Raw genomic sequence first — 55,468 nt, 5'->3', positions numbered from 1 at the left:
CTGGAGCGGCATGGCGCCGAGATCGTCACCACCGAGATGGTCGTGTTCGAATGGCTGCGCTCGGCCGAGCACCCGCAATTCCGCGCCGCGCTGAAGCTGGTCAAGTGAGCCCGCCCATGCCTGCGCCTGCCCTCTGGTATTTCGACGTCATCTCGCCTTTCGCGCATCTGGCACTGACGCGGCTCGATGCGATCCGGGCGCAACGGCCGATCGCACTGAAGCCGATCGTCTTCGGAGCGGTATTGAAGCATTGGGGTCAGCTCGGGCCGGCGGAGATCGCGCCCAAGCGCGTCCACACCTACCGGCTCGCGACGCACAAGGCACAGGCGATGGGCGTGCCTTTCCGCTTCCCGCCGACCCACCCCTTCAACCCGCTCGCCATGCTGCGCTTGTTGACCGCGCTTGATGGCGACGAAGCGGCGATCACGGCCGCCTTCCGCCTCGTCTGGGGCGAGGGGCGCGAGGCAAATGATCCGCAAGTCCTGGAAGAGGTCGCCGACGCCGCCGGCCGCCCCGATGCCCTGGCACTGATCGGCGAGCCGGCGGTCAAGGATCGCCTGCGCCAGGCGACGGAGGAGGCGATCGCCGCCGGGGTGTTCGGCGTGCCGAGCCTGGTGATCGACGGCGAGGTGTTCTGGGGTGTCGACGCCATGCCGATGGCGCTGGACTATCTCGCCGATCCCATGGCGTTCCGCAGCGGAGAGATGGCGCGCGTCTCGACCCTGCCTGAAGGCATCCAGCGGCAGCGCTGAGACCCGTTTCGGCCGCCTCAGCCCTCATCCTGAGGAGGCCCATAGGGCCGTCTCGAAGGATGGTCCAGATGACTCCGGAGCCTCTTGGACCATCCTTCGAGACGCCGCTGACGCGGCTCCTCAGGATGAGGGCTCACGGGGAACGAATGGCCTTCCGTCATCAGACGGAGGGAACCGTCTGGCCGCAGCCACAGTTTCACGATGTTGTCGGTTTACGCCTGCGCTGAACAGGCGGATCATTCGCCGGCCGACTACGAAAGGAGACGCCAATGCTGCGCCGTTCGTTCCTGAAATTCGGCCTTGCCGGCCTCGCCGCGCCGAATCTGATCCTGCGCAGCGCCGAAGCCACGGGGCAGTCCCAGCCCGGCAATCCATTCATCGTCACCTATTTCGAGGTGCCGGAGATCAAGGGCTCGCGCGACGTCACCGATGCTGGCGACGGCACGATCTGGGTCTGCGGTCAGCGCAACGGCGTGCTCGGCCGCTTCGATCCGCGCACCGGCCAGACCAAGGTGATCCCGCTCGGCGACGGCGCCGCCCCGCATGGGGTGGTGCGCGGGCCGGACGGTGCCGCCTGGGTCACCGAAGGCGGCCAGAACGCCATCACCCGCGTCGACGACAAGACGCACAAGGTCGAGTTGTTCAAGCTGCCCGAGGGCCGTGAGCGGGCCAATCTCAACACGCCGGTGTTCGACAAGGCCGGCATGCTCTGGTTCACCGGCCAGCACGGCATCGTCGGCCGGCTCGATCCGATCTCGGGCAAGATGGAAATCTTCGACGCGCCGCGCGGTGCCGGCCCCTATGGCATGACGCGCACGCCATCAGGCGAGATCTGGTTCGCCTCGCTCGCCGGCAACTACATCGCCCGGATCAACACCCAGAGCGGCGCCTTCACCGTGGTCGACCCGCCGACGGAAGGCCAAGGCGCGCGCCGGGTCTGGTCGGATTCGAAGAACCGGATCTGGGTCAGCGAGTGGAATTCCGGGCAGGTCTCGTCTTTCGACACCGAGAGCGGTAGCTGGAAGGGCTGGAAGCTGCCCGGCAATAAGCCGCGGACCTATTCGGTCTATGTCGATGACGCCGACAAGGTCTGGCTCACCGATTTCGCGCTCAACAGCATCGTCCGCTTCGATCCGCTCACCGAGGCGTTCGACAGCTTCCCGAGCGACAAGCCCGGCGCCAATGTCCGCCAGATGGACGGACGCAGCGGCGAAGCCTGGGGCGGCGAGAGCGGCACCAACCGGCTGGTGCGCATTCAGACGGTGAAGCCTGCGTGAGGACGGCCTCGGCTGCGCTCATCGCGTCTGGGCTGATCGCTGGCGGTGCAGTGCAGGCGCAAGAGCCGGCTGGGGCCGCCGTCTTCAAGGCCTGCCAGTCCTGCCACAGTCTCGATCCCGCCAAGACCGGCATGGCGGGGCCGCATCTTTACGGGCTGAACGGACGTGTGTTCGGCTCGGCCGAAGGGTTCGACTATTCGCCGGCGTTCAAGGCGGCGAAGGCGCAAGGACTCTCGTGGGACCGCGAGCGGCTGCTCGGTTATCTCGCCGATCCCGATGCGGTCGTGCCCAGTGGCTGGATGAGCCCGCCCGCCGGCCTCGACGCGGCGAACCGGGCCGCCCTGGCGGACTATCTGCTCAAGCAGTAGCCACCGCCGTCACAGCGGCTTCTTGATCCATTTGGCAATGACGCCGACGATGCCCTCGCGGAAGAGCAGCACGCAGATCACGAAGATGATGCCTTGCACCACCGTGACCCAGGCGCCGAGCGTCGCCAGGAAGTTCTGCATGGAGACGATGACGAGCGCGCCGACGATTGGGCCGAAAACGGTGCCGAGCCCGCCGACCAGCGTCATCAGCACGACTTCACCCGACATCGACCAGTGCACGTCGGTGAGCGAGGCCAGCTGGAAGACGATCGCCTTGGTCGCGCCGGCAAGACCGGCGAGGCCGGCCGAGAGCACGAAGACGGCGAGCTTGTACTGGCTGGCGCGGTATCCGAGCGAGATGGCGCGGGGCTCGTTGTCACGGATCGCCTTGCAGACCTGGCCGAAGGGCGAGTGGATGATCCGGTAGATCAGCAGCAACCCGCCGAGGAAGATCGCCGCCACCAGCCAATAGAGGGCGCGGTCGTCGGCGAGGCTGAAGAGGCCGAAGAGCTTGCCGCGCGGCACCGCCTGGATGCCGTCCTCGCCGCCGGTGAAGCGCGGCGTCTGCAGCGAGAAGAAGAACGCCATCTGCGCCAGCGCCAGGGTGATCATGGCGAAGTAGATCCCCTGGCGGCGGATCGCCAGCGAACCGAAGGCGAGGCCGAGCAAAGCGGCGATCAGAGTCCCCGAGAGGATGGCGAGCTCCGGCGTCAGCCCCCAGTGCTTTGCCGTATAGGCACTGACATAGCTCGCCATGCCGAAATAGGCGGCATGGCCGAAGGAGAGCAGGCCGCCATAGCCGAGCAGAAGGTTGAAGGCGAGCGCGAACAACGCAAAGCACAGCACCTTCATCACGAAGACCGGATAGGCGACGAAGGGCGCGATCGCCAACAGCACCGCGATGCCGATGAACAGGTTGCGGTGCAGACGGGCGGTGCCGTCATCGGTCTCGCCGATGGTGAGGCCGGCGGCGGGAGCGTCGGTGGAAGCGATGTCTGCCATCTCAATTCCTTACGCGGCGCGGCCGAACAGGCCGGCCGGCTTCACCAGAAGCACGATCGCCATGATGATGAAGATCACGGTCGCCGAGGCCTCCGGGTAGAACACCTTGGTCAGGCCCTCGACCAGCCCGAGCGAGAAGCCGGTGACGATCGCGCCCATGATCGAGCCCATGCCGCCAATGACGACGACGGCGAAGACGACGATGATCAGGTCGGCGCCCATGTTCGGATTGACCGAATAGATCGGCGCCGCCAGCACGCCGGCGAAGGCGGCGAGCGCGACGCCGAAACCGTAGGTCAGCGTCACCAGCAGCGGCACGTTGATGCCGAAGGCCTGGGTCAGCGTCGGGTTCTCGGTCGCAGCGCGCAGGTAGGAGCCGAGCTTGGTCTTCTCGATCATGAACCAGGTGGCGAGACAGACGATGAGCGAGGCGACCACGACCCAGCCGCGATAGGTCGGCAGGAACATGAAGCCGAGATTGGTTCCGCCGCGCAGCTCAGCCGGAATCTGATAGGGCAGGCCTGAGGAACCATAATTGTTGCGGAAAAGGCCCTGGATGATCAGCGCCAGGCCGAAGGTCAGCAGCAGCCCGTAGAGATGGTCGACATGGGCGATGCGCTTCAACAGGAAGCGCTCGATCACCACGCCGGTCACGCCGACGGCGATCGGCGCCAGCAGCAGTGCCGCCCAATAGTTGATGCCGAGATAATTCAGGCACATCCAGGCGACGAAGGCGCCCATCATGTACTGCGCGCCATGGGTGAAGTTGATGATGTTGAGCAGGCCGAAGATCACCGCCAGGCCAAGACTCAGGATCGCGTAGAACGAGCCGTTGATCAGGCCGAGCAGAAGCTGGCCGAACAGGGCTTGTGGAGGGACACCCAGGAGCTCGAACATGCGATCGACCGTTCTAAGAAAGCTGGTCCGGGGCCGTATGCGGCCCCGGAGCGACGCGTTGGAACAGGCTCAGCCTGTCACTTCTTGACGAGCGGGCACTCGCTCTCGGCGAGCGGCTTGAAGGCCTCGTCGGCCTTCAGCACCGCGACCTGCTTGTAGTAGTCCCAAGGGCCCTTCGATTCGGAGGGCTTCTTGACCTCGAACAGGTACATGTCGTGCATCTTGCGGCCGTCGGCGCGGACCGAGCCCTTGCCGAACAACGGGTCGTCGGTCGGCATCTCCTTCATCTTGGCCATGACGGCGGCCGCGTCCTTGCCCTTGGTCGCCTCGACAGCCTTCAGATAGTGCAGCATGCCGGAATAGACGCCGGCCTGGACCATGGACGGCTTCTTGCCGCCATTGAGCTTGGCGAAGCGCTCCGACCAGGCGCGGGTCCCGTCGTCCTTGTCCCAGTAGAAGGATTCGGTGAGGACGAGGCCTTGCGCCGTCTGCAGGCCGAGCGCGTGCACGTCAGTGGCGAAGACGAGCAGACCGGCGAGCTTCTGGCCGCCGGCGACGATGCCGAACTCACCCGCCTGCTTGATCGAGTTGATGGTGTCGCCGCCGGCATTGGCGAGGCCGATCACCTTGGCCTTCGAGGCCTGCGCCTGCAGCAGGAAGGACGAGAAGTCCGTGCCCGGGAACGGCGTGCGGACCGCGCCCAGCACCTTGCCGCCGGCCTTGGTGACGACGGCCGAGGTGTCGCGCTCGAGCGCATGGCCGAAGGCATAGTCGGCGGTGAGGAAGAACCAGCTGTCGCCGCCGGCCTTGGTCATGGCGCCGCCGGTGCCCTGCGCCAGCGCATAGGTGTCGTAAGTCCAGTGCACCGTGTTCGGCGAGCATGCCTTGCCCGTCAGGTCCGAGGAGGCCGCGCCGGAATTGATGTGGACCTTGTTCTTCTCGCGCGTGATCTGGTTGACCGCCAGCGCGACCGAGGAGGTCGGCACGTCGAGGATCAGGTCGACGCCGTCCTGATCATACCACTGCCGGGCGATGGTCGAGCCGACGTCCGGCTTGTTCTGGTGGTCGGCCGAGACGATCTCGACCTTGATGCCCTTCTCCGCTGCCTTGAAGTCCTCCACCGCCAGGCGCGCGGCGATCACCGAGCCCTCGCCCGAGAGGTCGGCATAGAGGCCGGAGCGATCGTTGAGCACGCCGGCCTTGACCGAGATCTGCTGCGCCAGCGCCGGCGAGGCCATCAGCGCGCCCAGCGCCGTGGCCGCGAGCAATGTCTTGAGCTGCATATTCTTACCTCCCTGAGATGTCTGATGTCGGTATGTTCTTGTTGGACGCCTTGCGTCAGACTCCGAGATAACTGTGGAGCTTGTCGATATTGGCGTCGAGTTCGGCATTTTGGATCATGTCGACGACCTTGCCCTGCTCGACGACATAGTGACGGTCGGCGACGGTCTGGGCGAAGCGGAAGTTCTGCTCGACCAGGACGATGGTGAAGCCCTTCTGCTTGAGCATGCGGATGGTGGCGCCGATCTGGTCGATGATGACGGGCGCGAGGCCTTCGGTCGGCTCGTCGAGCAGGAGCAGATTGGCGCCGGTGCGCAGGATGCGTCCGATCGCCAGCATCTGCTGCTCGCCGCCCGAAAGCTTGGTGCCCTGGCTCTTCAGCCGCTCCTTGAGGTTGGGGAAGAGCGTGAAGATCTGCTCGACCGGCAGGCCGCCCGGCTTCACCTGCGGCGGCAGCATCAGGTTCTCCTCGACCGAGAGGGTCGAGTAGATGCCGCGCTCCTCCGGGACATAGCCGATGCCGAGGCGGGCGATCGCGCGCGAGGGCAGCCCGATCGTCTCCTGCCCGGCGAAGGTGACCGAGCCCTTGCGCTTGCCGATCACGCCCATGATCGATTTCAGCGTCGTTGTCTTGCCGGCGCCGTTGCGGCCGAGCAGCGTCACCACCTCGCCCTCGCCGACATCGAGATCGATGCCATGCAGGACATGGCTCTCGCCATACCAGGCCTCGAGCCCGCGCACGGCGAGCAAGGGCTTGCCGCCGGTCACGGCCGGGCGCTCCCGCACCGCCTCAGTGACCATGGCCGACCCCCGATCCGATATAGGCTTCGACCACGCGCGGGTCCTTCGAGACGGTGGCGTAGTCGCCCTCGGCCAGGACCTGGCCGCGGGCGAGCACGGTGATGCGGTCGCAGAGTGAGGCGACCACCGAAAGGTTGTGCTCGACCATCAGGATGGTGCGGTTGGCCGAGACTTTGCGGATCAGCGCCTCGATCCGCTCGATGTCCTCGCGCCCCATGCCCGCCATCGGCTCGTCGAGCAGCAGCATCTCGGGTTCGAGCGCCAATGTCGTCGCGATCTCCAGCGCGCGCTTGCGGCCATAGGAGAGCTCGCCCGCCGGCAGTTCGGCGAAGGCCGAGAGACCGACCGCCTCCACCAGGCGCAGCGCCTCGGCATCGAGCGAGGACAGCACCTTTTCCGAACGCCAGAAGTCGAAACTGTCGCCGCGCTTGCGCTGCAGCGCGACGCGGACATTGGTCTTGACCGAGAGCTGCGGGAACACAGCCGAGATCTGGAAGGAGCGCACCAGGCCGAGCCTTGCGATCTCGGCCGGCTTCTCGCCGGTGATGTCGCGGCCGTTATAGACGATCTGCCCCCGCGTCGGCGGCAGGAATTTGGTCAACAGGTTGAAGCAGGTCGTCTTGCCCGCCCCGTTCGGCCCGATCAAAGCGTGAATCGAGCCGCGCCGAACCTTCAGATCAACCCCATTCACCGCTGTGAAGCCGGCAAATTCTTTCGTGAGGCCTGAGGTCGAGAGAATAGTATCCTCAGACATCCCTGGATAACCTTACCCATTGCTCGATTGTGCGTTTCCCGGGCGGCATGCTGCACCGCGCATAACGCCTATGTCAACGGCGCGGGCGTGCGCAGAATCCCATACAGAGCCCGCGAAGCAATCGCCGCTAGACGAAAGGCTTAGAGCCAAGGGCCGGCTTGGACCCGGGTCAGCTTGGTGCGGATGCGGCCGGTGCGACCGCGGCCGCAAACACCGCCGCGACCTCGCGCAGCCGGATGAGATAGTGTTCGCAGGAGGGCTGCTCGCCATATTTCGCGCCGGCCGCCGCACGCGTCAGCGTCGCGATCAGGCTGTTGAGCGACAGGCCGCTGCGCGCGATCGCGATCTCGCCACGCGCCGCCGCGTCCTCGAACAACTCGCTGGCGAAGCGGACGAAGAGCGCTTCGAAGGCGGCAAGCTCGTCTCCGGCGATGGCGGTCATCACCGCCTTGAGCTCGCCGAGATGCTCGCCGGCGCTGAAGGCACTGAAGGCGGTACCGTGATGAGCTTCCATCAGTGCAGCCAGTCGATGGGCGAAAGGGCCAGGCGTCGCCAGTGCCTCGCGGCAACGTGTCTCGACTTGGCCGCCGAGGCCCGCGAGCATCGCCCGGAAGACGTCGTCCTTGCCCTTGAAATGGAGGTAGAGCGTGGCGCGGGCGACCCCGGCCTCGCGCGCGATATCGTCCATCGAGGTGCGCTTGTAGCCGTAGCGGGCGAAGAGGCGCAGCGCCGCCGCCGCGATCTGCTCGATGCGGCCGTTGCCGTCCTCGCCGGACGCCACGGAACTTTCGCTGCGGTCGCTCATTTGCAGTCTTGACAGAATCCAAACTGTGCGCGACCATTCTAGTTAGACGCAAAACGTCTAACTCGTCTAGTCGCGCGACCCGAGACGACGGATCACCGCCCGCCCTCTGATATGTCAGAACGGGCCTTCGAGCGAGCCTCGATCCGGCAGCCCTTGTGCCGCGCTGCGTCATGCCCAGCGAGCCAGAGAGGCAGCCATGGCCCATACCATCACAGTCAACGGAACGCGCCACAGCGTCGACGTCGACGACGACACCCCCTTGCTCTGGGTGCTGCGCGACAATCTGCAGCTGACCGGCACCAAGTTCGGCTGCGGCGTCGCGCAATGCGGCGCCTGCACCGTCTACATGGACGGCCAGCCGCTGCGCTCCTGCTCCATGCCCGTCTCCGCGATCGGCGAGGCGAAGATCACCACCATCGAGGCCCTCGCCGGCAAGGAGGCGGAGGCCGTGCAGGCCGCCTGGGTCAAGCACGACGTGCCGCAATGCGGCTATTGCCAGTCCGGCCAGGTGATGAGCGCGATCGCCCTGCTCAAGGAGGTCCGCAAGCCGACCGATCGCGATATCGACCTCGCGATGAACGGCAATCTCTGTCGCTGCGCAACTTACGTCCGCATCCGCGCCGCGATCCACGACGCCGCACGCACGCTGGAGGGTTGATCATGACCGCGCATGACATCTCTCTCTCGCGCCGTAACATCCTGAAGGGCGCCGGCGCGCTCGTCATCGGCATGAGCCTGCCGCAGACCGGCCGGGCGCAATCGGGCGCGGCGCAGGCCTTCCGGCCGGGCGGAAACGCGACCTTTGCGCCGAATGCGTTCATCCGGATCGCGCAGGACGATACCGTCACCGTGCTGGTCAAGCATATCGAGTTCGGCCAGGGGCCCTTCACCGGGCTCGCCACGCTCGCAGCCGAGGAGCTTGACGCCGACTGGAGCCAGATGCGGGCCGAGCATGCGCCGGCCGACGTCAAGCTCTACGCCAACCTGGCTTTCGGCGTGCAGGGGACGGGCGGCTCGACCGCGATCGCCAATTCCTATGAACAGATGCGTAAGGCCGGTGCGACCGCCCGCGCCATGCTGGTGCAGGCGGCGGCCGAGGCCTGGAAGGTGCCGGCGGCCGAGATCAGCGTCGAGAAGGGCGTGCTCAGGCATGCCTCCGGCAAGCAGGGCCGCTTCGGCGAGTTCGCGGAAGCGGCATCGAAGCTGCAGGCCCCGGCCGAGGTCAAGCTCAAGGACCCCGCCCAGTTCAGGCTGATCGGCAAGGAGGGGGCGGTCAAGCGCCTCGACAGCCAGGGCAAATCGACCGGCAAGACACAGTTCACCATCGACATCCGCACGCCGGAGATGCTGACGGTCGTCGTCGCCCGGCCGCCGCGCTTCGGCGGCAAGGTCGCCTCCTTCGATGCGACCGAGGCGAAGAAGATCAAGGGGGTGGTGGACGTCCTGCAGATCGGCTCGGGCGTCGCCGTCTACGGCACCGGCATGTGGCCGGCGCTGAAGGGCCGCGAAGCGCTGAAGGTGACCTGGGACGAGAGCGCAGCCGAAAAGCGCGGCAGCCGCGAGCTGATCGCCGAGTACCGTAAGCTCGCGCGCACCCAGGGGACGGTTGCGGGCAAGCATGGCGACGCCGAGGCGGTGCTCGCCAAGGCCGACAAGGTGATCGAGGCGGAATACGTGTTCCCCTATCTGGCGCATGCGCCGATGGAGCCGCTCGACGGCTATCTCGAATGGAACGCGCAGGGCGCGCTCGCGCGCTTCGGCAGCCAGTTCCAGACCACCGAGCACCAGACCATCGCCACCATCCTCGAACTGCCGCCGGAAAAGGTGCAGCTCGAGACGATGCTGGCCGGTGGTTCCTTCGGCCGGCGTGCGCAGGTGAGCCAGCATCTCGCGGCGGAGCTCGCCATGGTCGCCAAGGCGATCGGCCCTAACCGGCCGGTCAAGCTGGTCTGGACCCGCGAGGACGACCTCGCCGGCGGCTATTACCGGCCGCTCTTCCTGCATCGCATGCGTGGCGCGGTGAAGGATGGCAAGATCACGGCCTGGAGCAACAGCATCGTCGGCCAGTCCTTCTTCTTGGGAACGCCGTTCGAGGCGATGACGGTGAAGGACGGCATCGACGCCACCATGGTCGAGGGTGCGAACGAGCTGCCCTATGAGGTCGCCGATTTCCGCTGCGAGGTCCACACGACCAAGGTCGGCGTGCCGACCCTGTGGTGGCGCTCGGTCGGTCACACCCATACCGGCTACGCGGTCGAGTGCTTCGTCGACCAGTTGCTGCAGGCGGCGGGTCAGGATCCGGTCGCCGGGCGGCTCGCCCTGATGGGCAAGGAGCCGCGTCTGGCAAACGTGCTCAAGGCCGTCGCGGACCTCGCCAAATGGACCGGGCCCGGTCCCGCCAACGGTCGCGCCCGCGGCGTCGGCGTGGTCGAGAGCTTCGGCTCCTATGTGGCGCAGATCGCCGAGGTCTCGCTCGGCGAGGGCGGCGAGCCCAAGGTTCACAAGGTCTGGTGCGCGATCGATTGCGGCGTCGCCGTCAATCCCGACATCATCCGCGCCCAGATCGAGGGCGGCATCGGCTTCGGCCTGGGGCATGCCCTCTACGGCGAATTGACGCTCGACCAAGGCAAGCCGGTCCAGACCAATTTCGACAGCTATCGCTCGCTGCGCATCCACGAGATGCCGGAAGTCGAGGTCCGGATCGTACCCTCGACCGAGAAGCCGACCGGGGTCGGCGAACCGGGCGTGCCGCCGATCGGGCCGGCGGTCGCCAATGCGCTGGCTCGCCTTGGGCGCGAGCGGCCGCTGTCACTGCCGATGGTCGGAGGGACCGTGTGATGCGCCAGGTCGCTCTCGCCACGGCGGCTGCCGCCGTCACCCTGCTGCTCGGCAGCGCGCTCACCCTGGCGCAGACCGCGCCGGCGCCGCAACCGGGCGGCGCAAGCCTGCGCCCGGCGGCGAGCTTTGCCGGCATCGCCAATCAGCGCGACCGCTCGGTCGCGCTGTTCACCGAGATCGGCAAGGTGCTGCAGCATCCGCGCTGCATGAACTGCCACCCGGCGACGGAACGGCCGCGCCAGAGCGATGCCAGGCGACTACACCAGCCGATGGTTGTGCGTGGCAAGGACGGGCATGGTGCGCCCGGCCTCGCCTGCACCACCTGCCACGGCAAGCAGAACTTCGACCCCGCCGGCATCCCCGGCGACGGCCATTGGGCGCTGGCCCCGGCTTCGATGGCGTGGGAAGGCAAGACGCTCGGCCAGATCTGCGAGCAGCTCAAGGACCAGAACCGCAATGGCAGCCGCGATCTTGCGGCGATCGTCAAGCACGTCACCTCGGACACGCTGGTGCTCTGGGGCTGGAACCCCGGCAAGGGCCGCCAGCCGGTCCCGGGGACGAACGCGCAGTTCGGCGAGCTGATGCAGGCCTGGGCCGATAGCGGGGCAGCCTGCCCTGCGGGGTAGGAACCACGACAGAGAACCCCTCTCCTTCCAGGAGAGGGTTCCCCGCGTCCGTTCCGGTAAGCCAGGAGTTTTGCGGCACTACCGGAACGGCGGCTCGTCGAAGCTCCTGAGCTTGCGAGAGTGGATCTGTGAGCCGGCTTCCTTCAGCTTCTCCAGCGCGGCAAGGCCGATCTTGAGATGCTCGCCGACGGCCCGCTCATAGAAGGCGTTGGCGGCGCCGGGCAGCTTGATCTCGCCGTGCAGCGGCTTGTCGGAGACGCAGAGCAGAGTGCCATAGGGCACACGCAGACGATAACCCTGTGCGGCGATGGTACCCGATTCCATGTCGACCGCGATAGCGCGCGACAGGTTGATGCGCTTGCGCTCCTTGCTCCAGCGCAGCTCCCAATTGCGGTCGTCCTGGGTGACGACGGTGCCGGTGCGCAGGCGCTGCTTCAGCCGGTCGCCCTTCTCGCCGGTGACCTCGGCCGCCGCCTCCTGCAAGGCGACCTGGACCTCCGCCAGCGCCGGCACCGGCACGTCGGGCGGCACCAGCTCGTCCAGAATGCCGTCCTGGCGGAGATAGGCATGGGCGAGGACGTAATCGCCGATGATCTGCGTCTGGCGCAGGCCGCCGCAATGGCCGACCATCAGCCAGCAATTGGGCCTGAGCACCGCGAGATGGTCGGTGATGTTCTTGGCGTTGGAGGGGCCGACGCCGATATTGACCAGCGTCACGCCCTCGCCGTTTTCGCGGATCAGGTGATAGGCCGGCATCTGGAAGCGGTGCCAGGGGGCCGACATCACCCGCTCGGCGGCGCTGACGTCGATGCCGTCGCGATCGATGCGGATGCCGCCCGGCGCGACCAGCGCCTGCGCTGTCCCTGCCTCGATCTCGGCCAGAGCGAGCCGGACGAACTGGTCGACATAGCGGTGGTAGTTGGTCAGCAGCACCCAGGGCTGCACGGCGCGCCAGTCAGTGCCCGTATAATGGACCAGCCGGCGCAGCGAATAGTCGACCCGGACCGCGTCGAACAGCGAGAGCGGGCGCGGCTCGCCCTCGACGATCTCGAAGGTGCCGTCGGCGATCTCGTCGCCGACCAGTGCCAAGAGCGGCGTCGGGAAGTATCGGGCGAGCTCGGCCGCCGTGACCGTGCCGCGGCCGAGCTCGTCGCCGCCGTCGAGCGCGTAGGGGTAGGGAATTTCCTGGCTGCTGATCCCGGTCTCGATCGTCGCACCGTATTCCTCGACCAGTGGCTGGAGCTGGTCGAGCAGATAGGCGCGGAACTCGCCCGGCTGCGTCACCGTCGTCGAGTAGATGCCCGGCATGGAGAACTTGGCGTAGCCGCGCCGCGTCGCCGCCGGCAGCTTGGACGGCTCATAGGTGACGCGCAGCGTCGGATAGCGATAGAGCGCCCGCTCCTCCAGCGTCGGCGGCTGCGCCGTCTGGAAGAAGCGCTGCAAATCGTTGCGCAGCGCTGTCCGCGCCTGCTCGTAGAGCAGCTCCAGCCGGTCGACAGCCTCTTGCGGCGTGGCGGCGATCTCGAATGTCATGCGCGAACGATCCTCTCGTTCGGGGAGCTTGTAGCTGGGCCGGCGCGGCCCTGACAACAGCACCGAAACGAGGCCGCTTGCGGCAGAGCAAATTTTGGATACAATTATCCTATGATCATCGCTCCACTTGCCCCTGCCACGACCGCGTCCGTCCTCGCCCAGCGCCTGCGCGAGGCGATCGATGCCGGGCGCTGGTCTCCGGGCGAGCTGTTGCGTCAGGAGCAGATCGCCGCCGAATACGGCGTCAGCCGCATCCCGGTGCGCGAGGCGCTGGCGCAGTTGCAGAGCGAGGGCCTGCTTGAGATCGCGCATTATCGCGGCGCCCGCGTGAGCCGGCCGCAGGCGCAGGAGATCGACGAGCTGTTCGATCTCAGGCTGCTGGTCGAAGGCGATCTGCTGGCGCGGGCGCTCGGCCGGCACGACCAGCGCTCGCTGCGCGAACTGGCGCGGCTGCAGGACAGGCTGGAGGATGCCGACGACCGGCTCGGCTGGATTTCCGGCGACATCGCCTTCCACGAGGCGCTCTACGGTCCGGCGGAACGGCCGCGCAGCCTTGCGCTGTTTCGGCAACTGCGCGCGCCGATCGATCGCTTCGCCGCCCAGGCGCTCGGCCCTGGGGCGCGCAAGCAGGGCTGGGCCAACGAGCACCGCCAATTGATCGCAGCGGTTGCGGCGGGCGATGCGATGGCGGCCCGTTCGATCCTCGAACAGCATCTGCAGGCGACGCGGGCCGTGGTGCTCGCAGCTTGCTCCGGAGAAGGAGAGAACTGATGGCGACGCATGGCGCGACGATCACCTGGCAGCGCGGCGACGAGGAAGCCTTTCTCGACAACCGCTACAGCCGCGCCCATCTCTGGCGCTTCGATGGCGGGCTGGAGGTGCCGGCCTCAAGCTCGCCGCATGTGGTGCGCGTGCCGTTCTCCAACCCGGCCAATGTCGACCCGGAGGAGGCCTATGTCGCGGCCCTGTCGAGCTGCCATATGCTCTGGTTCCTCAACCTTGCGGCGCTGCGCGGCTACCGGGTGGACAGCTATGCCGACGCCGCCGACGGCGCGATGGCGAAGAACGCCGACGGCAAGGAGTGGGTCGCGACGGTGACGCTGAAGCCGCATGTCGTCTTCAGCGGGCCGAAGGCGCCCGATGAGGCCGCAGTCGAGGCTTTGCACCATGAGGCGCACGCGAGCTGCTTCCTGGCCAATTCGGTGCGTTCGGCGCTGGAGACGCAGGGAAGCTGGGATTATCGCCCCGCCTGAAGGCCAGCTCGGCAACTCGCGCCGATGGGCACTCACTGCGCCGCGAGCAGATCGTCCTCGGCGACGAGCCGGCCGATGAAGCCGAGCTGGCGATCGACGCAGGCCTCGCGCTCATAGCGCGCGATGACGGTCTGGCGCGCGGCCGCGCGGAGTGGCGCAACCTCATCCTGCCGGTCGAGCGCGGCAATCACCATCCTCGCCAGCCTCACATCGTCGAAGAAGGGGGCGAGCAGGCCGTTGACGCCGTGACGGATCACCTCCTGTACCGGCGGCGTCGCCGAGCCGACGACCAGCGCACCGCAGGCCATCGCTTCCAGCATCGACCAGGACAGGACGAAGGGGACGCTGAGATAGATGTGGGCGGCCGAGACCTGGAACAGCTTGACCAGATCGGCATGGGCAAGCCAGGGGATATGGATGATGCGGTCGCCGAGGCCTGTCTCCTCCAGCATCACCTCGCGCCAGAGCCGCCCGTCCGGCCGCGGGCGGCCATAGCCCGACCCGTCGCCGCCGACAGCGACGAAGACCACCTCGGGCCGCTCCTGAGCGATCCGCGCCGCGGCGCGCATGAATTGCGGATAGCCGCGATAGGGATCGAGATCGCGGGCGGCGAAGGTGACGACTGGATCGCCGAAGCGAAGCACCCGCCCATTGGGCAGCACGAACGCCGCCTGCGCATCCGGCCGGCAGGCATGGATGTCGATGCCGTCATGGCAGACCGCGATGCGCTGCTGCAGGGCGCGCGGATATTGCCGCTGCTGCCAGCGGGTCGGCGCAAAGGCGAAGTCGAGCGTCTGTAGCGTCACCAATTGGGCGGCGTTGCGCATGCGGATGCGCCGCCGCTCGGCCTCCGGCACGGTGTAGGCCGGATCGAAGTCGAGGTCGGAACCCGTCGCGTTGTAGAAGTACTCGCAATAGCCGATCAGCGGCACGCCCGGCATCGCATCCTTGGCGAAGAGCATGCCGCCCCAGCCGACATGGCCGAGGATGGCGTCCGGCCGGTCGTGCCGATGCAGTCTGCTCAACTCGGCGGCAACCGCCTCGCCGGTGCGCACATGATAGTCGGTGGCGGCCAATGTCGCATGCGCGGTCGCCTGCTCGCCGACGGAATAGGCGATCTGCCTCACTCCCGGGCGATCCGGTTCGGGCTTCTCCGTCACCAGCGTGACCTCGCCGCCTTCGGCGACGAGGCGTTGGATCAGGTGAGCGAATTGACCAGATCCTGAACGATGAACGAATAGGACGTGCATGAGGCCAGCAGGATCCCGCCATAGCGCAGCGCGTCGCCCCACCATTGCTCGAGGCGGCGCAGCGTGTCGTGGGTGGTCTGGAGGTCGGTGTCGAGATCGTCGAGGCCTTGGCCGAACTGGCTGGTCTCGTCGAGCAGCTTCAGCCGCTCGACCAGGAGCTGTCCTTTCGGCGAGAGCGAGATGCGGGCGAGGCGGCGATCGCGCGGCGACGCCCCACGCTCCAGATACCCGCTCTCGACCAGCTGCTTGAGGTTGTAGGAGGCGTTCGAGCCGACATAGTGGCCGCGGTCGAGCAGGTCGCGCACCGCGATCTCGCCCTGGCCGATGGTGAGCAGGACCATCACCTGCGAGGGCGAGATGTCATCGACGCCGAGCTTGGTCAGCTCGAGCCTGAGATAATCGAGGAAGCGCCGGCTGACCCGCTCGATCATGCGGGCGAGGTCGAGTTGCGACACCGGCGCCCGCGTCGGCCCCGATTCGGCTTCGAGTCGGCGAACCCCGTCGGGGGGATCGCCGTTGAAGGCATTGCCTAGGAATCGAGCGCCGTCATGGGGTTTTAGATGCATTCCCTACTCCGCCTGATCTCGAAATGAGCAGTCAGCCCTCCGAGCCCCTTCGGCTGACGAATAGCCTATACGCAAAGCACATGCCACCCCGAACATAATGAGATTAAGATTTTATCGGAATCGACATAGTCATGAACTGTTTCAAATTTTGAAACTTAGCACCTTTCGGCCATGTTTCCGATAAATGCCTCTATTTCATAAGGCTTCATCTGTCATATTATAGACACGACTTGTGTGGCACGCTTTATATAACGCTCAGAACCTGCCGTATCGGCATAGGCGTCGATAGCGCCATCTGATGGCCAGCCCCATTCGGAGACCTGCATGAAGGTTGCGACCCAGCCTGCCGACGTCCTGATTCGAAGTCTGCAGCGCGGTTTTGCCGGCGGCCTGGCCTATGCCGCCTTCCTGAGCTTCTGCATCAACATCCTGCTGCTGACCGTGCCGATGTTCATGCTGCAGGTTCAGGACCGCGTCATCGTCAGCCGCAGCTACGATACGCTGACCATGCTGCTGGTGATCGCGGTCGGGGCGCTGGCGCTCTATGGCACGATCGAGTTCATCCGCTCTCTCACCTTCCAGGCGATGGCGAGCATCCTCGCCCGCCGGCTCAACCTGCCGGCGCTGCAGGCCGCGGTCTCGACCTCGCTGGAGAAGGGCTCCGGCCAGGCGACGCAGGCGATCCGCGACCTCAACGAACTCCGCTACTTCATCGCGAGCTCGGCGATCGCGACGCCGCTGGAAGCAATGTGGTCGCCGATCTTCCTCGCCGTGCTCTTCGCCTTCCACTGGATCTACGGCCTGGTCGGACTGGCCTCGCTGCTGATCCTGCTGCTGCTCGGCGTCGTCTCGGACATGTTGACCCGGCGCGCCCTGAAGGAAGCGAACGAGGAGGGCGTCGCCTCGATCAACGAGATCAGCGCCACCTTACGCCATGCCGAGACGATCGAGGCGATGGGCATGCTGCCGGCCCTGTCGAGCCGTTGGCGCGCCAAGCAGATCGCCATGCTGGAGCATCTCGATCTCGGTACCCGCCGGGGCAAGTTCATCGCCGCGATCACCCGCGCCAGCCGCATGACCATGCAGCTCGCCATCTATGCGACCGGAGCGGTGCTGATCATCCGGCACGAGGTCTCGGCCGGCACGCTGATGGCCGGCAGCATCCTGCTCGGCCGCCTGCTGGCGCCGTTCGATTCGATGATCACCGATTGGCGGCAATGGGTGCTCGCCGCTGCGGCCTGGAAGCGGGTGCGCGACCTCCTTCAGTCGCAGAGCTCGCAGCGCCAGAGCGTCCCGACCCCGGCGACTGAGGGCGACCTCGTCATCGACCGGCTGGTCTACGCCCCCAAGGGCGGCGAGCAGACCGTGATCAAGGGCGTATCCTTCACGCTACAGCCCGGCGAGGTGCTCGGTCTGGTCGGCCCGTCCGGAGCCGGCAAATCGACGCTGGCGCGGCTGATCGTCGGCGTGCTCAGGCCGAATGTCGGCGGCGTCTATCTCGACGGCCACAACACCTATCTCTGGGAGCGCGGCTCCTTCGGCGACATGGTCGGCTATCTCCCGCAATCGGTCTCGCTGCTCGACGGCACAATCGCCGAGAACATCGCCCGCATGCGCAAGCCCGATCCGCACGCCATCCTCGAAGCGGCCCGCATCGCCGGCGTGCACGAACTGATCGGCCGCCTGCCGCTCGGCTACGACACCAATGTCGCCGACAGCGACTTCAAGCTCTCGGGCGGCCAGCGCCAGCGCATCGGCCTGGCGCGGGCGCTCTACGGCATGCCGCGCCTGATCGTGCTCGACGAGCCCAACGCCAATCTCGATGCCGAGGGCGAGCAGAGCCTGATCCGGGCGATCAACGCCGCCCGCGACAGCGGGGCGATCGTGGTGCTGATCGCGCACCGTCCCTCGGTGATGCAGGTCGTCGACAAGATCCTGGTGCTGCGCGAGGGCCGCGTTGCCCAGTTCGGTCCGCGCTCGGCGATCTCCGGGATGATCACGCCCGCCGGCGTCGTCGAGCTCGAGCCGGCGAAACAGCCCTCTGCCCCGCGTGAGGTGAGCGCATGAGCGAGCTTCCGATGTTGCGCCGGCCCGACCGGGCGCTCGTGCCGATGACGATCGAGGCGGAGCCCGAGGAGCGCATGCCCTCGCTGCGCAACCTCGTCCTTGCCGGCGTCGCCGCGGTGGCGATCGGCTTCGGCGGTTTCGGCGCTTGGGCGGTGACGGCGCGGCTCGACAATGCCGCGGTCGCGCAGGGAACCGTCATCGTCGACAGCCGGCGCAAGACGGTGAGCCATCTCGAAGGTGGCATCCTCAAGACCCTGCTCAAGGCCGAGGGCGAACGCGTCGCTCAGGACGAGCCCCTGCTCCGGCTGGAGGACGCCCGCGCTCGCGCCGAACTGCAGCAGCTCGAAGGCAAGCGAGTCGGTCTCGATGCCCGGCTGGCCCGTCTCCGCGCCGAGCAGAGCAATGCGACCGAGATCGATTTTCCCGACGATATCGAGAAGGCCCGCACGCCGATCGCCCGCGAGGTGATCAAGGCGGAGCAAACGCTCTTCCGCGCTCGCGCCCAGGTCTATGATGGCAAGACGCGCATCCAGCAGCGCGTGATCGAGCAGCACCAGGCCGAATCGGAGGCGCTGCAGGCGCAGATCGACGCGGTGCGCAACCAGCGCACGCTGATCGACGAAGAGGTCAAGACGATCGCCGAGCTCTACGAGAAGCGCTACGCCAAGCGCTCCCAGCTCGTCGAATTGCAGACCCGCCAGAGCGAGCTCACCGGCCGCGCCGGCGAGATGGCGGCGCGCAAGGCCAAGGCCGAGCAGGCCGTCGCCGGTGCCGAGCTCGAGATCAAGTCGATCAGCCTGGAGCGCCAGAGCGAGATCGCCAAGGAATTGCAGGACAGCCAGCTCCAACTCTCGGAGGTGGTCGAGCGCATCGTCCAGGCGCAGGACGTGCTGCGCCGGCTCGTGGTGACCTCGCCGCAGGAAGGCATCGTCGCCAATATCCGGATGCGCACCGCCGGCAGCGTCGTCACGGCGGGCGAGGCGATCCTCGACATCGTGCCCGAGCAGGAGCCGCTGATCGTCGAGGCCAAGGTCGATCCGCGCGACATCGATTCGGTCCGCGTCGGCGCCGACACGCAGGTGCGGCTTACCGCCTTCAATGCCCGGCTGATGCCTCCGCTCCTGGCGAAGGTCTCTTACGTCGCAGCCGACCAGCTGATCGACGACAAGACCGGCAATGCCTTCTTCATCGTCCGCGCCGAGATCACGCCGCAGAGCCTGAAGGAGAACAAGGTGACCTTGCATGCCGGCATGGCGGCGGAGGTGCTGATCGTCAATGGCCGGCGCTTTGCGGCGGACTACCTGCTCGCGCCCATCCGCGACAGCTTCAATCGCGCCTTCAGGGAGGATTGAGCCCGGCCGATCCGGCCGCCGAAATCGGATCGTATCGCGGACCGATTCCAGATCGAAACAATATATTTCAAAATCCGTATCAAACTCTCAGTATAATCCTCGCGTGAACAATATATAAAATGATGTAAACTTTGCTGCATCGCAAAATAGTCATAATATATTGCTTGATACAATGATCTTCTAGGCTACTCTCATGAGTGTCGCACGATAGCGAGCCTCTGGATCGCTATCGAAATCGCACCGTGACCCAGAACGAGCGGCGGAGTTCTCCGCATATCTGGTGGTGCTCTCAGATCACCGAGGAGGTGACGAATGGCCACGATCGAAGGCAGTGCATTCGATGATTTCTTGATTGGGACACGCTTCAGTGACGTGATCCTCGCAGGCGCCGGGGACGACATCGTCCATGGCGGCAACCAGGTGGATTCTCTCTTCGGCGAAGAGGGTGACGACCTGCTTTACGGCGATGCCGGCAACGACTTCCTGTCCGGCGGCGAGGGCAACGACGCCCTCTTCGGCGGTCTGGACGACGATGTCCTCTCCGGCGGCGAAGGCAAAGACAACCTGTTCGGCGGCGAGGGCAACGACGTTCTCGACGGCGGCGAAGGCAACGACATCCTGCGCGGGAACAATGGCGACGACGTGCTGCGTGGCGGCGACGGCGACGACATCCTGCAGGGCGGGCCGGGTGACGACATCCTGCTCGGCGGTGCCGGCAACGATGTCCTCCAGGGCGGCGACGGTGCCGATTTGCTCGAAGGCGGCGCCGGCAACGACGTCCTTCAGGGCGGCGCGGGTGACGATCTGCTCTTCGCCGGTGCGGGTGATGACGTCCTCTCCGGCGGCGCCGGCAGCGATGTCTTCATCTTCAATGGCGGCGGCGGCAACGACGTCGTGCTCGACTTCGAGGCCGGCAACGATCTGCTGCAGATCTCCAGCGGCATCAACGGCACCGACATCGGCTCGGCCGAGGATGTTGCGGCGCGCGCCACCACCGTCGGCGGCAATGCCGTCGTCGATCTCGGCAATGGCGACACCGTGACCATCGTCGGCGTCACCGCCGAAGACATTCAGGCCGACCCGAACTCCTACTTCTCGGTCGCCTGACAATAGTGCGGCGCCGGCCGGCTCGGGCCGGCCGGCGTCACCTTCCTGCTCGTTCGGAACATGGCACCCATGCTTTCTCTCGCGCCTGCGCCAGCGGCGGACGGCCTGAGCCCGCAGCTGCATCTGTCCAGGCTGAGCGGCTCGGTCTTCCTGCTGAGCTGGACCATCGACGCTCCCGTGCTGTCGCGGCCGCGCATCATGCTCGCGGCGCACGAGAAGCGCCTCGTCTCCGCCTCGGTCGTCCTTCCGCTCGGCGATGGCCGCGTGCGTGTCGTCGTCGTCTTCCGCCATGGCGGTGCGGGCGAGGTCGTCGCAACCTTGTCCGACGATAATCCCGGCGGCGACATCACCGCGCGTTTCGATCCCGATCTCGTCCACGGCATGGCCGATGTGGAGGATCTCGTCCGGGACGCGACGCCGGATGCGCGCCGCATGCTCGCCAACGCGCTGATCGGCCATTGGCCGACGCTGTTCGGGCTCAGCCAGGCCGCCGGCTATCTCGGCTTCCTGCGCCAGTTCCTGCTGATCCTCGTCCGTAAGCCGTCGGCGGCGACGCCGGTCGCCAAGCTGACCGAAGGCAAGCTCCTGCTGGAATCGGCGGTTCCCGGCCGGCTCGCCGGCATTCGCACCGCCTATAGGCTGGATTCCGCCGGCCTCTCGCGCCTGCCGGGCCTGCCGCGCCTCGGCCACCCCGACCGCGCCGGCAACCGGCCGCTGCACCTGATCATCGACGCCTTCCCGCCGCAGGCCGGCGGCCTGCTGGTCCTGCAGGCCGAATCCGGCCTGATCGTCCGCTCCGTCGGCGCCCGGCAGGACATCCCGTCGCTCGGACGCTGGTGGGCCGGCAAGGCCAGCCAACGCGACGGGCTGCGCAGCTGGCTCGTCGAGCAGCTCGCCGGCTTGTCCGAGCAAGGGCGCCTGCTGGCGATCGAGATGCAAAGGCGGCTGCCGCTCGCCGCCCAGAGCGTGCGCCGCAATGACGACCTGCCCTCGGCCGAGCTCGACCTCGCCGTCACCACCCCGGCCGGGCTTCTGCTCGGCGGCTGGTATTGCGATGTCGAAGGCTTGGTCGACGAGGTGCTGCTGCACCGCTCCGAGGGCGAGGCGACCCCGGTGCTCGATCGGCTGGACCAGTTCCCGGCATTGCTGCCGGCCGGCTCCAAGGGTGACGTCAAACGCGCCACCGGCTTCGCGGCGCTGATCCCCGGCTATGCCGACGGCGCGCCGGTGCTGCAGCCGCGGGTCGAGCTCAAGCTGAAATCCGGCACCGTCCTGTCGTTGCGCCCCAATGTGCAGCCGGCCGACGCCGTCGCCATCCGCGCCCGGGCTTTGGCGGCGATCCCGCCGCAGCATCTCACCGCGCAGATGCTGGAGCGGACGATCGCGCCGGTGCTCGCCGACTGCCAGAAGGCATTGCGCGAGAACCTGCCGGAACCGCGGACCAGGCGTTTCGGCAGGGGGCCCGCGAGCCCGGCGGTCTCGGTCGTGATCCCGCTCTACCGCGTCTACGACTTCCTGCGCGTCCAGGTCTCGGCCTTCGCCGCCGATCGCTGGTTCGCCGAGAAGGCCGAGCTGATCTATGTGCTCGATTCGCCCGAGCACGAGGGCGAGGTCGCGCATCTCCTTGGCGGCCTCTTCCTCGCCTATGGTTTGCCGATGCAGCTCGTGGTGATGAGCCGCAATGGCGGTTTCTCGGCTGCCTGCAATGCCGGCGCCGCCGCCTCGCGCGGGCAGGCGCTGGCGCTCGTCAATTCCGACGTCATTCCCGACAGCGAGGGCTGGCTGCCGGCGCTGCTGCAGCGTCTCGAACCGCATCGGCGCACCGGCGCGGTCGGCCCGAAGCTGCTCTATGACGACGGCTCGCTGCAGCATGCCGGGCTCTTCTTCAAGCGCGACAGTAAAGGCACCTGGCTAAACCATCATTACTTCAAGGGCATGCCGAGCGGGTACGCGCCGGCCAATGTCGAGCGGCCGGTGCCCGGCGTCACCGGCGCCTGCATCGTGATGCCGCGCGCGCTGTTCATGGAGATCGGCGGCTTCGACGACGGCTATGTGATCGGCGATTACGAGGACAGCGACCTCTGCCTCAAGATCGCCCGGGCCGGGCTCGGCATAGTCTACGTCCCGAGCGTGTCGCTCTACCACCTCGAGCGCCAGTCGATCTCGAAGAGCCTCGACTACACGCGCGGCGTCGCCTCGCAGCACAATTCCTGGCTCCAGACCAAGCGCTGGGACGGTGAGATCGAGGCGCTGATGGCGGCGGTCGACAAGTCCGCCCCGCAGCAGCCCATCCCGGCGCCGGGCCTGCGCCCTGATCCGGAATTCCTTCTCTCCCGCGCCAATCTCAGAAGGGCGACAGCGGCATGACGGCGACCCTCGCCCTGCGACAGACAACTTCGGAAGCCACGCCCGCGATCGGACCGATGACGCCCGAGCTCGCCTGGCTGATGGCCCATGTCCAGACGAACCGTTTCCTGCCACATCCGCCGCCGGATTCGATCTTCGTCGGCGACGGCGACTATCGCGCCATCGGCGCCGAATTCCTCGGTCATTTCATCCGGATCGGCCGGCTGCAGCCGCATGAGCGCGTCTTCGACATCGGCTGCGGCATCGGCCGCATGGCGGTGCCGCTGACCCAGTATCTCGATCCCGAGCGCGGCAGCTATGACGGCGTCGACCCGGTGATGGACGGCATCCTCTGGTGCGCCCAGACGATCACGCCGACCTATCCGCGCTTCCGCTTCCAGCGCCTCGACATCGCCCACCCGCTCTACAATCCGCAGGGTTCGCTGCCGGGCAAGGAAGTGCGCTTCGGCTTCGCCAACCAGAGCTTCGACTTCATCACCATGACCTCGGTGGCGACGCATCTGCCGCCGGACGAGCTGGTGGTCTATCTCAACGAAGCCGCGCGCCTGCTCGCCCCCGGCGGACGGCTCTTCCTGACCGCCTTCGCGCTCGACGGCCAGAGCACCGGCCAGGAAAGGCTGAAGTTCCGGCGCTGGGGCGAAGGTCCCGGCTGGTATGCGATCGAGGAGGCGCCGCTGGCCGCCGCCGGGATCGACGCCGGCTTCCTGCTCGAACATGCGACGCAGGCCGGGCTTACGGTCGAGCGGCTCGACCCCGGCCATTGGCGCGGCCACAGCGCGGCCCATTACCAGGACTTGCTGGTCGCGGTGAAACCGGGGGTCCAGCGATGAGCCGGCGCATCCTCGTCGTCGCCCACAACCATCCGGACCTGCATCCGGGCGGCACCGAGATCTTCGCTCATGACCTGGCGAAGGCCTATCGCGGCGAGGGCTGCGAGGTGCTTTTCCTCGGTGCGACCAATGCGATCCACCGCCAGCCGCACCCCGGCACTGCCTTCCAGGCGACCGGGGCGGATGGCGACCTCCTGCTGTGGAGCGGTCATTTCGACCGCTTCCATCTCAGCCAGATCGATCATTACGGCACCTTGCAGGATCTCGGCTCCCTGCTGACCGAGTTCCGGCCGGATGTGATCCACATCCACCATCTCGTGCTGATCGGCGCCGAATTCCTGGCGCTGGCGCGGCGGCTGCTGCCGCAGGTGTCGATCGTGATGACGCTGCACGACTATTATTCGATCTGCCACCATAACGGGCTGATGGTGCGCGCCAATGACAAGCAGCGCTGCACCGGTGCTTCGCCGGCAAAATGCCATGGCTGCTTCCCGGAGATCGGCCCCGACCGCTTCCTGTTGCGCGAGCGCTTCCTGAAGACTCATCTTGCCGCCGTCGACCGCTTCGTCGCGCCGAGCCGCTTCCTGCGCCAGCGCTATGTCGACTGGGGCCTGCCGGCCGAGAAGATCGAGGTGATCGCCAATGCCAGGCCGGCGCAGATGCCGGTGCCGCACCGGCACACCCATGGTGCGCGCAATCGCTTCGGCTATTTCGGCAATCTCAACCCGTGGAAGGGTGTGCTGCCGCTGCTGCAGGCCGCCAAGCTCATGCGTGAGCAGGGCGCCGAGGCGTTCGAACTGCGCATCCATGGCGGCGCGCCGTTCCAGAGCGAGGCCTTCACCAGCGCGCTCGACAAGGCACTGTCCGAGGCTGGTGCGGAGGTCGTGCATTGCGGCCCCTATCGCCGCGACGAGATGCCGGGGCTGATGGCCGAGGTCGACTGGGTGGTGATGCCCTCGATCTGGTACGAGAACGCTCCGCTCGTCATCCAGGAAGCCTTCCAGCACCTGCGGCCGGTGATCGCCAGCAATATCGGCGGCATGGCCGAGATGGTGCGCGACGGCGTCGACGGCCTGCACGCCCGCCCCGGCGACCCACGCCATCTCGCGCAGGTGCTGCGCCGCGCCGCGAGCGAGGACGGGCTCTGGCACCGCCTCGTCGACGGCATCGAACCTTCATCCGGCATGGACGATTGCGCGCAGGCGCACCTTGCCCTGTTCGATCAACTCAAACTGGCGGAGGCGGCATGACCAGCATGACGACGATGCACAGTCCGGACGGTACCGTGAGCGAAGCGAGCGAGACCCCGGCAAAGCTCAACGGGCGGGTCGATGCGCTCGACGGCAACCGGCTGCATGGCTGGATCTGGGACGAGGCCCGCCCCGAGGAGCGGCTGACCGTGCGCCTGATGCGCAACGGGCTCAAGGTGCAGGAAGTCGTCGCAGACCAGGGCCGTATCGACCTGCGCCGGAACGGCATCGGCGACGGCCGGCACGCCTTCGCCATGGAGCTCGACGACAGGACCGCGGCGGCACGCGAGGCGCTGACCATCGTCGGCATCTCGCCGAGCACCGGCGCCGAACTCGAACTGCGCCTGCCGCCGGCGGCGGAGCTCGCGGCGGAGGCGGCGATCGCCGTGCCGCTTGCCCGCTTCTTCGACCGGGTCGAGGCGCTGATCGCACTGCAGCGGCGCTCGCAGCTGACCCAGAAGGAATTGCTCGACAAGGTCGGCGAGCTCGGCGTGCAGCTGGCGCAGCATCGCCAGCGCGAGGCCGAGACGAAGCAGTCGGAAGAGACCGAGGGCAATGGTGCGATCGCCTCGCGCCTCGCCGAGATCGACGTCTTCCAGATGCGCTTCGACCAGACGTTGCGCGCCTTCGATGACCGGTTGGTCGCGATCCGCAAGGAGGCGAAGGCCCCGCTCCGTCAGGTCACCGTCGTGCTCGGCTTCCTTTCGGGCCTGTCGGCGCTGCTCTCATTCGTCACGCTCACCGTCATGCTGATGGGCAGGTGAGCATGAACGAGGTCATCATCCCCGAACGGACCATGATCAGCCCGGCGCCGACCGTCGCCTGGACGCCGCTCGGCGAGAACGCGATCCTGGTCATGAGCGCCTGCGATGCGCTGCCCGGCAAGGTGCCGGTCGCGGTCGACGGCAATCCGCGCAACCGGGTCGAGACCATGGCGCTGACCTGGCGCCGGCCGCAGGCCGACGCGGCGCACGCCACCGGCTTCCTCTGTCTGGCACCCGCCCCCTCGCCGGATCGTGCCGGCTCGGGCGCGATCCTGCTCGGCCGGCCCGGCCGCCCCTTGCGGTTGATCCTGGCGCCAAAGCCCATGCCGTTGCAGGCCTTCCTCGCAGCGCTCGCGGAGGAAGCCGGCCAAGCCTTCCCGACCGTCGTCGACGGGCTGCTGGAAGTCCTGCTTGCCGGCAAGTCGAACCCGCGCCGCCTGCGCGCCGTCGGCATGCTGCTGCAGTCGGTCGCCAAGCCCGGCGGTTTCGTCGAGGTGATGGGCCCGCTCGACGACGGCATCTTCCTGCAAGGCTGGACCTCGAACTTCACGGCAGGGCGGACGAAGCTGCTGATCGCCCATGGCGGGCTGTCGCCGGCCGTGCTGGAGGCCGGCACCTTCCAGCGCGACGATCTCGGCGAAGGCGCCTGCGGCTTCTTCGGTCTGCTCGAAGAGTGCGTCATCCGCCATCCCAGCGAGATCGAGCGACTGTTCTTCCGCGCCAATGACGGCTGGCGGGCGCTCGAGGTCTATGATCGCCACGTCCTGCTCGAGCAGATCACCGTGCCCGGCCATCTGCGCGACGGGCTGCAGCGCGGCAGCGCCCCCCCGGCGACCGCCGAGAAGCTGAAGCAGGCCTCGCAGCGCTTCGATGGGCGCGACACCATCTCCTTCCTGGATCAGCCGGTCCGCGCCGGCATTGACGACGCCACCATTGTCGAGGGCAGCGGCGTCCTGATCATCGGCTGGCTGTTCGATCCGGAACGGCAGGTCGGCAACGTCATGCTGCGCAGCGGCACGCAGTCCTGCGCCATCGACACGATCTGGACGCGCGCCATCCGACCGGACGTCACCGCCGCCTTCGCCGAGGACCCGCGCTTCGGCCCGGCCATGGCGAGCCGGCGCAACAGCCACGGCTTCATCGTCTTCGCGCCCAAGCTGCTGCCGGAGCCCGGCCAGCCGCTCTATCTCGAATTCGAGGTCGAAGGTCACGGGCCGGCCTTCCTGCCCCTTGCACCCGCGCGCAACCCGGCCCGGCGCGCGCTGGAGCGGGTCTTCGGCCTGCTCGATCCGCGCTCCTCGACCGCGACCGCCGTGGTCGAGAAACAGATCGCGCCAGCCCTGCAGGCCGCCGAGATCGCGCCGCCCAAGGCGATCGAGACGCACGACATCGGCCGCTTCAATGCCGATGCGGCCCTCGGCCTGGTGATCGGCCTCGACCAGCGCCAGCGCGAGCTCTCCAGCCTATTCGCTTTGCTGGCGATCGATCCGGAGATCAGGCCGCTGCCGATCGTCGTCGCAGCGCCCGGCGAGAGCTTCGACCGGCTCGGTGCGGAGGCGCGCCGGCTGGCGAAGTTCTACGGCCTGCAGGTCCGGCTCGTCCTGGTCGAGGGCGTCGAGGACAGCTGCGATGCGTTGGAAGCGGGCGTGCGCGCCAGCCGCTTCCAGACGGTGGCGCTGCTGTCCGGCGCCGCCCAGATCCGGATGCCGGGCTGGCTCGGACGCCTGGAGCGCGCCTATCGCGGCCGCGGCGGCCAGTGCGTGGCGAGCCCGACCCTGCTGTTCGAGGACAATTCGATCCGCTGGGCCGGAGCGTGGCTCGAAGGCGAGGGCGCGAATCGTCGCGTCTACAACCGCTTCGTCGGCTATCCCCTGGATGCGATCGGCAGCCTCGGGCCGATGGAAGTCGCGGCCGGCGCGACCGAATGCTGCGTGATGTCGCGCAACGCCTTCCTCGAGGCCGATGGCTTCTCGCGCAGCTATTTCACGTCCAGCGAGAAGGGCCTCGATCTCTGCCTGAAGCTCAGGATGAACGGCGTGCCGTCGCTCTGGGTGCCGGAGGTCGAGGTCTATGTCGTCGAGGATGGCGAGACCCGCCCGCATGTCGGCGCGCTGATCAACCTCGCTGACCGCACCAGTTTCGACCGGCGCTGGGCGCTGGCCATTTCCAACATGAGAGGATGAGCATGCGTATCCTCGTCGTCTCGCACGGCCACCCTTCGTTTTCGCTCGGCGGCGCCGAAGTCGCCTCCTACAACCTGCACAAGGGCTTCCAGGCCAATAGCGAGGTGGACACACACTACCTCGCCCGGGTCGGCGCGCCGACGCCGCGCCATGCCGGCACGGCGCTGATGAGCCTGCGCCAGCGCGGCGGCGAATTGCTCTATTACGCCGAGGAGTACGACCACTTCCTGCTCTCGAACCGCGCCACCGACGAGATCGAGCGCGATTTCGTCCGCGTGCTGCGCGACCTCAAGCCGGATGTGGTGCATTTCCACCATTTCATCGGGCTCGGCCTCGAATGCATCTTCGCGGTGCGCGACACGCTGCCGGATGCACTGATCGTGGTGACCTTCCACGAATACCTCTCGATCTGCCACCACCACGGCCAGATGGTGAAGACCGGCGCCTTCAAGCTCTGCTACCGGGCCTCGCCGAGCGACTGCAATGCCTGCTTCCCGGACATCTCGCCGTCGCGCTTCCTGGCACGCGAGACCTTCATCAAGGGCATCCTCAACCTCGCCGACCATTTCATCTCGCCGAGCCGCTTCCTGGCCGAGCGATACCAGCAATGGGGCCTGTCGGCCGAGCGCTTCTCGGTGATAGAGAACGGCATCGACGTCGCCGAGGTCGCGCCGCCGCGGCCGGGCCCCGAGGCGAATGGGCGGCGCTCGCGCTTCGCCTATTTCGGCCAGCTCACACCCTATAAGGGCGCCGACGTGCTGATCGACGCCGTCACCCGCATACCGGACTCCGTCTGGGGCGAGGACAGCGTGCTTCTCGTTTATGGCGGCAATCTCGACCGCCAACCCGAGGCCTACAAGAAGAAGTTCACCGATCTGGTCGAGGCGGCCGGGCGGCGCGTGCGCTTCTGCGGCCCGTTCCAGAACCACGAGATGCCGAACCTGATGCGTTCGGTCGACTGGGTGGTGATGCCCTCGGTCTGGTGGGAGAACTCGCCGATCGTGATCCAGGAGGCCTTCTTCCACGGCCGCCCGATCCTTTCCAGCAATCTCGGCGGCATGGCCGAGAAGATCACCGACGAGGTCGACGGTTTGCATTTCCGCTCCGGCAGCCCGGAGGACCTCGTCGACTGCATGACCCGGGCGCTGAGCGAGCCCGGGCTATGGGAGCGCCTGCGCGCAGGCATCAAGAAGCCGCTCAGCCATGTCGACTGCGCCGAGCAGCATCTGGCCCTCTACCAGCGCCTGATCGCCGAGCGGGGCATGCCGGCTCCGGCCAATCGCGCCGCCGCGCCGATGATCGCGTGAGCCGCGCGGACTTAGAGCCTCTACCAAGACCTGAGGGGATCTCGATGAGCTTTGGAGGAGACGAATGCCAGGAGAAGCGCGCAGCCGATACCCCTCGGTATCGGCAAGTCGTTTCGACGCCGCAGGCGGCCCTCCAAAGCTCACCTTCGGCACCGGGAATTCGCCCGCCCGCGGCGTCTCGCCGCTTGCCGATACCAACGGTATCGGCTTCACGCCGCTCCTGGCGGAGCAGACGAATTGCCGGCGTCGAGACCCCCTCAGGTCTTGGTAGAGGCTCTTAAGAAGGGAGAACGCAACCATGGCCCGCATCCTCGTGATCAGCCCGTCGGGCGAGGTCTACGACCACGACAATGTCCGCTGGTACCGCCACGCCGACCTGCAGAGCCACATCAACCACTACCACAATATCGGCGACGCCTTCGTCTTCGATTCCTCGCTGAAGCTGCTCAACTTCGAGACGCTCGAGGAACTGCCGATCACCAGCGTCGATCCCGCCCAGATCGATCGGTTCAACGCCGAGTTCGATTATGTCTTCCTGCGCGGCTCGAACTATGTCCACGCCGGGATGAACTGGAGCCGCACCGCCGAGGTGCTGCGCCGGCTGAAGCTGCCGGTGCTCGCCTTCGGCATCGGCGCGCAGGCCCCGGTCAGCGGCAAGCTCGAACTCAGCGAGGACAGCAAGACCGTCCTCAAGCTGATTTCGGATTCGACCGCCTCTGTCGGCGTGCGCGGCACCTATTCGGCCGAGGTGATGAACGAGCTCGGCATCAAGAATGCCCGGATCATCGGCTGCCCGACCGCCTTCCGCAACAACCGGCCCGACCTCGCCATCCGCCTGCCGGCGCTCGACAGCGTGAAGCAGGTGGGCGTCACCCTGCGCCGCGAGGTCTCCAAGCACTACGCCAAGGACATCAAGCGCTACCTGACCTTCCACCGCGACCTGGTGAAGGCGATGGCGGATCGCTTCGAGGTCACGCTGATGTCCCAGGGCGAGGTCGAGGAGAAGAAGCTCGCTTTGGGCACGCCAGAGCAGAAGCAGGAGGGCATCGCCGCGCTGCGCGAGAATGGCTGGGCGATGGCCTGGTATCTCGATGAGCAGATGGAAGCGCTCTACCACGACCGGATGTTCTATTCGGACGTCGTCGCCGGCTACGAGCAGCTCGTCCGCAAGCTCGATCTCGTGCTCGGATACCGGCTGCACGGCAATCTGATGGCGCTCGCCAACGGCACGCCCTCGATCTACTTCACCTATGACAGCCGAACCGTCGAGTTCGCCGAGACCTTCCAGATCCCGAGCGTCGATGTCTTCGGCGACAAGCCGTTCAGGCTGGAAGAGTACTGGAACCAGGCGCTCTTCGACCGCTTCAACGCGGCCTATGCCCGGACCTATGGCGCGATGAGCGCCTTCCTCAGCGAGAACAAGGTCGACCACAAGATGGTCAGGCCCGCTGCGGCCACCGCTCCGTCCGCGCCGCCGGCTCCCGAGCCGGAAAGGAAGGTGGCATGAGGAACCTTCGCAGCGCCTTCGCCTGGCTGCCAGCGGTATTGCTGGCAGTCGCGGCTCCGGTCGCCGGCCTGGCTCAGCAGGCGCCGGGTCAAAAAGGGCCCGGCTACCGGCTGGAGATCGCTCCCGACGCGAAGGAGGAGACGGTCGTCTCCTGGGCACGCGAGCGCTGCGAGGAATGGGACCTGCCGGACGCGCCCTTGCGCGCCTTCCGCAACAGCAAGGGCGAGGTCGTCGCCTTCGCCAGCCATTACCGCAGCCGGCCGCTGATCGGCGGCAATCTCGGCGCGATCCGCAAGAGCTGCGCCGTCTCCTTCGAGGCGAAGAGCAGCGCCGACCCCAGCCAGTTCAGCGACAAGAGCTGGATCGCCGCGACCTGGACCGGCGATGGCCGCAATGTCGAGGCGCTGGTCCACGCCGAATACCATGCCGACAAGCATCCCGGCGCCTGTCGCTTCAAGGATGCGATGAGCTGCTGGTACAATGTCGTCACCGCCGCCCATTCCAGCGATGGCGGCCTCAGCTTCAAGACCGACGAGCCGCGCCCGCTGGTGGCGGCGCCAGGCTTTCCCCAGGAGGTCGGCCAGGGCCGGCATCGCGGCTTTTTCAACCCCTCCAACATCGTCCAGAAGGACGGCGCCTGGTACGCGCTGATCATGACGACCGGCGGCGAGGGCCAGAAGAACGGCGTCTGCCTGTTCCGCTCGACCGACATCAAGGACCCGACCTCCTGGCGCGCCTATGACGGGCAGGACTTCACCATCCGCGCCGTCGATCCCTATCGCGACGATCTCAGCGAGGCGCGGCCCTGCCAGACGCTGAAGCCGCTGCCGACCAATGTGGGATCGCTGACCCGGCACGAGGCGAGCGGGAAATGGCTCGCGCTTCTGCATCTCGGCCCCGATCCGAGCCAGAACATCGCCGGGGGCCGCGTCGCCTATAGCTGGTCCGACGACTTCATCCGCTGGTCGCCGCTGCAGACGCTGATGGTGCAGCCGACGATGTGGAGCAAAAACTGCAGCGACCGGCTGCGCTACGGCTATGGCGCCCTCGCCGATCCCGCCTCGCGCTCGCGCAATTTCGAGACCACCGGCGACGAGGCCTATCTCTTCATGACCAGGATGAAGGTCGCCGACTGCAAGCTCGGACCCGATCGCGATCTGGTCCGCCTCAAGGTTCAGTTTGTCAAGGAGGGGCCATGAACGCGCCCGTGCTCAATCTCGGCTCGGTGGTCTCGGCGGAGAACGCCATCAAGATCCTGCGCGCCACCACCGGCGAGGTCGTCGTCGCCATCGGGCGCCGGCCCGACCGGAGCTGGCCGGCGCTCAAGCTGATCCTCGACGGGCAGGACTACGCCACCATCCATCCCGGCGCGATCGTTACGGCTGAGGCCGATGTCGCCGAGCTGACGATCCCGCTGCCAGCCATGCCCAATGGGCGCCCCCACTCGGTCGCGATCGCCGATGCATGCAAAGGCACGCTCGCCCCGGGCTCGAACCTGCGCCCTATCGCGACCGAGACCAAACTGCGCGCGCTGGTAATCTATCCGGCCGGCGAGGTCCATGAGCACGACAAGGTGCGCTGGTACCGGGCGCCGATGGAAAAGTTGCTCAGCGACTATTTCAACATCGGCGACATGATCGTCTACGATTCGACGCTGAAGCTCCTGCGCTATGCGCATCTGGAGCCGATGAAGATCATGTCGCCGACCGAGGCCGACATCGAGCGCTATGCCAGCGAATTCGATTACGTCTTCGTGCGCGGCTCGAACTTCATCCACGAGAACATGGATTGGTTCCGCGCCGTCGAGGTGCTGGAGCGGGTCAAGCTGCCGGTCTACGCCATCGGCGTCGGCGCCCAGGCGAGCCAGAACCGCAAGATCGAGCTGCCCGAGCCCTCCAGGCGCTTCTGGTCGATCGTCGCCGAGCGCTGCGCCTCGATCGGCGTGCGCGGCGCCTTCAGCGCCGAGACGCTGCGCCAGAACGGCATCCGCAATGTCGAGGTCGTCGGCTGCCCCTCGATCTTCCGGACCCGCAATCGCGACCTGAAGATTCGCATTCCCGACCAGCGCGAGATCCGCAAGGTCGCCTTCAGCCTGCGCCGCGAGGCCGACAAGAGCTACACTGCCGATCCGGAAGCCTATCTGCGCAATCAGAAGGCCGCGCTGCTCAAGGTCGATAGCCAAAGCGAGATGGTGATGTCCTCGCATGGCGAGCAGGAGGAGAAGGCCTTCTTCCTGCGCGACGGCGCCGCGAAGGAGAAGGCCGTCGCCGAGTTCGTGAAAACCAAATGGTGGGACGGCCCGGACGATGCGCCGATGCGGCGCATCTACGAGAAGCAGCTGTTCTCTTTCTTCGACGTCGAGCGCTACGATGAATTCGCGCGCTCGATCGACCTCGCCGTCGGCTACCGCGTCCATGGCGTGCTGCCGGCCGTCGCGCATGGCGTGCCCGGCGTGCTCGTCGCCTATGACACGCGCAGCCAGGAACTGGCCGAGACGCTGAAGATCCCGGTCGTGCCGGAAGCGGCCCTGGCCGAAGGCGGCTGGCGCGCCGTCTACCAGGAGGCGGCGCTCAACAATCTCGCGAAGAGCTATGCCGCTTCCTACGACCGGATGCGCGGCTTCCTCGACCGCAACGGCATTCCCCACCGCATGTGAACGGACCCGGCGCGGCGAAGATCGCGCCGGTTGGAGGAAGCGCCCGGAGAGCACCCGGGCCATCAGCAACCGCCCGGCGAGCTTACGAGACTTCCCGAAGTCCGCAGCGTCGAGCCCGAGAGGTTTGCACGAACCAGGAGACGATCGATGAAGATCGAATACGATGCAGGCACGGCCCTTTCCATCATGCGCGGCAATCCCGTGCGCGGCTGGATCTCGGGCAAGCCCGAGAAGATGGCCAAGGAGCGCCTGACGACCGGCAACTACCTCGCCGTCCAGCACAAGCCGAAATTCAAGATCGACCCGGCCTGGCCGATCTTCACCATGGGCTCGTGCTTCGCGCGCGAGGTCGAGAACCTGCTGATGATGCGCGGCCTGCCGCTGCTGCTGCGCGGCCATGGCGTGCCAGCCGAACATTTCGAGAGCTGGGACGAGGAAACCGGCCGCGGCGGCGGTGCCGATCGCGGCCAGCTCAGCCGCGGTGCGCTCAACAAGTACTCGGTCCGCTCGATGACGCACGAACTCAAGCGCGTGCTGCGCGGCGAGAGCTACCCCAATGACGGGCTGATCGAGCTTGCACCGGGGCAGTGGTTCGATCCGCACGCCAGTGGCCTCAAGCTGCTCGACCGCGACACCGCCTTCGCCAACCGCAAGCGCCTCACCGAGGCGACGGCGACGATCAAGCAGGCCAAGATCTGCTTCTTCACGCTCGGCCTGACCGAAACCTGGCTCGATGCCGAGACCGGGATCGCCATGAACGCCCATCCCGGGCCGAGCTGGCTGCAGCGCATGCCGGAGCGCTTCCGCTTCGTCGACTACGGCTATGACGCGACTTTGGCCGACATGCTCGATATCATCGGTTTGATCCGCGAGCACTGCAATCCGGAGATGCGCTTCGTCGTCACGGTCTCGCCGGTGCCGTTCGGGGCGACCTTCAAGGATGCCGACGTGATCGTCGCCAACAGCGCCTCGAAATCGCTGCTGCGCGCCGTGGCCGAGGAGCTGTTCCGCCGCTTCGACTATGTCGACTACTTCCCGAGCTATGAGATCGTGCTCAACTCGCCGCGAGCCATCGCCTTCGAGGACGACCAGCTCCACATCGCGCGCGAGATGGTCGCGCATGTGATGACGACCTTCCAGGGCGCCTATCTGCCGCCGGTCGAGCGGCCGCAGGCGGCCTGACCACAAGCGGGTCGCCCTCGCCGGCCTGCCATGCCAAGATGCGCCGGGCGCCGACGAACGGCCCCCGGCGCAGGCTTGTCCGGTGGCCGTCCGACCGCCCGATCAGCGTCGGGAGGACGAGATGAACGTCGCCAATCTCCAGCTCGAAGGCATGCTGCTGGCCTTCACCGCCGTGCTGCGCTCTCTGGTGAATTCCGGTGCCCTGAGCGAAGCCGAGCTCAAGGCCGCGCTGGCGCAAGCCGAGCAGACCGGGCTCGGCGACAAGCAGCGGTGCGAGCAGCTCAGCCCGAGCCAGCGCGACTCGCTCGCCTTCGCCGCCCGCTTCCTCTCGATCGCGACCCGGGCGGACAGCGGCATGCGCCCCTTCTCGGACGTAGCGCGCGAGGTTGGCCGCACCACCTGAGCGGTCTGCGGTCGGCCTGAAACCCCAGCCATGAAAAACACGCGCCCCAAGCCCATTCCCTGCCGGGAGCGGGCATCCCACCGACCCTATGCGCGTGGTCTGGTCTGCTGCGCCTCAGGCGGCGCAGCAGGCGTGAGCCTTCGGCTGATCCTCGTATTCGTCGTGGCGCTTGACGAAGCTCAGCGTCGAGGTCTCGTTGCGGCCCTTCGGCGCCCGGTCGAGGATCATCAGCGTCGCCAGCATCTCCTCGCCGCCGCGGGCGTACCCCGAATAGGTGTGGAAGACCTCGCCGGCCTCGTCGCGGATGAAGGAGCTCAGGCCCGGCAACTCATCATGGGCCTCCTCCGACGGCGTGCGCGTGAAGTTGTAGAGCACCGGGCCTTCGGCCAACTGCTCCTTGGTGAAGGAGACGTGGTAGTCGAAGTTGAACTCGCTGCCGAAGGACGACACCCACGGCACGCTCCAGCCCATCCGCGCCTTGTAGGTCTCGATCCTGGCGAGCGGCGCGCGCGAGGCCATCACCAACGTGACGTCGTGGTTGTTGAGATGCGCCAGTGTGCCGCCGAGATGGTCGGCCATGAAGGAGCAGCCGGGGCAGCCCGCCTCCCAGTCCGGCCCGAACATGAAATGGTAGACCACCAGCTGGCTGCGGCCATCGAACAGCTCGGCCAGCGACTTCTTTCCCGCAGGCGTGTCGAAAGCATAGTCCTTGTCGACCTTGACCCAGGGCAGGGCGAGCCGCTCGGCATTGATCTCGTCGCGCAGCCGGGTGAACTCCTTCTCACGGGCGAGCAGGGCCTTGCGCGCATCCAGCCATTGCGAACGGGAAACAACCTGATGCTCCATCGTCGTCTCCTTGCAGCATCCAGCCACCCAGCCTAGATTGGTTGCGTTGATATCAACATATCTGAACGATGTCAAAATCACCGGAAGTGCCCAACGAGTCCCTCGTCCCCTTCGCGACGACGCTGCATGTGCGCGATTGCTGCCTGTGCCTGCATGTTCAGCGCGCGGCACGCTCGTTGGCGCGATTGTTCGACGAGGCGCTGCGCCCGGTCGACCTGACCAATCAGCAATTCTCCCTCCTGATGTCACTGAACCGACCTGAGCCGCCACCGATCGGTCCGGTCGCGAATCTGCTCGGCATGGACCGGACCACGCTGACCGCGGCGCTGAAACCGCTGGAGCGCCGTGGCCTCCTCGTCGTGACCGCCGGCGAGAAGGACCGCCGCAGCCGGCTCCTGGCAATTACGCCGGAGGGAATTGCCCTGCTGGCAAAGGCCATGCCGATCTGGCAGCGCACGCATGACGCGGTCGATGCCCGCCTGACCGAGATCGAGCCGGCCAGGCTCAGGCAGGCGCTTCAGGCCGTGTCATAGCCGCGCCACATCGCCCCGGCCCACTGGCCATAAATGCACCAGTGACGATGCCGACCCAAGGAGCACGCAATGCCCCAGATGATCTTCGTCAACCTGCCGGTCAAGGACCTCGAGAAGTCGATGGCCTTCTTCGAGGCACTCGGCTTCTCCTTCAACCCGCAATTCACGGATGACACCGCCGCCTGCATGGTGATCAGCGACACGATCTTCGCGATGCTGCTGACCCATAAGAAGTTCGCGAGCTTCTCGCCGAAGCCGATCGCCGATACCAGCCAGTCGCTGGAAGTCCTGACCGCTCTCTCGCGTGACAGCCGCGAGGCGGTCGACGAGATAGTCGCGGCCGCGCTCGCCGCCGGCGGCACGACCTTCAGCGAGCCGAAGGATTACGGCTTCATGTACGCCCACGGCTTCCAGGACCTCGACGGCCATGTCTGGGAGGTGATGTGGATGGATGAGGGCGCGACGCAGGGATAGCGAGTAGCACCTTCCCGTCATGGTCGGGCTTGTCCCGACCATCCACGTCTTTGCTTATCGAGACCTGTGTTCAAGACGTGGATGCTCGCCACAGGGGCGAGCATGACGGGCTCAAGCGGCGCCGCAGCCTCAAGCCAGAGCCAGTTTTAGGGGGGAGCGTCCCGAAAATCGGGGGCGCGGCATTGCTGCCGCGCCCCTTTCGCGCTGTTGAGCCGGGAGGAGGGGGCTCAGCCGCGCTTGGGGGGAGACGCTGGCCAGCTCTTGATCAGCGTGTCGTAGTCGATCGTCTCGCCCTTCGGCTTCTCATTGGCGAGCTTGCGCTGCGGCGCCAGCGTGCCGGCCTTCTCGGCCTTGGCGAACCATTCCTCCGCCGTGGTGCGCGGATTGAGCTTCGGCCCGCAATCGCCTTGCACGCCGGAGCGTTCCAGACGCTCCATCACCGAGTCCTGCGCCGCGGCAAGGGCGTCCATCGCTGCCTGCGGGGTCTTGGCGCCGGAGGAGGCGTCGCCGATGTTCTGCCACCAGAGCTGGGCGAGGCGCGGATAGTCCGGGACGTTGTTGCCGGTCGGGGTCCACTGCACGCGCGCCGGCGAGCGGTAGAACTCGATCAGCCCGCCGAGCTGCGGGGCGCGCTCGGTGAAGCTCTTGTCCCAGATGTCGCTCTCGCGCACGAAGGTCAGGCCGACATGGCTCTTCTTCAGGCTGACCGTCTTGGAGACGATGAACTGCAAATAGAGCCAGGCCGCCTTGCGGCGCTCGACCGGGGTCGAGTTCAGCAGAGTCGCCGAGCCGGCATCCTGGTAGCCGAGCTTCATCCCGTCCTTCCAGTAGGCACCCTTCGGCGAGGGCGCCATCCGCCATTTCGGCTTGCCGTCGGAGCTCATCACCGGCAGGCCGGGCTTGACCATGTCGGCGGTGAAGGCGGTGTACCAGAAGATCTGCTGGGCGATGGAGCCCTGCGCCGGCACCGGGCCGGATTCGCCGAAGGTCATGCCCTGCGCCTGCGGCGGGGCGTATTTCTTCAGCCAGTCGACATATTTGGTGATCGAATAGACCGCCGCCGGGCCGTTGGTGTCGCCTCCGCGCTCGACCGCGGAGCCGACCGGGCGACAGCCCTCCATGCGGATGCCCCATTCGTCGACGGGCTTGCCGTTCGGGATGCCCTTGTCGCCATTGCCGGCCATTGAGAGCCAGGCATCGGTGAAGCGCCAGCCGAGCGACGGATCCTTCTTGCCATAGTCCATATGGCCGAAGACCTTGGTACCGTCGATCTCCTTGACGTCGTTGGTGAAGAACTCGGCTATGTCCTCATAGGCCGACCAGTTCACGGGCACGCCGAGATCATAGCCGTATTTGGCCTTGAACTTCTCCTTGAGATCGGCGCGCTGGAACCAGTCGTAGCGGAACCAGTAGAGGTTCGCGAACTGCTGCACCGGCAGCTGGTAGAGCTTGCCGTCCGGCCCGGTGCCGAAGGACTTGCCGATGAAGTCGTCGATGTCGAGGTTCGGATTGGTGACGTCCTTGCCTGGGCCGGCCATCCAGTCGGTCAGGTTGGTCGCCTGCTTGTAGCGGAAATGCGTGCCGATCAGGTCGGAGTCGTTGATCCAGCCATCGTAGATGTTCTTGCCGGACTGCATCTGCGTCTGGATCTTCTCGACCACGTCGCCTTCCTGGATCAGGTCGTGCGTCAGCTTGATGCCGGTGATCTCGCTGAAGGCCTTGGCCAGGGTCTTGGCCTCGTATTCATGCGTGGTGATCGTCTCCGAGACGATGTTGATCTCCATGCCGGCGAAGGGCTTCGCCGCATTGATGAACCATTCCATCTCCTTCATCTGCTCGTCCTTGGAGAGCGTCGAGGGCTGGAATTCGCTGTCGATCCATTTGCGCGCTTCCTCGGGGCCGGCGAGGGCCGGCCCGGCGGCGAGCGTCAGCGCGAACAGGCTGGCGCCGGTCAAGCTGGTTAATGTCCTGCTGAGCGTCGTCATCGTTATCCTCCGATGTTTTCTGCGAGTGCCGCCCGTTGGCCGGGATCGGTCGTTTCTTGTTCTTGGGCCACGCCCTAGACGAAGCGGAATACCGCCGCGGCATAGAGGAGCGCGAGGCCGGAAGCCCACCACAGCGGCTGGCCGACGATCCCGAGCCAGGCGAGGTGAATGAAGGCGCTGCCGAGCAGCGAGATGAAGAGCCGGTCGCCGCGGGTGGTGGCGATCCCCAGCACGCCGACCCGCTCGGTCTCGGGCCTGAACACAGCGAGCAGCGTCAGGATCAGGAGCAGGCTGGCGATACCGGCGAAGAAGACGCCGGTCTGCCAGGTCCAGGCCATCCAGTTGAGTTCCATCACACCCTCCCCAGGGCGAAGCCTTTGGCGATGTAGTTGCGGACGAACCAGATCACGAGCGCGCCGGGGATCAGCGTCAGCACGCCCGCTGCCGCGAGCACGCCCCAGTCCATGCCGGCGGCCGAGACGGTGCGGGTCATCGTGGCGGCGATCGGCTTGGCGCTGACGCTGGTCAGCGTGCGCGCCAGCAGGAGCTCGACCCAGGAGAACATGAAGCAGAAGAAGGCGGCGACGCCGATGCCGGATGCGATCAGCGGCATGAAGATCTTCGTAAAGAAGCGCGGGAAGGAATAGCCGTCGATCGCCGCGGTCTCGTCGATCTCGCGCGGCACGCCGGACATGAAGCCTTCGAGAATCCAGACTGCCAGCGGCACGTTGAACAGGCAGTGGGCGAGGGCCACCGCGAGCGGCGTGTCGAACAGGCCGATCGCCGAATAGAGGTTGAAGAAGGGCAGTGCGAACACCGCCGGCGGCGCCATGCGGTTCGAGAGCAGCCAGAAGAACAGGTGTTTGTCGCCGAGGAAGCGGTAGCGCGAGAAGGCGTAGGCTGCCGGCAGCGCGAAGGCGAGCGAGAGCAGGGTGTTCAGCGCCACATATTGCAGCGAGTTGATGTAGCCGTTGTACCAGCTCGGATCGGTGAAGATCTTGGCGTAGTTGTCGAAGGTGAAGGTCCGCGGCCAGAGCGTCAGCGCGTTGGTGATCTCGGTGTTGGTCTTGAAGCTCATGTTGACGAGCCAGTAGATCGGCAACATCAGCGCGATGAGGTAGAGCGAGAGGATCAATCGGCCGCCGCGCATCAGCCCCTCCCTGCGTCGGAGTCGGCCCGCGCATCGGCGGTGGTCATCACCGTGTAGAAGACCCAGCAGACCGCGAGGATGATCAGATTGTAGACGATCGAGAGCGCTGCGGCCTTGCCGAGGTCGAACTGGCCGAGGGCGAGCTTGACCAACTCGATCGAGAGGAAGGTGGTCGAATTGCCGGGGCCGCCGCCGGTGACGACGAAGGGCTCGGTGTAGATCATGAACGAGTCCATGAAGCGCAGCAGCACGGCGATCAGGAGCACGCGGTTCATCTTCGGCAGCTGGATGGTGCGGAACACGGCCCAGCGCGAGGCGCCGTCGATGCGCGCGGCCTGATAATAGGCGTCGGGAATCGACTTCAGCCCGGCATAGCAGAGCAGCGCGACCAGCGAGGTCCAGTGCCAGACATCCATCACGACGATGGTGAACCAGGCGGCGACCGGATTGGCGACGTAGTTGTAGTCGATGCCGAGGCCGTTCACCGCGGCGCCGAACAGACCGATGTCGCCGCGCGCGAAGATCTGCCAGATCGTGCCGACGACGTTCCACGGGATCAGCAGCGGCAGCGCCATCAGCACCAGCGTCGCCGACACCGTCCAGCCCTCGCGCGGCATCGACAGCGCCACCAGGATGCCGAGCGGAATCTCGATGGCCAGGATGATCGCGGAGAAGGCGAGGTTGCGCCAGAGCGAGTCGTAGAAGCGCGAGCCGAGATCGCTCTTGGGGTCGAGCAGTTCGGCGAACCAGCCGACGCCGTTCCAGAAGAACTGGTTGTTGCCGAAGGAATCCTGGACGGAATAGTTCACCACCGTCATCAGCGGGATCACCGCCGAGAAGGCGACGATCAGCAGCACCGGCAGGACGAGCAGCCAGGCTTTCTGGTTGACCGGCTTCATGGCTCGCCTCCAGCGCTGAGCTGACTCCCCTCCCCCTTGTGGGGAGGGGTTGGGGGTGGGGGGCGTCGGGCGGGGCTCTCCAGAGACGTTGCTGCACTGACCGTCTTGCCAATTTTGACAAGCGAAGAACTCTGGTTTCCGCCCCCCACCCCTGCCCCTCCCCACAAGGGGGAGGGGTTCAGGACAGTGCCTCGCGCGCCAGGATGAAAAGCCCCGATGCTCATCTGCGCTCCTCCGCGCCGGGAAGCGCTTCGCCCTTCACAAGATGGCCGTCGCTGTAGATGTGAATCTGGCCGGCTTGCAGCGCGAGCGCGGCCTGGTCGCCATCGAAGCTCGCGCCTTCCGGCACGCTCGCAGCGAGCTTCAGGCCATCGAGCTCGACACGGGCGATGCGGGCCCTGCCAATGTCGTCGATCCTGGCGATCCTGACCGGCAGTCCGGCACCACGCGGGGCCAGCGTGGCATATTCTGGCCGTATGCCGAGCTCGACCTTGCCGGCGAGCGCAGGATAGTGGTGGGCCAATGCGATCTGCTGTCCGGCGAGGCTCGCCTGCGCGCCCTCGACCTTGCAGGGCAGCACGTTCATGCCGGGCGAGCCGATGAAATGGCCGACGAAGGTGTGGGCGGGATGCTGGAACAGCTCCTCCGGCGTGCCGGTCTGCACCACCCCGCCATCATGCATCACCACCACCGTGTCGGCGAAGGTCAGCGCCTCGGTCTGGTCGTGGGTGACGTAGATCATGGTGAGGTCGAGCTTGCGGTGCAGCTCCTTCAGCATCGAGCGCAACTGCCATTTCAGATGCGGGTCGATGACGGTCAGCGGCTCGTCGAACAGGATCGCGGCGACGTCGGGCCGCACCAGCCCGCGCCCGAGCGAGATCTTCTGCTTGGCGTCGGCGCCGAGCCGGCTCGCCTTGCGATCGAGCGCCGAGGTCAGATCGAGCAGGCCGGCGATCTCGGCGACGCGGGCCTCGATCTGTGCCTTCGGAACGCCGCGGTTCTTCAAGGGGAAGGCGAGGTTCTCACGCACCGTCATCGTGTCGTAGACGACCGGGAACTGGAAGACCTGGGCGATGTTGCGCGCCTCGGTCGGCAGCTGCGTCACGTCCTTGTCGTCGAACAGGATGCGCCCGCGCGTCGGCACGACGAGACCGGATATGATGTTGAGCAGCGTGGTCTTGCCGCAGCCTGAGGGGCCAAGCAGCGCATAGGCGCCGCCCTGGCGCCAGACATGGTCGACCTCGCGCAAGGCATAGTCCTGCGGCCCCTGCGGATCGGGCTTGTAGGAATGGGCCAGCTTGTCGAGCGTGATCCTGGCCATCTCACGCCGCCTTTGCCGGAGCCGCCGCCGCCAGCCTGCCGGCGGCATCGAACAGGAAGATGCGGGTGGGATCGAGCCAGGCGGTCACGGCGGCACCCGGCTCGAGACGGCGAACGCCAGGCACCAGCGCGACCAGGCGATGCTGGCCGACATCGAGATGGACATAGGATTCCGAGCCGGTGATCTCGGAGACCGAGACGCTCGCCTGCAGTTCGATCGCAGGCGCCGGCAGCGCGTCGAGCGCGAGGTGATGGGCGCGGAAGCCGATCGTGTAGGCGCCGTCGGCCACGCTGGCGAAAGCCCCGTTCGCGGGGATGCTCTGGCCGGTCGAGAGCCTGACCTCGCCGCCCTGCTTGGTTCCGGAAAGCGTGTTGAGCGGCGGATCAGAGAAGACCTGCGCGGTGACGAGGTCGTAAGGCTGCCGGTACACCTGCGCGGTCGGGCCGAACTGCGTCACCCGCCCCTGGAACAGCGTCGCGGTGTTGCCGCCGAGCAGCAGCGCCTCGCTCGGCTCGGTGGTGGCATAGACGAAGATCGCGCCGGATTCGGCGAAGATGCGCGGCAATTCCTCACGCAGCTCCTCGCGGAGCTTATAGTCGAGATTGGCGAGCGGCTCGTCGAGCAGCACCAGTTCGGCGCGCTTCACCAAAGCGCGGGCGATCGCGGTGCGCTGTTGTTGGCCGCCGGAGAGTTCGAGCGGCTTGCGCTGCAGATAGGGCTCGAGCCGCAGCAGCGCCGCGGCGCTTTTCACCCGCGTCTCGATCTCGCTCGCTGGCAGGCCGGCGACGCGCAGGGGCGAGGCGATGTTCTCGTAGACCGACAGCGCCGGGTAGTTGATGAACTGCTGGTAGACCATCGCGACATTGCGCTTCTGCACCGGCAGCCCGGTGACGTCGCGGCCCTCGATCAGCACCTTGCCGCTGCTGGGCGCATCGAGCCCGGCCATCAGCCGCATCAGCGAGGTCTTGCCCGCCAGCGTCGCGCCGAGCAGGACGTTGAGCGAGCCTCTCTCCAGCGTCAGCGAGATGTCGGCGAGCAGGGTCTGCGCGCCGCGCGTCAGGTCGATACTGTCCAGCGTCAGGCTCATCCGCGCGCCTCCATCCGGGCGGAAGCGGGTGGCGCAGCCTTCGCGGCCATATAATCGTCGAGCGCCCGGCGCTGCTCGGGCGAGAAGCGCAGGCCGAGCTTGCTGCGCCGGAACAAAACGTCCTCGGCGCTGACAGCCCATTCCTGGCTCATCAGCCAGGCGACTTCGCGCTCGGTCAGGTCGGCGCCGAAGACGCGGCCGAGATCGGCCATCGCCTTGGCGCCTTCGAGCAGGGTCTCGGCGCGGGTGCCGTAGGCACGGGCGAGCCGGCGCGCCAGCTTGCGCTCGAGCCACGGGCAGGGAGCGCAGATGCGCTCGACCAACCCGTCGAAGCCCTCGACCGGGAAATCGCCGCCAGGCAGGTGCGCTGTGGCGGTCCAGGATGGCGCGCGCAGGGCCGGCACGGCGGCGGACAGCTTCTCGACCGCTGCTTCCGCCAGCCGGCGCGCCGTGGTGATCTTGCCGCCGAAGACCGAGAGCAGCGGCGCCGAGCCGGCCGGCTCATCGAGCGTCAGCACATAGTCGCGCGTCGCTTCCTGCGCCTTGCTGGCGCCGTCGTCATAGAGCGGGCGCACGCCGGAATAGGTCCAGACCACGTCCTCGCGCTTGATAGGCTTGCGGAAATACTCGCTCGCCGCGGCGCAGAGATAGGCGATCTCGCCCTCGCTGGCGGCGACCTTGGCCGGATCGCCGTCATAATCCTTGTCGGTGGTGCCGATCAGGGTCAGGTCGCCCTCATAGGGGATGGCGAAGATGATGCGGCCGTCGGCGTTCTGGAAGATGTAGCAGCGCTCGTGCTCGAACAGGCGCGGCACCACGATATGGCTGCCCTGGACCAGCCGCACCGAGGCCGGGCGGTTGCTGGCGACGATGCCGTTCAAGACATCGGCGACCCAGGGGCCGGCAGCGTTGACGAGCACGCGGGCGCTGGTCTCGGCTCGTGTTCCGTCCGCTGCTTCCGTGGACACCACCCAGAGATCGCCCTGGCGGCGCGCGCCGATCACCTTTGTGCGCGGCAGGATCGAGGCGCCATGCTCGGCCGCGTCGCGGGCGTTGAGCGCGACGAGGCGGGCATCCTCGACCCAGCAATCTGAATATTCGAAGGCGCGGTCGAAACGCGGCTGCAAGGGCTCGCCGGCGGCGTCGCGCCGGAGGTCGAGCGAGCGCGTCGCCGGCAGCAGCTTGCGGCCGCCGAGATGGTCGTAGAGGAAAAGGCCGAGCCGCAGCATCCACCAGGGCCGCAGGCCCGCATGATGCGGCAGCACGAAGCGCAGGGGGCGGATGATGTGCGGTGCAGCGCGCCACATCACCTCGCGCTCGGTCAGCGCCTCGCGCACCAGCCGGAATTCATAGTGCTCGAGATAGCGCAGCCCGCCATGGATCAGCTTGGTCGAGGCCGAGGAGGTCGCGCTGGCGAGGTCGCCCTGCTCGAACAGCACCACCGAAGCGCCACGCCCCGCCGCGTCACGCGCGATGCCGCAGCCGTTCACGCCGCCGCCGATAATGGCGATGTCGAACACCGGAGCCGTCACGCATTCCTCCCGCAGGCGGCCTTTTCGACCGCCACTTCAACGCACGGTAGAGCGTGATTTTTTTGCGCGCAACGGCAAAACGAAAGTCAAAGTGAAAATTTCAGGTTTCGCTTTGGCTGTATGCAGCATGCCTGATCAGCGTTTCGGTTTCGACCAGCTTGATGCCCTCGCTGCGGCAGAGCTCGCGCAGCGGCGGTGGATCGAGGCGGTCGGTGACGAAGACGTCGACATCGCGCAGATGGCCGATGCGCACGGGGGCCGAGCGCTCGAACTTGGTGCTGTCGGCGACGAGCAGGCATTGCCTGGCGTTCTCGATGATCGCTTGCGAAACCCTGACCTCGCGATAGTCGAAGTCGAGCAGCGCACCCTCCTCGTCGATGGCGGAGGTGCCGATCACCGCATAGTCGACCTTGAACTGGCGGATCAGGTCGACGGCGGCGGCGCCGATCACGCCGCCGTCGGAGCGCCGCACCGGACCGCCGGCGACGATCACCTCGATGTTCTCGTGCGGGTAGAGCAGCGTCGCGACATGCAGGTTGTTGGTGATGACGAGCAGGCCGTGATGGTCCGATAGCGCGCGCGCCACCTCCTCGGTGGTGGTGCCGATATTGATGAAGAGCGAGGCGTCGTTCGGGATCAGCGCCGCGGCGGCGCGGCCGATCGCCGCCTTCTCGTCGCGGGCGATGAAGCGGCGCGCCTCATAGGCGAGGTTCTCGACGCCCGACGCCACCACAGCTCCGCCATGCACCCGCGACATGATCCGCTGGTCGCAGAGCTGGTTGAGGTCCTTGCGGATGGTCTGGGCGCTGACCTCGTAGCGCGCCGCCAATTCCTCGACATTGACCCGTCCCTGCGCCCTTGCCAGCGCCACGATCTCGCGTTGGCGTGGCGTGATGCTCTCCATGTCCGGCTCCTCGTGATGTGGCGCCAAGCTGACCGGGCCGGCCGGCAGCGTCAACCTCAGGCTGTTCGGCGGCTAAGCACCTGCGGCACTGGGCCGTGCAGCCATGACGGCAAGGCATGTCAAAAGACATGCACGTTTGACAGACACTGCGCTAGCGGTCGAACTGTCTCGTCTTCACCCCCGACTCGAAGGCCCCGCCTTTGCCAACACAGCTCGACAAGGATGCCCGCTTCCTGCGTGCCGTGCTGGCCGCATCGGATGACTGCATCAAGGTGATCGGTCTCGACGGTTCGCTCGAGTTCATGAGCGAGGGCGGCCAGCGCGTGATGGAGGTCGCCGATTTCGAGGCGATCCGCGGTTGTCCCTGGACGCAGTTCTGGGAGGGGACGGGGAAGGCCGAGGTCGAGGCCGCGCTCTCGGCGGCCCGGGCCGGCCACAGCTACCGCTTCCAGGGGCAGGCCGACACCGCCGCCGGCAATCCGCGCTATTGGGATGTCCAGGTCACACCGATCATTGCGTCGGACGGCAAGCCGGAGGCGATCCTCTCGGTCTCGCGCGACATCACGCAGATGCATGCCGGCGAGGAGCGCTATCGCCTGCTCGCGGGCGAGTTGAACCATCGCATCAAGAACCTGCTCGCCATGGTGTCCGGCATCGTCAACCAGTCGCTGCGCGGCTCCGACGAGCCGCTCGACATGGTCAAGCGGCGCCTCTCCGACCGTTTGCAAGCACTGGCGGCGGCACAGGACGTGCTGATGATGGCGAGCCGTCACGGCGCCGAGCTCAAGCAGCTCGTCGAGGTCGTGCTGTCGCCGCATCGCTCCGGCGAGCGCATCGACGCGGACGGCCCTTCGGTGACGCTGTCCTCGAAATGCGCGCTGGCCATGGCGCTCGCTTTGCACGAGCTCGGCACCAACGCCGTCAAATACGGCGCGCTTTCCCGGGATGGCGGCCATGTCGACGTCTCCTGGAGCAACCATGACGGTGAATTCCACTTCCGCTGGCAGGAGAGCGGCGGGCCACATGTGACGGCGCCGCAGCGGCGCGGCTTCGGCTCGCAGATGATCGAGAAGGTGCTCGGCAGCTATCTCGGCGGCACTGCGAAGCTCGATTTCGCGCCTGATGGCATCGTGCTGTCGCTCGATGCGCCGACAGCGGCGCTGGCCGAAGGCTAGTCTCCGGCGGCCAGCCGCTGTATGGCGGCGCGAAACCGGCTAGTCTCGCCGGTAGGTTCCGGCAGGAGAACGACACGCAGATGCTGAGGAGGTCGCGCCGTGCCGCCATCCTCGTCGCGGGCCTTGTGGCATTCGGGCTCGCCTGCGCCGCCTATTCGCTGAACCGGCGCAGCCAGGATGCCGCCGCGCTGGAGGAAGCCGGGCGGACCCTGCATCGCCTGATCTCGCAGCGGGTCGATCAGCACGACGCGCATCTGACCAGCCTGTCGGCGCTGGTGCAGGCGGCTGAGCCCGCCCCCGTCGCGACCGTCGAGCAGGTGGCGGCCAGCATCATCCGCTTCTATCCACGCATCGTCGGTATCGACGTCGTCGATCTGGCGCCGAATCCGCCACGCTCATTGCTCGACGCCACCGATCCCGCTGTCGTTGCGGAGGAGGCGCGGCAGGCGGTCGGGTCGAACCTGCGCACCCGTGCGCTCGAAGGCGGCAGCAGGCTGCTTCTGGTCAAGCGGGCGCTCACCGACGGCGTCGGCCATTACGCGCTCGCGCTGGTCATCGACATGAACAGGCTCTCGGCGAGCGATACGCCGCTGCCGGAAGGGGCTGTGGTCCAGCTGCGGCTGATCGAGCCCGGCCAGGCGAGCGACCAGCCGGCGAGTGCCTTCCGTGCCGACATCGCCAGCCGCACCCAGCCGCTGCGGCTGACGCTGACGACGAGCGGGCCCAACTGGCCATTGCCACCATTGGGCTTTCTCGTACTGGTGGGCCTGGTCATTGCGCTCGCCGCGCTCCTGATCGACCGCCTGCTCGAAGCCCGCAGTGCCGCGCAGGAGGCGGCTCGAAAAGCCGTGCTGGCCGAGCAGGATGCCCGTCTCGCCCATGCCGGACGCGTCAACGCCATGGGCGAGCTCGCCTCCGGCATCGCCCATGAACTGACGCAGCCCCTGACCGCGATCCTAGGCCAGGCCCAGGCTGGGAGACGCCTACTCACGCAGCCGGCGCAGGATCAGGCGGTGCTCGCCGGCGCCTTCGAGGCGATCGCGCGCAATGCCCGCCGCGCTGGCGACATCCTCGGGCGGCTGCGCGCCTGGATCAGCAAGTCCGAGCCCGTCGTCGAGACTGTCGACCTGACCGGGCTGGCCGGCGAGGTCGTCCATCTCCTTGCCGCGAACGCTCAGAGTGTCGGCGCGACGCTGCGGGTAGCCGGTGACGAGAGCCGGCCACTGGTGCGCGCTGACCGCGTCCAGCTCGAACAGGTCGTCTTCAACCTCGCCCGCAATGGGCTGGAGGCGGTCGAGGGCCAAGACGGCGAGCGCAGCGTGACGATCGAGGTCGGCACGCAAGGCGGCGATGCCGTGCTCGCGGTCCGCGATAGCGGTCCCGGCCTGTCGCCGGAAGCGCAGGCGCGGCTGTTCGAACCGTTCTTCACGACCAAGCCGGCCGGGCTCGGTCTCGGCCTCGCGCTTTGCGTAAGGCTGGTCGAGCGCTTCGACGGAGTGCTCGCTGCCGAGAATGCGGCGGAGGGCGGCGCAGTCTTCAGCGTCCGCCTGCCGCGCATTGCGGGCGAGGCTCGGAAGGAGGCGGCCGAATGAGCCGGCAACTCGTCCATCTGATCGACGATGATTGGGAGGTGCGCGAGGCGCTGAGCTTCCTGCTGCGTACCGTCGGGCTCGAGGTCCAGCCGCATGCCGACGCCGCCGCCTTCCTGGAGGCGCTGCCCGGCTTGCGGCCGGGCTGCATCGTCACCGATATCCGCATGCCGCGCCTGACCGGGCTGAAGCTGCAGGAACGGCTCGCGGCCGCGCGCTGCCGCTGGCCTGTCGTGGTCATCACCGGCCATGGCGATGTCGAGGCCTGTCGCGCCGCCTTCCGCAACGGCGCCGCCGATTTCCTGACCAAGCCGGTCGACGAGCAGGTGCTGATCGACACCGTCCAGGCGGCTTTGGCGACGCTCGACGGCATGCTCGCCGCCGAAAGCGGCAGCGCCTTGTCACGCGAACGGCTCGCTCGCCTGTCGCAGCGCGAGGCCGAGATCCTCGCTCTGATCGCCGAGGGTCGCTCGACCAAGGAGATCGCGCGGGCGCTGGCGATCTCGCCGCGCACCGTCGATACGCACCGCGCCCATCTCGCCGAGAAGCTGGAGACGACCTCCGTCGCCGAGATGGTCCGGCTGCATCTCGTCGGAGCCGATCGGTAGAACTACCTAAGGTCAGCGCGGATCGCCCGGATGCACGGGCGAAGCCGGCTTCGGCATTGTTCCCTCACACCGAAACGGTGGTCACCAGAGGGATTGCCATGTCGTTCGCCCGTCTCGCCATCATGTCCGCCGCTATTGCCCTGCCGACGCTTGCCCAGGCCCAGCTCGCGCAGGTCCGCGCTTTGCCGTCCGCGCTTGCCGTCGAGCTCGCCCAGGCGACCGTCGCCGCCTGCGCCGCCAAGAACTTCAACGTCGCCGCGACCGTGGTCGACCGTGGCGGCGTCGTGCTCGCCACCATCCGCGCTGACCGCGCCGGCCCGCACACCATCGACGCCAGCCGCGCGAAGGCTTTCACCTCGGCTTCGGCCAAGAACAACACCGGCGCCATGGCCGAGGCTGCCGCCAACAATGCCGGCGCCCGCAATCTCGTCCACATCCCCGGCTTCCTGCTGCTCGGCGGCGGCGTGCCGGTGAAGGTCGGTGACGAGGTGATCGCTGCGGTCGGCGTCGGCGGCGCCCCGGGCGGCCATCTCGACGAGGAATGCGCCAATGCCGGCCTGCAGGCGATTGCCGCCAAGCTGAAGTGACCGGTCTTCAGTGAGGGGGGCGTCAGGGCCGTTGCCGCAAGGCAGCGGCCCTGATCGTTTCAGATGGCAGGTTTGCCCGTCACCGCCCGCGTTGCCTCGATCGGCATCGCCTTCAGCGTCGCCGCCCAGAACACCAGCGCGACCGTAGCGATCGCCGCGCCGAGCAGGCTGACGCCGGTCCAGCCGGCCTGTGCATAGACCAGCGTCGAGCTCGACGACCCAAGCGTGCTGCCGATCGAATAGAACACCATGTACCCGGCGGTCAGGCGGCTCTGCGCCTCCGGCCGGACGCGATAGATCATCGCCTGGTTGGTGACATGCACCGCCTGCAGGCCGAAATCGAGAATCAGCACGCCGGCGATCAGGAAGAGGATCGACTGCGGCAGCAGCCCGATCGGCAGCCAGGCGAACAGCATCAAAGCAAGCGCGATGCCGGTGATACGCTGGCCATGGCCGCGATCGGTCCAGGCGCCGGCGCGTGCCGCACCGAGCGCGCCCGCCGCCCCGGCGAGGCCGAACAGGCCGATCGCCGTATGCGACAGCGAGAGCGGCGGAGCGGCCAGCGGCAGCACCAGCGGCGTCAGCAGCGTGGTGACGTCGGCGAAGATCAGCATGGCGATCACTGCGCGGATTTGGAACACCCGTTCCTGCCGGAACAAGGTGAAGAGCGAGCCGATCAGGCGCGGATAGGAGAGCCGGGCCGGCGGCTTGCGCTCGGCCGGCAGGGTCCAGAACAGGATCGCGGCGATGATCAGCGTCGCCGCCGCCGAGAGCAGATAGACCGCTCGCCAGCCCGAGATATCGGCTGTCGCGCCGGCGATGGCGCGGGCGAGCAGGATGCCGAGCACGATCCCGCTGGTGACGGAGCCGACGACCTGGCCGCGTTCCTCCGGCCGCGCCAGGCTGGCGGCATAGGCGACGAAGGCCTGCGTTACCACGGCAAGGAAGCCCATCGCCGCCATCGCCGCGAGCAGCATCGTGCCGGAGGTAGAGAAGGCGACGCAGATCAGCGCCGCGACCGAGAGCAGCGATTGCAGCACGACGAGCTTGCGCCGGTCTACGAGATCGCCGAGCGGCACCAGCAGGATCAGGCCGAGCCCGTAGCCCAGCTGCGTCGCGCCGACGACGAGGCCGACCGTGGCGCGCGAGAGCTGGAGATCGTTGGCGATGATGTCGAGCAGCGGCTGGGCGAAATAGGCATTGGCGACGGCGAGCCCGCTCGCCACCGCGAAAAGCAGGATCATGCCGGCTGAAAGCCGTGCTGCCGGCGGAGGAGGCGATGGGCGTGCGCCAGCGCTCGCGGCGCCGGTGGGCGCCGCCTCAGGGTCCAGTCGCATGGGTGGAGTCTCCGCTAGATAAGTTTCATAATGAAACTCATTGCGGTGTAGCGGCCCGAGTTTTATCTTGCAACCAATTGTTCGATCACGGAGCCTTGAGGAGAACGCCGCAGCCATGGTCAAGCGCCGCAGCCTGATCAGCGATTATTGCCCGAGCGCCCGGGCGCTCGACGCGATTGGCGACTGGTGGTCGCTGCTGATCGTGCGCGACGCCTTCGACGGCATGACCCGCTTCAGCGAATTCCAGAAAAGCCTTGGGATCGCCCGCAACATCCTGTCCGAGCGGCTGCGCACGCTGACGGCGCGCGGCATCCTCGAAGCCGTTCCGGCCACGGCCGGTGGCACCAGGCAGGAATACCGGCTGACCACCAAGGGCCGCGATCTCTTCCCGGTGATGGTGGCGCTCAGGCAATGGGGCGAGCAGCACCTGTTCGGGCCGGGCGAGAAGCACTCCTCGCTGATCGAGCGCGACAGCGGCCGCAAGGTCACGCTGACCGTGCAGACCGAGGATGGCCGTCCGATCGGCGCGGACGAGGCGATGATCCTGAAGGTGCCGGAGGCGGACGTGCAGGACTAGTCGAGCGAGGCCGGCTCTGCCTTGGGCAGCTTGGCGCGGTAGAGCAGCTTCCAGGCATCGGTGCCGAGCGCGAAATCCCTGCATTTGAGGTCGGCGAGCCGGCGGCCGCCTCTGGCGACGAGAACGCCGTCGCGTTCGCCCTGTCCTTTCACGATGATCGAATAGAGTGTGTAGCGCGTGTCGCCACGACCGAAGCGGACGATGTCGCCGCCGAAACCGGCATCACCGACGACGGCGGTGCTGAAGGCCTGGTCCGGTGGCATCGGCGCTTCCGGATGGATCAGCTCCATCGCTCCCTTGCGGCCGAAGCGATAGGTCAGCCTGCCTTGTCTCGGTCCAAGATCGGGCGAGGCGCAGAGCGAGGCGATCTTGCTGCCGATCGCGCAGGAGAAGATCGCCGTCTCGCTAGGCTGGCACAAGGAAGGTCGTGTATCGGCCAAAGCAGTGCCGCAGGAGAGAGCGGCCACGAGGGCGGCCACACAGCGTAAGTTCATCATTTCAGCCAGAGCCTCAGCGGTATCTTCCCGGCCTTGCCGCAATCGGCGAAGGCGACGCCGTCCTCTGCCAGGATGCCGGTCACCGCGCAGCTCTCCTCGCCAACCACCAGCATCGCGGCATAGCGCTGTCCATCGCGCCGCAGGCTGAGTGTGCCGATTTTCTCCGGGACCTCGCCCGGACCACAGATGGCGAGGTGCTTCAGCTTGATCGGCCCGGTGAAATCGCGCTTGCGCTTGGAAGCGGCTGACTCCGTCTCGACGAGTGTCGCCGTCACCGCCCATTCGCCGGCATAGCCATAGCGGCCGGTCAGCTCGAGCGCCTCGGCGGCGATCGGCATCATCGGCAACAGGGCCAGGAGCAGATGCGCGCGCATGATCCCTCGCAGTGGAAGGCGTTATGCTAGCCGCAGCGCCCGTGCCGCGCGAATCTGGGCTGCGCCCACTTCGCGGCGGCCTTGCGTCTCCACCTCTGGCGCATGACGGGCCCGCGTTCTATCCTCCACCATTCCCCAGACACAGGACGAGCCGAGCACCGATGGACAAGCGGGTCGAGACGCCGCCGGCGCAGGCGGCGCTTTCCCATGCCGACATCCGGTCGATCCTGATCGGGACCATGCTCGCCATGTTCCTGGCCGCGCTCGACCAGACCATTGTCGCGACCGCGATGCCGACGATCGGGCGCGAACTCGGCGACGTCGCCCATCTGCCTTGGGTCGTCACTGCCTATCTGCTCGCCTCGACGGCGGTGACGCCGCTCTATGGCAAGTTCGCCGACATCCATGGCCGGCGCGTCACCATGCTCGGCGGCATCGTGATCTTCGTGATCGGCTCGCTCGCCTGCGCGCTCGCGCCCTCGCTCTGGCTGCTGGTCGCCGCCCGTTTCGTGCAGGGGCTCGGCGGCGGCGGACTGATCGCCATGGCGCAGACCATCGTCGGCGACATGGTCCCGCCCAAGGAGCGCGGCAAATACCAGGTCTATTTCGCCACCGTCTTCTTCACCTCCTCGCTGCTCGGCCCGGTGCTCGGCGGCCTGATCGCCGAGGCGCTGCACTGGTCGGTGATCTTCTGGATCAACCTGCCGCTCGGAATCGGCGCCTATTGGATGACCGACAAGGCCCTGCAGCGCCTGCCGCGGCATGAGCGGCCGCACAAGCTCGACGTGCTCGGCGCGCTGCTGATGACCGGCGCGACCATGACACTGCTGCTCGCGCTGTCCTGGGGCGGCACGCATTATCCCTGGGGCTCGCCGCCGATCCTCGGCCTGGTCGCCGGCTCGACTTTGCTCTGGATCTGCTTCGCCTGGCGCCTGCGCACCGCGGACGAACCGCTGATCCCGCTGACCGTCCTGGCCAATCCGGTAGTCCGCAATGCCACCATCGCCGCCGGCTTCGGCATGGGCACCTTCATCGGCCTCACCATCTACCTGCCGCTCTATTTCGAGACCGTGGCGGGCCTGTCCGCCGCCAATTCCGGGCTCGGCCTGATCCCGCTGACCTGCGGCACGGTCCTCGGTGCAACCTCGTCCGGCCGGGCGATGGGCAGGCTGACGCATTACAAGCGCGTGCCGGTCGCGGGCTTGAGTCTCGCGCTCGTCGGCACCGCCGTGCTGATCGCCTATGGCGACCAGCTGCCGCTCTGGGCCTTCGGGCTCGTCCTCGCCCTGATCAGCGTCGGCTTCGGCATGCTCCTGCCGGTCGCGACCGTCTCGATCCAGAACGCCGTGCCGATGCACCAGCTCGGCACGGCCACCGGCACGGCCAATTTCTTCCGCCAGATCGGCGGGGCGCTGATCGTCGCCATCTTCGGCGCTATCGTGCTCGGCGGCATGGGTGCCAGCGGCGCCGGGCTCTCGGCCGAGACGCTCAAGGCCGGCGGCGTCGATCGCGCCACCATGGTTGGGCTGTTCCGCTATGTCTTCGCGGCGAGCTTTGCGGGATTCGCCTTGGCGCTGCTCTTCCTGTTACGCATGCAGGAGCTGCCGCTGCGTGGTTCGGCTCTCGCGGCTGCGAAGGAGGTGGCCGGGGATTAGCGGAACGGGCCGCTTCGTCGCGCGTTTGCCGCAAGCCCGTCACAGAGCGGTTGCAGCTTGAGCTGTCGCGTCAGAGGAGTAGCGCCATGTCCGATCTCGTCGTCATCGTCTATCCGACCGAAGCCAGGGCCGAGGAAATGCGGCAGAAGCTCTTCGGGCTGCAGAAGGAATACCTGATCCAGATCAGCGACGCCGCGATCGCGGTGATGCACGAGGATGGCAAGGTCAAGCTCAACCAGCTGCTCAACACCACCGCGCTCGGCGCGGCTTCCGGCGGCTTCTGGGGCCTGCTGATCGGCGCGATCTTCCTGATGCCGATCTTCGGTGCGGCGATCGGCGCCGCCTCCGGCGCGCTCGGCGGGGCGCTGAGCGATTACGGCGTCAACGACGCCTTCATGAAGGAGCTGTCCGCCAGCCTGCAGCCGGGCAATGCCGCGCTCTTCGTGCTGATCCAGAAGATGACGGGCGACAAGGTGCTCGAGGCGATCAAGGGCACCGGCGGGGTCGTGCTCAAGACCTCGCTCGACCATTCGCAGGAGCAGGCGCTGCGCGATGCGCTCGCCGCCTCGCCGGCTGCGCAGCGGCAGGAGCTGGCGCCGGGTTCAGCCGAGCCTGCGCCGAATCCGATCCCCGGCGCCTGAGCGCTAGTTGCGGGTGAGCGCGAGGGTAACCTCGCGCCTACCGCCGTTTGAAGCTCTGCTTGGCGATGGTGAGCGTGATGGTGCGGCCGGTCTCGGCCGAGCCTTCCATATTGTGCGCCTTGAGCTCGGCGCCGATCCCGGTCAGACGCAGGCCGGCAGGATCGTCGGGCAGGCTCCAGCTGTGGGTATCGGCATGGAAGGCGAGTGGCTGGTCGAAGCGGCCGCCAGCCCCTGCCAGGAAGGCGTTGATCTGGCCGATCGTGCCGGCCTTGGTCTGGTCGAGCCGGACGCGGTAGAGCGCACGCCGGCCGATCAGATCGAGCTCGACTCCGATGACGACATGCTCGGCCGGGTGGCGGGTGAAGACGCTGGTCGAGGAGACGCTGCGACGATCGATCGTCGCCTCGGCGTTCATGCGTACGACGCCGCCCATGTCGGTCGACAGGCGCTGGCCGGCGCTTGGCGCGCTGGCATCGGCCTCCGAGCCGATCGCGACCCTGATCGCCTGCCCGGCCAGCGGCTTGCCGGTCTCGTCGACGAGCTTCAGCGTCAGGTTGACCTGCTCGGCGCGCGGCTGTTGCGCTGAGAGGGTGAAGAGCGAGAGGGCTGCGGCGCTCAGAAGGGCCTTCATGGGCTCCGCTTTCTCCAGCTTTAGTCGCGCAGCAGTTCGTTGATGCCGGTCTTGGCGCGGGTCTGGGCGTCGACCGTCTTGACGATCA

Annotated in this window: 55 protein-coding genes (2 of these 55 running past the window's edge); 32 read left to right on the top strand and 23 right to left on the bottom strand. The window is 67.0% G+C overall.

Annotated elements, in window-relative coordinates:
• The 4 genes from BMZ69_RS13975 to BMZ69_RS13960 all read left to right on the top strand — a co-directional run.
• On the top strand, positions 1–108 hold the final stretch of the coding sequence (locus BMZ69_RS13975) for an isochorismatase family protein (RefSeq protein ID WP_092157559.1). The gene continues 423 nt to the left of window position 1, outside the view; the window shows 108 of its 531 coding nt (coding positions 424–531); its start codon lies beyond the left edge, outside the window; the stop codon is at positions 106–108.
• An 8-nt stretch (positions 109–116) separates the two neighbouring features.
• A complete protein-coding gene (locus BMZ69_RS13970; RefSeq protein WP_092157485.1) occupies positions 117–752 on the top strand; it encodes a 2-hydroxychromene-2-carboxylate isomerase in 636 nt (211 codons plus the stop codon).
• A gap of 269 nt (positions 753–1,021) precedes the next feature.
• The gene (locus BMZ69_RS13965) at positions 1,022–2,029 is read left to right on the top strand and encodes a Vgb family protein (RefSeq protein ID WP_092157483.1); all 1,008 of its coding nucleotides are present in this window, start codon (positions 1,022–1,024) and stop codon (positions 2,027–2,029) included.
• Positions 2,026–2,397, top strand: coding sequence for a c-type cytochrome (locus BMZ69_RS13960; RefSeq protein ID WP_092157481.1), 372 nt, complete (start codon positions 2,026–2,028; stop codon positions 2,395–2,397). The genes BMZ69_RS13965 and BMZ69_RS13960 overlap by 4 nt, the downstream gene beginning before the upstream one ends.
• A 9-nt stretch (positions 2,398–2,406) precedes the next feature.
• Here the strand turns inward: BMZ69_RS13960 and BMZ69_RS13955 are convergent, their stop codons facing one another.
• The 6 genes from BMZ69_RS13955 to BMZ69_RS13930 form a co-directional block, all read right to left on the bottom strand.
• On the bottom strand, positions 2,407–3,399 hold the full coding sequence (locus BMZ69_RS13955) for a branched-chain amino acid ABC transporter permease (RefSeq protein WP_092157479.1): 993 nt from the start codon (positions 3,397–3,399) through the stop codon (positions 2,407–2,409).
• 9 nt (positions 3,400–3,408) lie between these two features.
• Positions 3,409–4,296: a branched-chain amino acid ABC transporter permease gene (locus tag BMZ69_RS13950; protein WP_092157477.1), complete on the bottom strand. Its 888-nt coding sequence runs from the start codon at positions 4,294–4,296 to the stop codon at positions 3,409–3,411.
• 77 nt (positions 4,297–4,373) lie between these two features.
• Positions 4,374–5,579 (bottom strand): ABC transporter substrate-binding protein, encoded by a 1,206-nt coding sequence (locus BMZ69_RS13945; protein ID WP_092157475.1) that lies wholly within the window; start codon positions 5,577–5,579, stop codon positions 4,374–4,376.
• Between the two features lie 55 nt (positions 5,580–5,634).
• Entirely contained in the window at positions 5,635–6,378 is a 744-nt protein-coding gene (locus tag BMZ69_RS13940) for an ABC transporter ATP-binding protein (protein WP_092157473.1), read from the bottom strand.
• The gene (locus BMZ69_RS13935; protein WP_092157471.1) at positions 6,368–7,132 is read right to left on the bottom strand and encodes an ABC transporter ATP-binding protein; all 765 of its coding nucleotides are present in this window, start codon (positions 7,130–7,132) and stop codon (positions 6,368–6,370) included. The genes BMZ69_RS13940 and BMZ69_RS13935 overlap by 11 nt, the downstream gene beginning before the upstream one ends.
• A gap of 169 nt (positions 7,133–7,301) precedes the next feature.
• Positions 7,302–7,937: a TetR/AcrR family transcriptional regulator gene (locus BMZ69_RS13930; RefSeq protein WP_092157469.1), complete on the bottom strand. Its 636-nt coding sequence runs from the start codon at positions 7,935–7,937 to the stop codon at positions 7,302–7,304.
• Positions 7,938–8,133: 196 nt separating this feature from the next.
• On the opposite strand from BMZ69_RS13930, the gene BMZ69_RS13925 reads away from it, so the two are divergent.
• From BMZ69_RS13925 to BMZ69_RS13915, 3 genes are read left to right on the top strand one after another with little or no spacing between them, the layout of a single operon-like run.
• Positions 8,134–8,595: a (2Fe-2S)-binding protein gene (locus BMZ69_RS13925; RefSeq protein ID WP_092157467.1), complete on the top strand. Its 462-nt coding sequence runs from the start codon at positions 8,134–8,136 to the stop codon at positions 8,593–8,595.
• A gap of 2 nt (positions 8,596–8,597) precedes the next feature.
• A complete protein-coding gene (locus tag BMZ69_RS13920; protein ID WP_092157465.1) occupies positions 8,598–10,775 on the top strand; it encodes a xanthine dehydrogenase family protein molybdopterin-binding subunit in 2,178 nt (725 codons plus the stop codon).
• Positions 10,775–11,401: an Isoquinoline 1-oxidoreductase subunit gene (locus tag BMZ69_RS13915; protein ID WP_092157463.1), complete on the top strand. Its 627-nt coding sequence runs from the start codon at positions 10,775–10,777 to the stop codon at positions 11,399–11,401. Before BMZ69_RS13920 ends, BMZ69_RS13915 begins: the two co-directional genes overlap by 1 nt.
• Positions 11,402–11,479: 78 nt before the next feature.
• Here BMZ69_RS13915 and BMZ69_RS13910 read toward each other — a convergent pair whose 3' ends face one another.
• Positions 11,480–12,934: an AMP nucleosidase gene (locus tag BMZ69_RS13910; protein WP_092157461.1), complete on the bottom strand. Its 1,455-nt coding sequence runs from the start codon at positions 12,932–12,934 to the stop codon at positions 11,480–11,482.
• A 111-nt stretch (positions 12,935–13,045) separates the two neighbouring features.
• Here BMZ69_RS13910 and BMZ69_RS13905 point away from each other — a divergent pair, with 111 nt between their 5' ends.
• Entirely contained in the window at positions 13,046–13,705 is a 660-nt protein-coding gene (locus BMZ69_RS13905; RefSeq protein ID WP_092157459.1) for a GntR family transcriptional regulator, read from the top strand.
• Complete coding sequence (locus BMZ69_RS13900; RefSeq protein WP_092157457.1) at positions 13,705–14,187, top strand: OsmC family protein; 483 nt, start codon at positions 13,705–13,707, stop codon at positions 14,185–14,187. The genes BMZ69_RS13905 and BMZ69_RS13900 overlap by 1 nt, the downstream gene beginning before the upstream one ends.
• Positions 14,188–14,219: 32 nt before the next feature.
• Here BMZ69_RS13900 and BMZ69_RS13895 read toward each other — a convergent pair whose 3' ends face one another.
• Positions 14,220–15,437, bottom strand: coding sequence for a glycosyltransferase (locus BMZ69_RS13895; RefSeq protein ID WP_092157455.1), 1,218 nt, complete (start codon positions 15,435–15,437; stop codon positions 14,220–14,222).
• A complete protein-coding gene (locus tag BMZ69_RS13890; protein WP_092157453.1) occupies positions 15,386–16,003 on the bottom strand; it encodes a MarR family winged helix-turn-helix transcriptional regulator in 618 nt (205 codons plus the stop codon). The genes BMZ69_RS13895 and BMZ69_RS13890 overlap by 52 nt, the downstream gene beginning before the upstream one ends.
• A gap of 324 nt (positions 16,004–16,327) precedes the next feature.
• Here BMZ69_RS13890 and BMZ69_RS13885 point away from each other — a divergent pair, with 324 nt between their 5' ends.
• The 14 genes from BMZ69_RS13885 to BMZ69_RS13820 all read left to right on the top strand — a co-directional run bounded on the left by BMZ69_RS13885 (position 16,328) and on the right by BMZ69_RS13820 (position 34,978).
• Entirely contained in the window at positions 16,328–18,070 is a 1,743-nt protein-coding gene (locus BMZ69_RS13885) for a type I secretion system permease/ATPase (RefSeq protein ID WP_092157451.1), read from the top strand.
• Positions 18,067–19,422, top strand: coding sequence for an HlyD family type I secretion periplasmic adaptor subunit (locus BMZ69_RS13880; protein WP_092157449.1), 1,356 nt, complete (start codon positions 18,067–18,069; stop codon positions 19,420–19,422). Before BMZ69_RS13885 ends, BMZ69_RS13880 begins: the two co-directional genes overlap by 4 nt.
• Before the next feature lie 312 nt (positions 19,423–19,734).
• Positions 19,735–20,529, top strand: coding sequence for a calcium-binding protein (locus tag BMZ69_RS13875; protein WP_092157447.1), 795 nt, complete (start codon positions 19,735–19,737; stop codon positions 20,527–20,529).
• A 69-nt stretch (positions 20,530–20,598) separates the two neighbouring features.
• Positions 20,599–22,896: a glycosyltransferase gene (locus tag BMZ69_RS13870; protein WP_092157445.1), complete on the top strand. Its 2,298-nt coding sequence runs from the start codon at positions 20,599–20,601 to the stop codon at positions 22,894–22,896.
• Entirely contained in the window at positions 22,893–23,726 is an 834-nt protein-coding gene (locus BMZ69_RS13865; RefSeq protein WP_092157443.1) for a class I SAM-dependent methyltransferase, read from the top strand. The genes BMZ69_RS13870 and BMZ69_RS13865 overlap by 4 nt, the downstream gene beginning before the upstream one ends.
• Positions 23,723–24,976: a glycosyltransferase family 4 protein gene (locus BMZ69_RS13860; RefSeq protein ID WP_092157441.1), complete on the top strand. Its 1,254-nt coding sequence runs from the start codon at positions 23,723–23,725 to the stop codon at positions 24,974–24,976. The genes BMZ69_RS13865 and BMZ69_RS13860 overlap by 4 nt, the downstream gene beginning before the upstream one ends.
• Positions 24,973–25,740 carry a hypothetical protein gene (locus tag BMZ69_RS13855; RefSeq protein ID WP_092157439.1) on the top strand — a complete coding sequence of 256 codons (768 nt, stop codon included), beginning with the start codon at positions 24,973–24,975 and terminating at the stop codon, positions 25,738–25,740. The genes BMZ69_RS13860 and BMZ69_RS13855 overlap by 4 nt, the downstream gene beginning before the upstream one ends.
• Before the next feature lie 2 nt (positions 25,741–25,742).
• Positions 25,743–27,923 (top strand): hypothetical protein, encoded by a 2,181-nt coding sequence (locus BMZ69_RS13850; RefSeq protein WP_092157437.1) that lies wholly within the window; start codon positions 25,743–25,745, stop codon positions 27,921–27,923.
• Positions 27,920–29,230, top strand: a complete 1,311-nt coding sequence (locus BMZ69_RS13845; RefSeq protein ID WP_092157435.1) for a glycosyltransferase family 4 protein — start codon at positions 27,920–27,922, stop codon at positions 29,228–29,230. Before BMZ69_RS13850 ends, BMZ69_RS13845 begins: the two co-directional genes overlap by 4 nt.
• Positions 29,231–29,528: 298 nt before the next feature.
• Positions 29,529–30,737, top strand: a complete 1,209-nt coding sequence (locus tag BMZ69_RS13840; protein ID WP_092157433.1) for a polysaccharide pyruvyl transferase family protein — start codon at positions 29,529–29,531, stop codon at positions 30,735–30,737.
• Positions 30,734–31,936, top strand: coding sequence for a hypothetical protein (locus tag BMZ69_RS13835; RefSeq protein ID WP_092157431.1), 1,203 nt, complete (start codon positions 30,734–30,736; stop codon positions 31,934–31,936). The genes BMZ69_RS13840 and BMZ69_RS13835 overlap by 4 nt, the downstream gene beginning before the upstream one ends.
• The gene (locus tag BMZ69_RS13830) at positions 31,933–33,393 is read left to right on the top strand and encodes a polysaccharide pyruvyl transferase family protein (RefSeq protein ID WP_092157429.1); all 1,461 of its coding nucleotides are present in this window, start codon (positions 31,933–31,935) and stop codon (positions 33,391–33,393) included. Before BMZ69_RS13835 ends, BMZ69_RS13830 begins: the two co-directional genes overlap by 4 nt.
• A 147-nt stretch (positions 33,394–33,540) precedes the next feature.
• The gene (locus BMZ69_RS13825) at positions 33,541–34,575 is read left to right on the top strand and encodes a GSCFA domain-containing protein (RefSeq protein WP_092157427.1); all 1,035 of its coding nucleotides are present in this window, start codon (positions 33,541–33,543) and stop codon (positions 34,573–34,575) included.
• A 121-nt stretch (positions 34,576–34,696) separates the two neighbouring features.
• Entirely contained in the window at positions 34,697–34,978 is a 282-nt protein-coding gene (locus BMZ69_RS13820) for a hypothetical protein (RefSeq protein ID WP_092157425.1), read from the top strand.
• A 114-nt stretch (positions 34,979–35,092) separates the two neighbouring features.
• Here BMZ69_RS13820 and BMZ69_RS13815 read toward each other — a convergent pair whose 3' ends face one another.
• Positions 35,093–35,824, bottom strand: coding sequence for a DUF899 domain-containing protein (locus BMZ69_RS13815; RefSeq protein WP_092157424.1), 732 nt, complete (start codon positions 35,822–35,824; stop codon positions 35,093–35,095).
• A gap of 86 nt (positions 35,825–35,910) precedes the next feature.
• Between BMZ69_RS13815 and BMZ69_RS13810 the strand changes: the two genes are divergently transcribed.
• Positions 35,911–36,357, top strand: a complete 447-nt coding sequence (locus tag BMZ69_RS13810; protein ID WP_244543360.1) for a MarR family winged helix-turn-helix transcriptional regulator — start codon at positions 35,911–35,913, stop codon at positions 36,355–36,357.
• 69 nt (positions 36,358–36,426) lie between these two features.
• Entirely contained in the window at positions 36,427–36,831 is a 405-nt protein-coding gene (locus BMZ69_RS13805; protein ID WP_092157420.1) for a VOC family protein, read from the top strand.
• 227 nt (positions 36,832–37,058) lie between these two features.
• Here the strand turns inward: BMZ69_RS13805 and BMZ69_RS13800 are convergent, their stop codons facing one another.
• The 8 genes from BMZ69_RS13800 to BMZ69_RS13765 form a co-directional block, all read right to left on the bottom strand.
• Positions 37,059–38,816 carry an ABC transporter substrate-binding protein gene (locus tag BMZ69_RS13800; protein ID WP_092157418.1) on the bottom strand — a complete coding sequence of 586 codons (1,758 nt, stop codon included), beginning with the start codon at positions 38,814–38,816 and terminating at the stop codon, positions 37,059–37,061.
• A 74-nt stretch (positions 38,817–38,890) separates the two neighbouring features.
• The gene (locus BMZ69_RS13795; RefSeq protein ID WP_244543359.1) at positions 38,891–39,172 is read right to left on the bottom strand and encodes a DUF2160 domain-containing protein; all 282 of its coding nucleotides are present in this window, start codon (positions 39,170–39,172) and stop codon (positions 38,891–38,893) included.
• Positions 39,169–39,966 carry a carbohydrate ABC transporter permease gene (locus BMZ69_RS13790; protein ID WP_092157414.1) on the bottom strand — a complete coding sequence of 266 codons (798 nt, stop codon included), beginning with the start codon at positions 39,964–39,966 and terminating at the stop codon, positions 39,169–39,171. The genes BMZ69_RS13795 and BMZ69_RS13790 overlap by 4 nt, the downstream gene beginning before the upstream one ends.
• Positions 39,966–40,865, bottom strand: coding sequence for a carbohydrate ABC transporter permease (locus BMZ69_RS13785; RefSeq protein ID WP_092157412.1), 900 nt, complete (start codon positions 40,863–40,865; stop codon positions 39,966–39,968). The genes BMZ69_RS13790 and BMZ69_RS13785 overlap by 1 nt, the downstream gene beginning before the upstream one ends.
• A 220-nt stretch (positions 40,866–41,085) precedes the next feature.
• On the bottom strand, positions 41,086–42,186 hold the full coding sequence (locus tag BMZ69_RS13780) for an ABC transporter ATP-binding protein (RefSeq protein WP_092157557.1): 1,101 nt from the start codon (positions 42,184–42,186) through the stop codon (positions 41,086–41,088).
• 1 nt (position 42,187) lies between these two features.
• Positions 42,188–43,273, bottom strand: a complete 1,086-nt coding sequence (locus tag BMZ69_RS13775; RefSeq protein WP_092157410.1) for an ABC transporter ATP-binding protein — start codon at positions 43,271–43,273, stop codon at positions 42,188–42,190.
• Complete coding sequence (gene glpD, locus BMZ69_RS13770; RefSeq protein WP_092157408.1) at positions 43,270–44,805, bottom strand: glycerol-3-phosphate dehydrogenase; 1,536 nt, start codon at positions 44,803–44,805, stop codon at positions 43,270–43,272. The genes BMZ69_RS13775 and glpD overlap by 4 nt, the downstream gene beginning before the upstream one ends.
• Before the next feature lie 100 nt (positions 44,806–44,905).
• Positions 44,906–45,709 (bottom strand): DeoR/GlpR family DNA-binding transcription regulator, encoded by an 804-nt coding sequence (locus BMZ69_RS13765; protein WP_092157406.1) that lies wholly within the window; start codon positions 45,707–45,709, stop codon positions 44,906–44,908.
• 200 nt (positions 45,710–45,909) lie between these two features.
• Here BMZ69_RS13765 and BMZ69_RS13760 point away from each other — a divergent pair, with 200 nt between their 5' ends.
• The 4 genes from BMZ69_RS13760 (at position 45,910) to BMZ69_RS13745 (ending at position 49,668) form a co-directional block, all read left to right on the top strand.
• Positions 45,910–46,884 (top strand): sensor histidine kinase, encoded by a 975-nt coding sequence (locus tag BMZ69_RS13760; protein ID WP_092157404.1) that lies wholly within the window; start codon positions 45,910–45,912, stop codon positions 46,882–46,884.
• Between the two features lie 80 nt (positions 46,885–46,964).
• On the top strand, positions 46,965–48,476 hold the full coding sequence (locus BMZ69_RS13755) for a sensor histidine kinase (RefSeq protein ID WP_092157402.1): 1,512 nt from the start codon (positions 46,965–46,967) through the stop codon (positions 48,474–48,476).
• Entirely contained in the window at positions 48,473–49,081 is a 609-nt protein-coding gene (locus BMZ69_RS13750; RefSeq protein ID WP_092157400.1) for a response regulator transcription factor, read from the top strand. Before BMZ69_RS13755 ends, BMZ69_RS13750 begins: the two co-directional genes overlap by 4 nt.
• A 98-nt stretch (positions 49,082–49,179) precedes the next feature.
• Complete coding sequence (locus BMZ69_RS13745; protein ID WP_092157397.1) at positions 49,180–49,668, top strand: GlcG/HbpS family heme-binding protein; 489 nt, start codon at positions 49,180–49,182, stop codon at positions 49,666–49,668.
• A 59-nt stretch (positions 49,669–49,727) separates the two neighbouring features.
• Here BMZ69_RS13745 and BMZ69_RS13740 read toward each other — a convergent pair whose 3' ends face one another.
• Positions 49,728–50,912, bottom strand: a complete 1,185-nt coding sequence (locus tag BMZ69_RS13740; protein ID WP_244543358.1) for an MFS transporter — start codon at positions 50,910–50,912, stop codon at positions 49,728–49,730.
• Positions 50,913–51,120: 208 nt separating this feature from the next.
• Here BMZ69_RS13740 and BMZ69_RS13735 point away from each other — a divergent pair, with 208 nt between their 5' ends.
• Positions 51,121–51,582, top strand: a complete 462-nt coding sequence (locus BMZ69_RS13735) for a winged helix-turn-helix transcriptional regulator (RefSeq protein WP_092157393.1) — start codon at positions 51,121–51,123, stop codon at positions 51,580–51,582.
• Here BMZ69_RS13735 and BMZ69_RS13730 read toward each other — a convergent pair.
• Positions 51,579–52,001 (bottom strand): hypothetical protein, encoded by a 423-nt coding sequence (locus BMZ69_RS13730; RefSeq protein ID WP_092157391.1) that lies wholly within the window; start codon positions 51,999–52,001, stop codon positions 51,579–51,581. The genes BMZ69_RS13735 and BMZ69_RS13730 overlap by 4 nt on opposite strands.
• A 74-nt stretch (positions 52,002–52,075) precedes the next feature.
• A complete protein-coding gene (locus tag BMZ69_RS13725; protein ID WP_092157389.1) occupies positions 52,076–52,453 on the bottom strand; it encodes a hypothetical protein in 378 nt (125 codons plus the stop codon).
• Positions 52,454–52,614: 161 nt separating this feature from the next.
• Between BMZ69_RS13725 and BMZ69_RS13720 the strand changes: the two genes are divergently transcribed.
• Positions 52,615–54,108 (top strand): MDR family MFS transporter, encoded by a 1,494-nt coding sequence (locus tag BMZ69_RS13720; protein WP_092157387.1) that lies wholly within the window; start codon positions 52,615–52,617, stop codon positions 54,106–54,108.
• An 86-nt stretch (positions 54,109–54,194) separates the two neighbouring features.
• Positions 54,195–54,749 (top strand): DUF1269 domain-containing protein, encoded by a 555-nt coding sequence (locus BMZ69_RS13715; protein WP_092157385.1) that lies wholly within the window; start codon positions 54,195–54,197, stop codon positions 54,747–54,749.
• A 37-nt stretch (positions 54,750–54,786) separates the two neighbouring features.
• Here BMZ69_RS13715 and BMZ69_RS13710 read toward each other — a convergent pair whose 3' ends face one another.
• Together BMZ69_RS13710 and dapD are read right to left on the bottom strand one after the other, a co-directional pair.
• Entirely contained in the window at positions 54,787–55,380 is a 594-nt protein-coding gene (locus tag BMZ69_RS13710; RefSeq protein WP_092157383.1) for a hypothetical protein, read from the bottom strand.
• 20 nt (positions 55,381–55,400) lie between these two features.
• Positions 55,401–55,468: the end of a 2,3,4,5-tetrahydropyridine-2,6-dicarboxylate N-succinyltransferase gene (gene dapD / locus BMZ69_RS13705; protein ID WP_092157381.1), read on the bottom strand. Its footprint extends 775 nt past the window's final position; 68 of the gene's 843 nt are visible here — the last part of the coding sequence; the start codon falls outside the window, past its right edge; its stop codon occupies positions 55,401–55,403.

This window comes from Allobosea sp. CRIB-10, from assembly GCF_900112185.1.
Taxonomy (GTDB): Bacteria; Pseudomonadota; Alphaproteobacteria; order Rhizobiales; family Beijerinckiaceae; genus Allobosea.
This window is presented reverse-complemented; position numbering and strand designations above follow the sequence as displayed.

Bases quoted from the DNA above. Each gene is read 5' to 3' on its own strand.
- BMZ69_RS13970 (WP_092157485.1), top strand. From the start codon at position 117: ATGCCTGCGCCTGCCCTCTGGTATTTCGACGTCATCTCGCCTTTCGCG.
- BMZ69_RS13965 (WP_092157483.1), top strand. From the start codon at position 1,022: ATGCTGCGCCGTTCGTTCCTGAAATTCGGCCTTGCCGGCCTCGCCGCG.
- BMZ69_RS13955 (WP_092157479.1), bottom strand. From the start codon at position 3,399: ATGGCAGACATCGCTTCCACCGACGCTCCCGCCGCCGGCCTCACCATC.
- BMZ69_RS13950 (WP_092157477.1), bottom strand. From the start codon at position 4,296: ATGTTCGAGCTCCTGGGTGTCCCTCCACAAGCCCTGTTCGGCCAGCTT.
- BMZ69_RS13945 (WP_092157475.1), bottom strand. From the start codon at position 5,579: ATGCAGCTCAAGACATTGCTCGCGGCCACGGCGCTGGGCGCGCTGATG.
- BMZ69_RS13940 (WP_092157473.1), bottom strand. From the start codon at position 6,378: ATGGTCACTGAGGCGGTGCGGGAGCGCCCGGCCGTGACCGGCGGCAAG.
- BMZ69_RS13935 (WP_092157471.1), bottom strand. From the start codon at position 7,132: ATGTCTGAGGATACTATTCTCTCGACCTCAGGCCTCACGAAAGAATTT.
- BMZ69_RS13930 (WP_092157469.1), bottom strand. From the start codon at position 7,937: ATGAGCGACCGCAGCGAAAGTTCCGTGGCGTCCGGCGAGGACGGCAAC.
- BMZ69_RS13925 (WP_092157467.1), top strand. From the start codon at position 8,134: ATGGCCCATACCATCACAGTCAACGGAACGCGCCACAGCGTCGACGTC.
- BMZ69_RS13920 (WP_092157465.1), top strand. From the start codon at position 8,598: ATGACCGCGCATGACATCTCTCTCTCGCGCCGTAACATCCTGAAGGGC.
- BMZ69_RS13915 (WP_092157463.1), top strand. From the start codon at position 10,775: ATGCGCCAGGTCGCTCTCGCCACGGCGGCTGCCGCCGTCACCCTGCTG.
- BMZ69_RS13910 (WP_092157461.1), bottom strand. From the start codon at position 12,934: ATGACATTCGAGATCGCCGCCACGCCGCAAGAGGCTGTCGACCGGCTG.
- BMZ69_RS13905 (WP_092157459.1), top strand. From the start codon at position 13,046: ATGATCATCGCTCCACTTGCCCCTGCCACGACCGCGTCCGTCCTCGCC.
- BMZ69_RS13900 (WP_092157457.1), top strand. From the start codon at position 13,705: ATGGCGACGCATGGCGCGACGATCACCTGGCAGCGCGGCGACGAGGAA.
- BMZ69_RS13895 (WP_092157455.1), bottom strand. From the start codon at position 15,437: ATGCACGTCCTATTCGTTCATCGTTCAGGATCTGGTCAATTCGCTCAC.
- BMZ69_RS13890 (WP_092157453.1), bottom strand. From the start codon at position 16,003: ATGCATCTAAAACCCCATGACGGCGCTCGATTCCTAGGCAATGCCTTC.
- BMZ69_RS13885 (WP_092157451.1), top strand. From the start codon at position 16,328: ATGAAGGTTGCGACCCAGCCTGCCGACGTCCTGATTCGAAGTCTGCAG.
- BMZ69_RS13880 (WP_092157449.1), top strand. From the start codon at position 18,067: ATGAGCGAGCTTCCGATGTTGCGCCGGCCCGACCGGGCGCTCGTGCCG.
- BMZ69_RS13875 (WP_092157447.1), top strand. From the start codon at position 19,735: ATGGCCACGATCGAAGGCAGTGCATTCGATGATTTCTTGATTGGGACA.
- BMZ69_RS13870 (WP_092157445.1), top strand. From the start codon at position 20,599: ATGCTTTCTCTCGCGCCTGCGCCAGCGGCGGACGGCCTGAGCCCGCAG.
- BMZ69_RS13865 (WP_092157443.1), top strand. From the start codon at position 22,893: ATGACGGCGACCCTCGCCCTGCGACAGACAACTTCGGAAGCCACGCCC.
- BMZ69_RS13860 (WP_092157441.1), top strand. From the start codon at position 23,723: ATGAGCCGGCGCATCCTCGTCGTCGCCCACAACCATCCGGACCTGCAT.
- BMZ69_RS13855 (WP_092157439.1), top strand. From the start codon at position 24,973: ATGACCAGCATGACGACGATGCACAGTCCGGACGGTACCGTGAGCGAA.
- BMZ69_RS13850 (WP_092157437.1), top strand. From the start codon at position 25,743: ATGAACGAGGTCATCATCCCCGAACGGACCATGATCAGCCCGGCGCCG.
- BMZ69_RS13845 (WP_092157435.1), top strand. From the start codon at position 27,920: ATGAGCATGCGTATCCTCGTCGTCTCGCACGGCCACCCTTCGTTTTCG.
- BMZ69_RS13840 (WP_092157433.1), top strand. From the start codon at position 29,529: ATGGCCCGCATCCTCGTGATCAGCCCGTCGGGCGAGGTCTACGACCAC.
- BMZ69_RS13835 (WP_092157431.1), top strand. From the start codon at position 30,734: ATGAGGAACCTTCGCAGCGCCTTCGCCTGGCTGCCAGCGGTATTGCTG.
- BMZ69_RS13830 (WP_092157429.1), top strand. From the start codon at position 31,933: ATGAACGCGCCCGTGCTCAATCTCGGCTCGGTGGTCTCGGCGGAGAAC.
- BMZ69_RS13825 (WP_092157427.1), top strand. From the start codon at position 33,541: ATGAAGATCGAATACGATGCAGGCACGGCCCTTTCCATCATGCGCGGC.
- BMZ69_RS13820 (WP_092157425.1), top strand. From the start codon at position 34,697: ATGAACGTCGCCAATCTCCAGCTCGAAGGCATGCTGCTGGCCTTCACC.
- BMZ69_RS13815 (WP_092157424.1), bottom strand. From the start codon at position 35,824: ATGGAGCATCAGGTTGTTTCCCGTTCGCAATGGCTGGATGCGCGCAAG.
- BMZ69_RS13805 (WP_092157420.1), top strand. From the start codon at position 36,427: ATGCCCCAGATGATCTTCGTCAACCTGCCGGTCAAGGACCTCGAGAAG.
- BMZ69_RS13800 (WP_092157418.1), bottom strand. From the start codon at position 38,816: ATGACGACGCTCAGCAGGACATTAACCAGCTTGACCGGCGCCAGCCTG.
- BMZ69_RS13790 (WP_092157414.1), bottom strand. From the start codon at position 39,966: ATGCGCGGCGGCCGATTGATCCTCTCGCTCTACCTCATCGCGCTGATG.
- BMZ69_RS13785 (WP_092157412.1), bottom strand. From the start codon at position 40,865: ATGAAGCCGGTCAACCAGAAAGCCTGGCTGCTCGTCCTGCCGGTGCTG.
- BMZ69_RS13780 (WP_092157557.1), bottom strand. From the start codon at position 42,186: ATGGCCAGGATCACGCTCGACAAGCTGGCCCATTCCTACAAGCCCGAT.
- BMZ69_RS13775 (WP_092157410.1), bottom strand. From the start codon at position 43,273: ATGAGCCTGACGCTGGACAGTATCGACCTGACGCGCGGCGCGCAGACC.
- BMZ69_RS13765 (WP_092157406.1), bottom strand. From the start codon at position 45,709: ATGGAGAGCATCACGCCACGCCAACGCGAGATCGTGGCGCTGGCAAGG.
- BMZ69_RS13755 (WP_092157402.1), top strand. From the start codon at position 46,965: ATGCTGAGGAGGTCGCGCCGTGCCGCCATCCTCGTCGCGGGCCTTGTG.
- BMZ69_RS13750 (WP_092157400.1), top strand. From the start codon at position 48,473: ATGAGCCGGCAACTCGTCCATCTGATCGACGATGATTGGGAGGTGCGC.
- BMZ69_RS13745 (WP_092157397.1), top strand. From the start codon at position 49,180: ATGTCGTTCGCCCGTCTCGCCATCATGTCCGCCGCTATTGCCCTGCCG.
- BMZ69_RS13740 (WP_244543358.1), bottom strand. From the start codon at position 50,912: ATGATCCTGCTTTTCGCGGTGGCGAGCGGGCTCGCCGTCGCCAATGCC.
- BMZ69_RS13735 (WP_092157393.1), top strand. From the start codon at position 51,121: ATGGTCAAGCGCCGCAGCCTGATCAGCGATTATTGCCCGAGCGCCCGG.
- BMZ69_RS13725 (WP_092157389.1), bottom strand. From the start codon at position 52,453: ATGCGCGCGCATCTGCTCCTGGCCCTGTTGCCGATGATGCCGATCGCC.
- BMZ69_RS13720 (WP_092157387.1), top strand. From the start codon at position 52,615: ATGGACAAGCGGGTCGAGACGCCGCCGGCGCAGGCGGCGCTTTCCCAT.
- BMZ69_RS13715 (WP_092157385.1), top strand. From the start codon at position 54,195: ATGTCCGATCTCGTCGTCATCGTCTATCCGACCGAAGCCAGGGCCGAG.
- BMZ69_RS13710 (WP_092157383.1), bottom strand. From the start codon at position 55,380: ATGAAGGCCCTTCTGAGCGCCGCAGCCCTCTCGCTCTTCACCCTCTCA.